Consider the following 55,237-nt stretch of genomic DNA (forward strand, 5'->3'; position numbering starts at 1 on the left):
AGACGATGAACGCCTCGTCATGGACCCCCTCGAGCTCGCCGCGCACCTGGCGGATGAGCCCGTCGATCCGATCCCGGGCGGCCGCGGCATTGGCCTGGTAGCGCTCGGCATTGGCGGGATCATGGCGGGCCAGGGTGTCGGCGATCACGCCCAGCCAGTGCTGTGCATTCACCGGGTCCAGCCAGGCATGCGGATCAACCCCCTCGTGGGCATGGCCCTCGTGCTCATCGTGGCCTTCGTGGCCTTCATGGCTCTCATGCCCGTCATGGCCGTCATGGCCGGCCTCGGCCAGCACGCGGTCGCGAAAGCCATGGCGCAGCGTCCCGTCGGTGTGCAGCAGCGCCACTGAGTCGGCGTTACCGGCTAGGTTGTCCAGCGCACCGGTCAGCCATGGAGTCAGTTCATCGCCCACCCAGAACACGATGTCGGCGTTTTCAAGCGTGGCGGCCTCGCTGGGGCGCAGCGAATAGCTGTGGGGCGAGGCACCGCGCTGGATGACCATGGACGGCTCGGCCACCCCGGCCATCACCTGGGTGACCAGCGACTGCACCGGCGCGACGTCGGTGGCGACGCGCGGTGCCGCCAGCGCCGGCGCGGCGATGACGCCGAAAATCAGGCCCAGCAGGGCGGCACGGGGTCGCGGTAGGGCGGAAGTGGATCGGCGTTTCATGAGAAACTCTCCTTCGCAGGCTGTTTATGTAACGATATACTATAACATTACTTCACCGGGTTGAAAGATGCCGAATCCACAGACTCCCTTAATACAGGCGGACAGCCTCAATCTGCGGATCAACGACAACCCGATCCTGCAGGACATCACGCTGAGCCTGTCCGCCGGCGAAATCGTCACCGTGGTCGGGCCCAACGGGTCGGGCAAGTCGACGCTGCTGCGCGCGTTGATCGGGGCCATGAGGCCCACCAGCGGGCGCATCACCCGAGCGTCCGGCCTGCGTCTGGGCTATGTGCCGCAGCGCCTGCACATCGACCCGACGCTGCCGCTCAGCGTCCGGCGGTTCCTGAACCTGCCCCGCCGCCACTCGCGGCAGGCCATTGATCAGGCGCTGGAGCAGGCCGGTCTGCCCGGCCGCGCCGACAGTGCCCTGACGTCGCTGTCCGGCGGGCAGTTCCAGCGGGCGCTGATGGCCCGGGCACTCATCGACGCGCCCAATCTGCTGATGCTCGACGAGGCCTCGCAGGGGCTGGATCAGGCCGGCACCGCCGACTTCTACCGCCAGCTCGAGCACATCCGCGACCGCCTGGGCTGCGGGATCCTGCTGGTCAGCCATGACCTGCATGTGGTGATGCGTGCCGCCGATCGGGTGATCTGTCTCAACCACCACATCTGCTGCCAGGGCCGGCCCGAGGCGGTGACCGCCGCGCCGGAATACCGCGCCCTGTTCGGCACCGATGACGACACGGCGCTGGCGCTGTTCCGGCATAACCCCCATCACCATCCCCACGATGCCCACACGGAGCCCGACCATGCTGGATGACTTTCTGGTCCGCGCCACCCTCGCGGGGCTGGGGGTGGTACTGGCCGCGGCACCGCTCGGCTGCTTTGTGGTGTGGCGGCGAATGGCCTTTTTCGGCGCCGCCACCGCCCACGCCGCGGTGCTGGGCGTAGCGCTGTCACTGGCGCTGTCGATGTCGATCTTCGTGGGTGTGCTGGCGGTCTCGCTGCTGATGGCGGTGACGGTCAGTCTGCTGAGCGACCGCGGCTATGCCATGGACACCCTGCTGGGGGTGATGGCGCACTCGTCACTGGCCTTCGGTCTGGTGGCCGTGTCGTTTCTCAGCGACGTGCGCATCGACCTGATGGCCTACCTGTTCGGCGATATCCTGGCGGTGGGGCGCAGCGACCTGGCGATCATCTGGGGCGGCTCGCTGCTGGTGCTGGGCCTGACCCTGTGGCGCTGGCAGGCGCTGCTGCTGACCACGGTCAATGCTGATCTGGCCTATGCCGAGGGCCTCGAGCCGTCGCGCGAGCGGCTGATCCTGACCCTGGCGCTGGCGATTGTGGTGGCGGTGGCCATCAAGGTGGTGGGGGTGCTGCTGATCGCGGCGCTGCTGATCATTCCCGCCGCCACCGCGCGGCCGTTCAGCCGCACGCCCGAGCGCATGGCAATGGCCGCGGCCGGTCTGGGGGCGCTGGCGGTGCTGGGTGGCATGTGGGGGTCGTGGCAGTGGGACACGCCCACCGGCCCGACCATCGTCTGTGTATCGGCCACGCTCTTCGCGCTGCTGGCCGGTCTGGCGCGCAGCCTGCCGGGCCGCCATCGGGCGGTTTGACACGGCACGGTGGGGCTGGGAGCGTGAAGGCCATCGTCACACCCGCAACGGAGCACGCTGGAATGGATATTCCCCATATTGATGAATCCCTCGGCCATGCGCTTTTCAAGGCCACGGCCGATCATTCCCTGAACGCCATCACCATCACCGAGGCGGCGGATGATGGCAGTGCCGGGCCGATCATCTACGTCAATCCGGCATTCACCGAGATGACCGGCTACACCGCCGAGGAGGTCGTCGGCCAGACGCCGGGCATGCTCCAGGGCCCCAAGACCGAGGCCGCCGTGCTGCAGCGTCTAGGTGAGCAGATCCGCCGCGGCGAGGTGTTTCATGGCGAGACGGTCAACTACCGCAAGGACGGCCGCGAGTTCATCCTTGAGTGGAAGGTGATCCCGGTCCGGCAGGACGGGCGGGTCACCCACCACGTCGCCGTGCAGTACGACGTCACCGGCGAGATCTAGCCCCCCGGGGCCGGCGGCGTATCGGCCCGGGTGGCGTCCAGCGCCCGGGACAGGTCGTCGATCAGGTCGTCCGGGTCTTCCAGCCCCACGCTCAGACGCACCAGCGGCCCGCGATCCGCGCCGGTCTCGAGGCTGCGGGTATCGTGCAGGCTGCAGGGCAGCGCCAGGCTCTCGAATCCGCCCCACGAGGCACCGCGGCCGAACAGTTCCAGTTGATCGACGAAAGCGGCGGCGCGGTGGGCGACGCCGGGCGCCAGTTCGATACTGAAAAGCCCCGCGGCGCCATCGAACTCGGCCCGCCACCGGGCATGGTCCGGGCTGTCGGGCAGGGGCGGATAGTGCACCGCCGCCACCTGGTCGCAGGCGTTCAGCCAGTCCGCCAGACGCAGCGCCCGCTCGGCATGGGCGGGATAGCGGATATGCAGGGTCCGCGCGCCGCGCAGCACCAGCGCACAGTCATCGGCGGACACCGCCAGCCCCAGCAGCACACTGGCCTCGTGGAGGGCCTCGAAGGTCGCGGCGGTGGCGGTGACCGAGCCCATGAGCACATCCGAGTGCCCGCCCAGATACTTGGTGCCAGCAACGATGGACAGGTCGGCGCCGTGCTCCAGCGGCCGATAGCAGTATCCCGACGCCCAGGTGTTGTCGCAGACCACCAGGACGTCACCGTGCGCGTGGGCGATGGCGGCGATGCCGGCGATGTCCTGCAGCTCCATGGTCACCGAGCCGGGGGTTTCGGTGTAGATCATCCGCGTGGTGGGCTGCAGCAGCCGCGCCAGATCGGGCTCGCGGGGGCTGTAGAAGTCGTAGCGGATGCCGCGCTCGTGCAGGAAGCGGTCCAGCAGCTGGCGGACCGGTGCATAGACCGTGTCCACCACCAGCAGATGGTCGCCGGGGTGCAGAAACCCCAGCAGCACCGCGGCGATGGCCTCGAGCCCCGAGCTGTAGAGTTTGGTGCCGTGGCCGTTCTCAAGGTCGGTGATCAAATCCTCGAGGGCGAAACCGGTAGGCGTGCCCCGCACACCGTAGGTGAATGACTGCGCGCCGGCGCTGCCGGGCTGCTGGGCGGCGGCCATGTCGGCCATTGATGCGAAATCCACGGTGGCCGCCCGCACCACCGGCGGGTTTACCGGTCGCCGGCCGTCCACATAGGGCGGTCGTGCGCCATGCACCAGTCGCGTCCCGCGTCCCACGGCTGTCTCCTTCTCGTCCCGGCTCATGGCCGTCAGCATGGCAGGATTCGCCGGACTGACAAGTCAAGGCTGATCCGAAGGCCGCCGGGCGTGTATGGTCAGGGGTGATCCCAATGGATTCATCAGACAACAGGAGCCAAACCATGGACGTTCTCTACACCACGACGGGCACCGCCACCGGCGGTCGCGATGGCCACGCAGCGACCCGCGACGGCTCGCTCGACGTCAAGCTGACCGCGCCGAAAGAGCTCGGCGGCCCGGGCGGCGAGGGCACCAACCCCGAGCAGCTGTTTGCCTGCGGCTATTCGGCCTGCTTTCTGGGCGCCATGCAGTTCGCCGGCGGTCAGGCGGGCATTCAGGTACCGGCCGACACCAAGGTGACCGCCGATGTGGCACTGGGCAAGCGCGATGATGGCCAGGGCTTTGCGATCGGCGTGGACCTGTCGGTGGAGCTGCCGGGCGTGGACCGCGCCGACGCCGAGAAGCTGGTCGAGGCCGCCCACGTGGTCTGCCCCTACTCCTACGCGACGCAGGGCAATATCGACGTCACCACGACCATCGCCTGAGGGCCTTCAGCCGCGGGTGACGGTCACATCCACCGAGCCCATGGCTTCGATGTGACCGACCAGCCGATCCCCCGGGATGACCGGTGCCACGCCGGCCGGCGTCCCGGTGAGGATGATGTCCCCGGCCGCCAGCGTGAACCGCGCCGACAGGGCGGCGATCACCTCGGGCAGTGACCAGATCTGCTGATTGAGGTTGCCCCGCTGACGTACCTCGCCGTTGACCGCCAGCTCGATGGCCCCTTCGGCATGGTCCCCGCATTGATCCACAGGCGTCAGCGCCGAGCAGGGTGCGGCGTCATCAAAGGCCTTGGCATCAATCCACGGCCGACCCCGGGCCTTGGCCTGGGCCTGCAGGTCGCGGGCGGTCATGTCCAGCGCCACGCCATAGCCCCAGACACAGCCCAGTGCCCGGGCGGTGGGGATGTCGCGACCGCCCTCTCCCAGCCCCACCATCAACTCGATCTCGTGCTGCACGTCCCGACTGCCCGCCGGATAGGGGAAAAGCCCGTCGGTGCGCAGGTTCTCGGGGTTTTTCTGAAAAAAGAACGGCGGCTCGCGGTTCGGGTCATGGCCCATCTCGGCGGCATGATCGGCGTAGTTGCGCCCCACGCAGTACACCCGCCGCACGGGAAAGCCACCCCCTCCGGTCACCGGCAGCATCCAGCGCGGCGGCAGTGGGATCACCGGGTCGCTCACAGCATCTTCTCCCCGGTATCGCGGCCCGGGGTCACACCAGTGGTCATCCACGCCGGGCCCGCCTCCAGCGAGGCCTTCTTCAGCTGCCAGCGAAAGCGGTAGAACCCGCCGTCCCGGGCCACCACCCGCACCCGATAGACGGCACGCTCATCGCCCTCGCCCACGGGGGTGATCTCGGCACGGCTGTGGTTGATGAGCACCCCGTAACCCGGGCCCTTGAGCATGCGCTTGAAACGCGGCAGCGGACCCGTGACGGCGCGGTTGTCAGGATGCGCAAACGCCCAGACCTGCTCGATGCCGGCGTTGGGGGTGGGGCTGTCGTTGTCACTGAGGGCGTCGAGCTGGATGCGGACCACCTCGCGGGCGGCCAGATCCGGACCGGGGACCGCCGGCTCGCTGGCGCCGGCCAGCCCGGCCAGCCCGGCCATTAGCAGACCCGCGCTCAGGCCCTGACGGAATCGCGAAACCAACATGGCGAATCATCCTCTAAAACGAGTACACACCCTGTGACAACACGCTTCCGATATTCTTCGACATCGGGTTAGAGTGCAATCAACGCAGCGGCTGACGCCCACCGGGAGAGACATGGTCAAAACCAGCGCCACCGCGATGATCCGCCGACCCAGCCCCGTGGTGTTCGCGTTCGTGGTCGATGGCTTCATCGACAACTATCCCCGCTGGTCGCCGGAGGTGAAAAGCCTTAAGGCGCTGACGGAGGGCCCCCTCGAGCTGGGCTGGAAAGGCCGGCAGATGCGCGTCGACCAGGGCCGGAAGACCACCACCGATTTCGAGGTGACCGCCCTCGAGCGGCCGCAGCGGATCAGCTTCAGGGGTGTGAAGGATCCGTATTTCATCGACTTCCACTTCAGCGACGAGGGCGGGCAGGCCACGCGGCTGACCTTCCGTTTTGAGCTCGGTCAGCTGGGCATGGCGTTCCGGCCGTTCGAAAAGCTCATCACCCACGCCGTGCAGACCGGCGTCGACCGGGTCGCCCGCAATCTCAAGCACCTCGTGGAATCGGAAACGCCCGACCCCGCCCGTGCCCCCTCAGGAGAGCAGTGATGGCATTCATCCCCGAAAAAGACACCGGCCTCATCCCCAACATGCTCACCCAGATCCTGGATACCTGTGTGAACGGCATCACCTTGTCGGACCCGGATCAGCCGGACAACCCGATCGTGTTCGCCAACAAGGTCTTCGAGGACATGAGCGGTTACCCACAGGAGGAAATCATCGGCCGCAACTGCCGCTTTCTGCATGGCGACGACCGCGACCAGCCCGGACTCGAATCGATCCGCGAAGCGATGCGCACCGAGTCCCGGGTCGAGGTGGTGCTGCGCAACTACCGGCGCAGCGGCGAGATGTTCCACAACCAGCTCACCGTACAGCCGCTGCATGACGAAAACGGCCAGCTGATCTACTACCTGGGCGTTCAGTACGACATCACGCCCATCGTCACCGCCCGCGAAGAGGCCGATCGCATGGCGGCGCTGTTCAACCGCCCGGATGAAGCATGAAAAGCCCCGCCGCCACCGCGATCATGATCGCGGCATAGGGCAGGTTCCAGCGCAGGATCTGTAGCGGCTGCAGGGCATACGCCCCCTGCAGGGCCAGATTGAGGGCCGACAGGGGGCTGACCGCCACGCCGATGCCCCAGGCGGCGAGGAAACAGCTGGCCAGCAGACTGGGGTCGGGGTCCAGCGGCGCCACGACCGCCGCCGCGGCGGCCACGCCGATCACCGGATGCACCCCGACAATGGCCAACCCCACCAGCAGCGCCAACAACAGCCCCGCCTGGTGGCCGCCGAACCGCTCGAAGGGCAGCGTCAGCCCGGTCACCGCCACCAGGCTCATCAACCCGGCCGCCATCACCCCCGCGGACAGGAACAGCACCAGCTCGCCGCGCATCGCCGGCAGACCACTGCGGACATGATCAGCCAGTGTCCGCGCCGGATGCCGCTGATTGATCAGTAGCGCCGCGGCGGTGACGGTGGGTGCCAGCAGGGCGATCAGACCCAGCACCGACAGTGAGGGCCGCCAGCTGTGGGCCAACAGGATGGCCAGGGCCAGCAACCCCGGCAGCCAGAGACTGCTGAAGTTGATCGGGTAGCCGACAAAGCCCTCGGCATCCAGCGCGCTGACATCGCGGAAGGTGATCAGCAGGGCAACCAGCGCGAGGGGCACACCGAACGCCAGCAATGTCGGCAGCCGGGCGCCCGGGGCGTAGGTAAGCGCCGCGGCCATGGCGGCAAAAAACGGTGACCAGAACGCCGCGCTGCCAAAGCCGCGCACCAGGGTGATGGTCTGCTGGCGGCTGAGGGTGCGGCCGTCGCTCATGCGCCTTGCCATGATGAACACGGTGGGCAGATTGACCACGGATCCGAACAGGTGCACGCCAGCCAGGGTGGTGGCAAGGCTGCGCCGGCCGAGCGGCACCTGCGCCGAGGCGGCGGCGGGTGGCACGGCGATCAGGCGCAGAAAACTCACCGCGCCCAGCATGGCGATCAACAGCGCGTTACCGGCCACCGCCGTGCGCCAGTCCACTGTCCCCTCGGCGAAAAAACCAACGCCGAGGCCCAGCGCCCCGACGGCCAGTAGAGCACTGCTTTGAATGCGGACCCGGCGCGGCACATCGCGCCAGAGGATGACACCGGCCAGCCAGGCCGGCAGCCCGGCGGCCAGCAGCGGCACCGCACCGGTAAGACTGGCGACGGCGCTGAGCGCGATGCAGGCCGTCAGCGCCAGCCCCGCGACCGTGGCCGGGACCGGCTTAAAGGGCCGGATCATCGACTTAATGACGCGAAAGTCACTCCACCGTGACCGATTTCGCCAGATTGCGCGGCTTGTCGACGTCGGTGCCCTTGAGCACCGCCACGTGATAGGCCAGCAGCTGCAGCGGCACGCTGTAAAGCAGCGGGGCCACCGCCTCGTCCACCGATGGCAGGGCGATCACCTGACAGTCGTCGGAGGCCGCCGGGGCCGCGGCCGGGTCGGCGAACACATAGAGCCGGCCACCGCGCGCGCGGACCTCCTGGAGGTTGGATTTGAGCTTTTCCACCAGGTCGTTGTTGGGCGCGGCGGTGACCACCGGCATATCCGCGTCCACCAGCGCCAGCGGCCCGTGCTTGAGCTCACCGGCTGGATACGCCTCGGCATGGATGTAGGAGATCTCCTTGAGTTTGAGCGCCCCCTCCATGGCCACTGGATACTGAGTGCCGCGCCCCAGGAACAGGGTGTGGTGCTTGTCGATGAATGCCTCGGCCAGAGTCTCGATGCGGGGCTCCAGCCCCAGCACGGTCTCGATCTGGCGCGGGATCTGACGCAGGGCCCGCACCAGGCGGGCTTCCTCGTCGCGACCCAGCTGATGGGCCCGGCCGGCGGCGATGACGGTCAGCAACAGCGCGGTGAGCTGCGTGGTGAAGGCCTTGGTCGAGGCAACCCCGATCTCGGGCCCCGCTCGGGTCATCATCACCCGGTCCGACTCCCGCACCAGCGAGCTCTCGGGCACATTGCAGATCGCCAGCGTCGCCCGATAGCCCAGGGTCTTCGCCTCGCGCAGCGCCGCCAGGGTGTCGGCGGTCTCGCCTGACTGCGACAGCGTCACGAACAGCGTGTCCGGGGCGACGACATGCGCCCGGTAGCGAAATTCGCTGGCCACCTCGACATCGCAGGGCAGACCCGCGATCGACTCGAACCAGTAACGCGCCACCAGCCCGGCGTGGTAGCTCGTCCCGCAGGCGACGATCTGCACGCGCCGGACATCGGCCAGCAGGCGGCTGGCGTCGGGGCCCAGCGCCTCGGGCAGGATCCGGTCGTCGCTGACGCGGCCCTCGAGGGTCTCGGCGATAGCGGCGGGCTGCTCATGGATCTCCTTGGCCATGAAATGCCGGAAGGCGCCGCGCTCGACCGCGTCGGCGGTGAGCGTCGAGGTCCGTACCCCGCGCTCCACGGCCCGGCCATCGGCATCATAGACCTGCACCGCCGAGCGGGTGAGCTCGGCCACATCGCCCTCCTCGAGGTCGATGAACTGCCGGGTCACCGGCAGCAGTGCCGCCACGTCCGAGGCAATGAAATGCTCACCAATGCCCACCCCGATCACCAGCGGGCTGCCGCTCCGCGCCACGATCAGGCGCTGGGGATCGCGTCGCGAGATCACGCCCAGCGCAAAGGCGCCGGTCAGCTCGGCGATGACGGTGCGGGTGGCCGCAAGCAGGTCATCGCCCAGATCAAGGCGTTCGTGGATGGCGTTGACGATGGCCTCGGTATCGGTCTGTGACTCAAAGTGGTAACCCACCGCGGTCAGTCGCTCGCGCAGGGCTTCGTGATTCTCGATGATGCCGTTGTGCACGATCGCCACATCGTCACGCGCGACATGGGGATGGGCGTTGGCTTCGGTGGGCGCGCCGTGGGTGGCCCAGCGTGTGTGCGCCACACCCACCGGGCCATGATGGGGCGCGGCCGCCTGGGCGGCGGCCAGGGCCTCGACCTTGCCCACCGCGCGGTGGCGCTGTAGCGATCCGTCGGCGGTCAGCAGCGCCAGGCCGGCGGAGTCATAACCGCGGTACTCCAGTCGCCGCAGCCCCTCCAGCAGGATCGGGGCGACGTCCCGTTCCGCGATTGCACCAACGATTCCACACATCCAGCGTCTCCCTTGTCAGTGATCGTTATGCCCGGAGCGCCAGCCGCTGATCTCGCGGCGCTGGCCGCGATCCACCGCCAGGCTGTCTTCGGCCACGTCCTCGCGCACGGTGGTGCCGGCCCCCACGGTGGCACCGGCGCCGACATGCACGGGGGCCACCAGCGCGGTGTTGGAGCCGATGAACACGCGGTCACCGATCTGCGTGAGGTGTTTTTGCCGGCCGTCATAGTTACAGGTGATGGTCCCGGCGCCAACATTCACATGCCGGCCGAGGCGGGCATCACCGATGTAGGAGAGGTGATTGATCTTGCTGCCGGCGCCGACCCGGGCCTGCTTGACCTCGACAAAATTGCCGACCCGGGCCGCCGTTTCCAGTTCGGTCCCCGGTCTGAGCCGCGCGTAGGGGCCGACCCGACAGTCTTCGGCGAGGGTCGCCGAGACCAGCTCACAGTGGCTCAGCACCTCGCTGCCGGCACCGATGCTGCAGTCCCTGAGACGGCTGAAGGGGCCCACCCGGACGCCGTCGCCCAGCGTGACATGCCCCTCGATGATGACGTCGACGTCGATGAAGCAGTCCATGCCCACACTCAGACTGCCGCGCAGGTCGAAGCGCGCCGGATCGGCAAGCCCCAGGCCCTGGTCGCGCATCAGGGCGTCGGCCTGGCGGCGCTGGCAGGCGCGCTCGACGGCGGCCAGCTGCCCCCGGTCATTGACGCCCTGGACCTCGTCGGGGTCGTCACAGACCACCGGCTCGACGGCGAGCCCGGCGTCGTGGGCGAGGGCGATGCAGTCGGTCAGGTAGTACTCCCCCTGGGCATTGCCCGTGTCGAGGGCCTCGAGCCAGCCGCGCAGGGCGCGCGCCGGCAGGCAGAGCAGGCCGGTGTTGATCTCGCGGATGGCGCGCTGGGCCGGCGTGGCGTCCTTTTCCTCGACAATGCCCTGGATGCGCCCGTCGGCGGCGCGCAGGATCCGGCCATAACCGGTGGCGTCGCCAAGACTGACGGTCAGCACCGAGACCCCGTCCGCGGCAGCGTCCACCAGCCTGCGCAGGGTGCGGGCGCGGATCAGGGGCACATCGGCACACAGCACCAGCACCTGATGGTCATCAGGGATATGTGGCAGGGCCTGACGCACAGCGTGGCCAGTGCCAAGGCGCTCGGCCTGATGGACCCAGTGCAGGTCGGCATCCGGGAATCCGGCACGGACGGCCTCGCCGCCATGACCATAAATGACATGGATCGCAGCCGGCTCGAGGGTGCGCGCAGCCTCCAGGACGTGGGCCAGCATCGGCTGCCCTGCCACCGGGTGCAGCACCTTGGGGGTGTGGGAGCGCATACGTTTGCCCTCGCCGGCGGCGAGAACAACGACACTCAAGGGGGGACTGGACATGGGACTCCTTCCCGCCCGCCAGGGGCCGTCCAGCCGGGATCAGGTCCGGTTGGCGACCTTGCGGATCTTCTGGACCGTTCGCAGCTGGGCCGCAGCTTCGACCAGTTCGGCCTGGGCGCGGGCGTAATCCACCTCGCTGGTGCGGTTGGCGAGGGCCTCTTCGGCCCGCTTGCGCGCCTGTTCCGCAGCGGCTTCATCAATGTCATGGGCGCGGGTCGCGGCATCCGCGAGCACCGTGACCACATCGGGCTGCACCTCCATGGTACCGCCGGAGACATAGTAGAACTGCTCTTCGCCAAACTCGTCGCGCACCGTCACCTCGCCCGGCTTCAGCTGCACCAGCATGGGGACGTGGCGCGGGTAGATGCCCACTTCGCCCCCCACCGAACGCGCCACGATGAAGGTCGCGGCGCCGGAGTGGATCGACTCCTCGGCGCTGACGATGTCGATATGCATGGTAATGCCCATAGCGGCCCTCCCTTAGAGGTTGCGGGCCTTCTCGACGGCCTCGTCAATGGTGCCGACCATGTAGAAGGCCTGCTCCGGCAGGTCATCATGCTCGCCGTCGACGATGGCCCGGAAGCCGCGGATGGTCTCCTTCAGCGACACGTACTTGCCGGGGGAGCCGGTGAACACCTCGGCGACAAAGAACGGCTGCGAGAGGAAGCGCTGGATCTTACGCGCCCGGGTCACACTCTGCTTGTCTTCTTCCGAGAGCTCGTCCATGCCCAGGATGGCGATGATGTCCTGCAGCTCCTTGTAGCGCTGCAGCACCTGCTGGACGTCCTGCGCGGTGTCGTAGTGCTCCTTGCCGACCACCTGCGGGTCGAGCTGACGCGAGGTGGAGTCGAGCGGATCGACCGCCGGGTAGATGCCCAGCTCCGCGATGGAGCGCGCCAGCACGATGGTGGCGTCCAGATGCGCGAAGGTGGTCGCGGGGGACGGGTCGGTCAGGTCGTCCGCCGGCACATAGACCGCCTGGATCGAGGTGATCGACCCCTTGCGGGTGGAGGTGATGCGCTCCTGGAGCACGCCCATCTCCTCGGCCAGCGTCGGCTGGTAGCCCACCGCCGACGGCATCCGGCCGAGCAGCGCCGAGACCTCGACACCCGCCAGCGTATAGCGGTAGATGTTGTCGATGAACATCAGCACGTCACGGCCTTCGTCACGGAAGTACTCGGCCATGGTCAGGCCGGTCAGCGCGACGCGCAGGCGGTTACCCGGCGGCTCGTTCATCTGCCCGTAGACCAGGGCGACCTTGTCGAGGACGTCGGAGTCCTTCATCTCATGGTAGAAGTCGTTGCCCTCGCGGGTCCGCTCACCGACGCCGGCGAACACGGAATAGCCCGAGTGCTCGATGGCGATGTTGCGGATCAGCTCCATCATGTTGACGGTCTTACCGACACCGGCACCGCCGAACAGGCCGACCTTGCCGCCCTTGGCGAACGGGCAGAGCAGGTCGATGACCTTGATGCCGGTCTCGAGCAGCTCGGTGGAACCCGCCTGCTCCTCATAGGAGGGCGCCTCGCGGTGGATCGGCCAGTGCGTCTCGGCACCGATCCCGCCGACGTCGTCCACCGGCTCGCCGAGGACGTTCATGATGCGGCCGAGGGTCTTTTCCCCCACCGGCACCGAGATCGCTGCCCCCGAGTTGGTCACTTCAACACCGCGCTGCAGGCCGTCGGTGCTGCCCATGGCGATGGCCCGAACGACCCCGTCGCCGATCTGCTGCTGCACCTCGAGGACCAGCCCGTTGGATTTGATATCGAGTGCGTCATAGATCTTCGGGACAGCGTCGCGGGGGAACTCAATGTCCACCACGGCACCGATGATCTGGACGACCTTTCCTGAACTCATAGCGCGGTTCCTCTTCGCGAAAGCGTTTTATTCGGTTGGGGTTTGCCGTTCACGCTAGACGGCCTCGGCGCCGGCCACGATCTCGGAGAGCTCGGTGGTGATCGCGGCCTGACGCGCCTTGTTGTAGGCAAGGTTCAGGTCGTCGATCAGTTTTCCAGCGTTATCGGAGGCGGCCTTCATGGCCACCATGCGTGCGGCCTGCTCGCAGGCGATGTTCTCGACCACGGACTGGAACACCAGTGACTCGATATAGCGCTCGAGCAGCTGATCCAGCGCCTCGCCCGCGGACGGCTCGTAGAGATAATCCCAGCTGTGCGCCGAGCGGGTGCCGTCATCCTGTTCCGGCGCCGGCAGCGGCAGCAGCTGCTCCACCGTCGGCTTCTGGGTCATGGTATTGACGAAGCGGTTGTAGCACAGCACCACGCGGTCGATCTCGCCGCTGGCGTACTGGTCCATCATCACCTTCACGGTCCCGATGATGTCCTGCAGCGCCGGCCGGTCACCCAGCTGCGAGACCTCGGCGACGATCGCCGGGGGCAGGCGGCTGAAGAACTGAATGGCCTTGGAGCCCACCGTGCACAGCCGCACCTCGCGGCCGGCAGCCTCCTGATCACGCAGATCGGTGAGCACCGAACGGAACAGGTTGTTGTTCAGCCCGCCGCAGAGCCCGCGGTCACTGGAGACCACGATGTAGCCGACGCGCTCGTCGGTCTCGGGCGTAGTCAGGAACGGGTGCCGATATTCCGGATTGGCCAGCGCCAGGTGACTGATCACCTGACGCATCTTCTCGGCATAGGGCAGGGCCGCCTGCATGCGCTGCTGAGCGCCGCGCATCTTCGACGCCGCGACCATCTCCATGGCCGTGGTGATCTTCTGCGTGTTGCCGACACTCTTGATCTGAGTGCGTATTTCCTTTGCGCCGGACATACCGTACTACCCTTGTGACCCGTTACCAGGTACCCGTTGCCTTGAAGTCATCAAGCGCCGCCTTGAGCTGGCTCTTGATCTCGTCGGTGTAGTCGCCGGACTCGTTGATCGCGTTCATCAGCTCGGGCGCATTGTTGGCGACATGCTGATGCAGGGCCGCCTCGAAGTCGCTGACCTTCTTGTTGTCGAGGTCGTCGAGGTACCCCTCGTTGAGGGCGAACAGCGAGACCGCCATGAACGCGACCGACAGCGGCGCGTACTGGCCCTGCTTGAGCACTTCCATGGCGCGCTGGCCACGCTCGAGCTGCTTGCGGGTGGACTCGTCCAGGTCCGAGGCGAACTGTGCGAACGCCGCCAGCTCCCGGTACTGCGCCAGCGCCAGGCGGATACCGCCACCGAGCTTCTTGATGATCTTGGTCTGGGCCGAGCCACCGACACGCGAGACCGACAGACCGGCGTTGATCGCCGGGCGGATGCCCGCGTTGAACAGGTCGGTCTCGAGATAGATCTGACCGTCGGTGATCGAGATGACGTTGGTCGGCACGAACGCCGAAACGTCGCCGGCCTGGGTCTCGATGATCGGCAGCGCAGTCAACGAACCGGTCCTGCCCTTGACCTCGCCGTTGGTGCGGCGCTCGACATCGGCCTCGTTGATCCGGGCGGCCCGCTCGAGCAGCCGCGAATGCAGGTAGAACACGTCGCCCGGGAACGCCTCGCGGCCCGGCGGGCGGCGCAGCAGCAGCGAGACCTGGCGATAGGCCACCGCCTGCTTGGACAGATCATCGAATACGATCAGCGCATCCTCGCCGCGATCGCGGAAGAACTCGCCCATGGTGCAGCCGGCGTACGGGGCGATGAACTGCAGCGCCGCCGACTCGGCCGCCGAGGCCGCCACCACGATGGTGTGATCGAGGGCGCCATGCTCCTCGAGCTTGCGGACCACGTTGGCGATCGAGGAGGCCTTCTGGCCCACCGCCACGTAGATGCACTTAATGCCGGTGTTCTTCTGGTTGATGATGGCGTCGACCGCCACCGCGGTCTTGCCGGTCTGGCGGTCACCGATGATCAGCTCACGCTGACCCCGGCCCACCGGCACCATGGAGTCGATGGCCTTGAGACCGGTCTGCACCGGCTGATCCACCGACTGGCGGTCGATGACGCCCGGCGCCACCTTCTCGACCGGCGCGGTCTGCTCGGTGGCCACCGCGCCCTTGCCGTCGATGGGCTCGCCCAGCGAGTTGACCACGCGGCCCAGCAGGGCCTCGCCCACCGGCACCTCGAGGATCCGCCCGGTGGTGCGCACCGTGTCGCCCTCGTTGAGGTGCGAGTAGTTGCCCAGCACCACCGCACCCACCGAGTCGCGCTCGAGGTTGAGCGCCATGCCGTAGGTGTCGCCGGGGAATTCCAGCATCTCGCCCTGCATGACATCGCTGATGCCGTGGATGCGCACGATGCCGTCGCTGACGCTGACCACCGTGCCTTCGTTGCGCGCTTCCGCGACGGCTTCGAAGCCCTCGATGCGCTGTTTGATCAGGTCACTGATTTCCGTGGGATTGAGTTGCATCTAATCTGTCCTCTTAGCGACTGAGGGCGCTGGTCAGTCGGTTGAGCCGACCGCGCACCGAGCCATCGATAACCAGGTCGCCGGCGCGGATCACCGCACCGCCGATGAGCGATTCGTCGAGCTGGGTGTCCAGGCTCACCACGCGCTCGAGCCGCTTCGAGAGCGATGCCTCGAGCCGGCTGCGCACCGCGTCGTCGACGGGCTGGGCGGTGATGAGCTGGGCACTGAGCGTCTTCTCGTGCTCGGCCCGAAGCCGATCGTACTGATGACTGATCTCCGGCAGCACGCCGATCCGGTCGCGCTGCACCAGCAGACGCACGAAGTTGCGCTGCTGATCGTCCAGGGCCTCCCCGCAGACGTCGATGATCAGACCCGCCTTGCGCTCGTCATCGACCCGCGGGTGACCCAGCAGCGCGGCGACCCGGTCATCGGCGACGACCGCCGCCGCCATGGCCAGACCGTCACTCCAGCCGGCAAGGGCCCCGGACGCCTGGGCAAGCTGGAAGGCCGCTTCGGCATAGGGACGGGCAACGGTGGTTTCCTGCGCCATATCCTTCTGCCTCAGACCTGCTCGGCCAGCTCATCGAGCATCTGCTGATGAGCCTTCGGGTCGACCTCGCGTTCGAGGATGCGACTGGCGCCGGTGATGGCCAGCTGCGAGACCTCGCGCCGGAGCTCGGCCCGCGCCTGACTGACTTCCTGCTCGATGCGCGCCTCGGCCGCCGCCTTCTCGCGCTCGGCGACCGTGCGGGCCTCCTCGCGGGCCTCATCGACAATCGATGCACCCTGGCGGTTGGCCCGCTCGATGATCTCACCCGCCTGCGCCTTGGCCTCGCGGATGTGCTCGGCGGCCCGCTCCTTGGCGAGCTCCAGCTCGTGCTGGCTGCGCTCGGCCGAAGCCAGACCGTCCGCGATCCGCTTCTGCCGCTCGCTCATGGCCTGTTTGATCGGCGGCCAGACGAACTTCATGGTGAACAGAATGAACACCAGGAAGGTGATCATCTGTCCGAACAGCGTTGCGTTAATGCCCACGGTCTACTCTCCGATGGCTGCCGGTGAATGGCAGGTTGTCGTGACGTCCGAGGGAATCAGCTCAGCGCGCCGAGCAGCGGGTTCGCAAACATCAGCAGCGCCGCGAAGGCCACACCGATGATCGACAGGGCGTCGAGCAGACCGGCGACGATGAACATGCGCACCTGCAGGACACCGGCAACCTCGGGCTGACGGGCGATGCCCTCGAGAAACTTCCCGCCGAGCAGGCCAAAGCCGATGCTCGTGCCGACGGCGGCGAAGGCGAAGATGAGTCCAATGGTGATGGCGGTAAATGCCTGGACCTGGGCGATTGCTTCCATGGTTCCTCCAATACAGGGGTCGTTTAAGGGTTAAAAGCGGTTCGTTGGGTGGCGCCGGGCCGACCCCTCAGTGACTCTCATAAGCAAGACTCAGATACACGATGGTGAGTACCATGAAGATGAAAGCCTGCAACGGGATCACCAGAATATGGAAGATCGCCCAGGCAACACCCGGCACCCACTGCGCCCAGACCGGCAGCAGCGCGATCAGGATGAAGATGATCTCAGCGGCGTAGAGATTGCCGAACAGTCGCATGCCGAGCGACACCGGCTTGGCGATCATCTCGACGATGTTGAGCAGCAGGTTGGCCGGCCACAGCGCCGGGTGCGAGCCGAACGGATGACAGAACATCTCCTTGCCGAAGCCCTTCGCGCCCTTGCCCTTGATGCTGTAGATGATGATCAGCAGCAGCACCGTCAGCGACAGGCCGAAGGTGGCGTTCATGTCGGCGGACGGCAGGATGCGCACGTACTCAACGCCGAACAGCTTCATGATCTCGGGGAACAGGTCCACCGGGATCAGATCCATCAGGTTCCAGAACAGCACCCAGACGAAGATCGTCAGCGCCAGCGGCGCAACGAAGTCCTTGGGCCCGTTGAAGCTGTCGCTGACCTGTTGGTCGATGAACTCGACACAGCTCTCGATGATGTTCTGCAGCCCACCGGGCGACTCGACGCTGGCCTTGCGGGCGACCGCGTAGAAGAGCCCGAGAAAGATCAGGCCCAGCACCCACGACACGATGAGCGTGTCGATGTGCAGCGTCCAGAACCCGTCGCCCACCGTGAGGTGCTCAAGGTGATGGGTGACATATTCCGTGGCCGAACTTGCCATAGTCGTTTCTGTCCCGTTCTGTCAGCGTTCAGTCAATGTCGCCCAGCAACACCAGGCCGTAGGCGGCCAGTGTCAGGGCCAGGGTTGTCACCAGTGCCGCCGCTTCGTCCTGAAAGGCGTAGACGGCCATCACGATCAGCACCGTCCCGAGCAGCAGCTTCATCATCTCGGCGCGGTAGAAGGCGCCGAGGATCGCCCTCGGGTCGTCTTCGGTCGCGCTTCTCAGGCCCCAGCGCATCGCGACGTAGAACGTCATGAAAGCGCTGATCCCGGTGCCGGCGATCGCGGCCAGCCCGGCATCACTGCCACTGGCCAGCGTCCAGATGCCGGCGGCGATCAGCCCGATGGCGATCTGCCAGCGGATGATCTGCACCGCCACGCGCTTCAGCGGCATACGGCCACGGCACGGGACTGCAAAAGTGCTCGGAGTATAATGAACTCACCCATGGCCTTCAACGGATGTGCTCGAGAATGCCGTCGAGCTCATCCAGGCTGTTGTAGCGGATGACCAGCCGGCCCCTGCCACGCTGGCCCTGCTCGATGCGCACATTGGCACCCAGCCGGTCGGCGAGGTCATCCTGCAGGCGCCGGATGTTGGGGTCGGTTTTCTCGGGCTCGGCGGCCCCGGCGCTGTCACCGGCCAGCAGCTGGCGCACCAGCGCCTCGGTCTGGCGAACCGTCAGGCCGCGCTGGACCACGCGCGCCGCGGCCTGGGCCTGGGTGGCCGCATCCAGCGCCAGCAGCGCCCGGCCATGCCCCATCTCCAGCGCCCCCTCGCCGATGTGGGCCTTCACTTCGGGGGCCAGCTCGAGCAGGCGCAGCAGGTTCGAGACCCCCACCCGCGAGCGCCCCACCGCCTCGGCGATGGTCTGATGCGTCATGCCGAACTCTTCGGTCAGCCGGTGCAGGGCATTGGCCTCTTCCAGCGGATTGAGGTCCTCGCGCTGGATATTCTCGATGAGCGCTACCGCCACCGCGCGGTCGTCAGAGATCTCGCGGATGATGGCGGGAATGGTCTCGAGCTCGGCGAGCTGTGCCGCCCGCCAGCGCCGCTCGCCGGCGACGATCTCGTAGCGCTCGCCATCGGGCAGGGTGCGCACGACGATGGGCTGGACAACGCCCTGGGTGCGGATCGACTGGGCAAGGGTCTGGAGCGCGGCGGGGTCGAACTCGCGGCGGGGCTGATAGCGACCGCCCTCGAGCTGATCCAGCGGCAGATCGCGGAGATCATCGGTGCCGGCCCCATCGGCACCCCCGGATTCGCCCAGCAGGGCGTCCAGGCCCCGGCCCAGGCCCTTGCGTCGGTTACTCATGACAATCCTCCCGCCTCGGCGGTTGTGCGTGGCTGGCGCCGCAGGAGCTCCGAGGCGAGCGCGAGGTAGGCCACCGCGCCGCGCGAGCTGCGGTCGTACTGCAGCACCGGCAGACCGTGGCTGGGCGCCTCGGCCAGACGGACGTTGCGCGGTATCTGGGTGCGATAGACCTGACCGGGGAAGTGCGCGAGCAACTGCGCCCCGACCTGGTTGGAGAGATTGTTGCGGCCGTCGAACATGGTGCGCACCAGTCCCTCGATCTCAAGATCGGGATTGACGGTCTGCCGGACCCGCTCAATAGTGTTGAGCAGCGCCGTCAGCCCCTCGAGCGCGTAGTACTCGCACTGGATGGGGATGAGGACATGATCGGCGGCGACGAAGGCGTTGATGGTCAGCAGGTTGAGCGACGGTGGACAGTCGATGAGGATGTGATCGTATTCCTCGCGACACGGGGCCAGCGCACTCTGCAGGCGCTTTTCGCGGCCCTCGCCGACGCTCATCAGGCCCACTTCGGCGGCGGTCAGATCGCCATTGGCCGGCAGCAGGTCGAAGCCGCCGTGCACCTCCCGGCAGCGCACCCCGCGGGCGGTGGCCTCGCCCATGAGCAGCTCGTAGTTGCTGGCCCGCACGGCATCCTTGTCGATGCCGGCCCCCACGGTGGCGTTGGCCTGCGGATCCATGTCCACCAGCAGAACGCGACGCCCGCTGCTGACCAGCGAGGCGGCCAGGTTGACGCAGGTCGTGGTCTTGCCGACGCCGCCTTTCTGGTTGGCGATGGCGAGTGTCTGATTCATCGGATCATCCCTGTGGCAGCGATCGATCGCTCCATGATGAGCAAATGGCGTGACGCATCAAGCCCGGGTATCTCCAGCGGCTGTCGCCGGCATGATACGCCGGCGGCTTCCAGGCCCGCCAATGATTCCGCCTCGGGGCGCCCTTTCATGGCGATCACCGGCGCGTTGTCGGCGACCCGCGGCGCTGCCACCGCCCAGAAACCGGCGGCGTCGGTAAACGCCCGGCAGATCGCCGCGGCAAATGGCTGCGGCGGGTCGAAGTCCTCGATGCGCTCGGCCACCAGGGTGACGTTGTCCAGCTTGAGTGCCAGGCAGGCCTGACGCAGAAACCGGACCTTCTTGTTATTGGGTTCAAGCAGGGTGACCGGGCGCTGCGGCTGGGCGATGGCGATCGGCAGGCCGGGCAGCCCGGCACCGGTACCAATATCCAGCAGCGCCCCCTCGGGCAACCAGGGCACCACGGCAAGGCTGTCGAGCAGATGACGCGGAATCATCGCCTGCGGATCCCGCACCGCGGACAGGTTATACACCCGGTTCCAGCGCGCCAGCAGATCACGATAGGCGATCAGTGCCGGCACCACCGCGGGGTCGAGCCCCCACCGCGCAAGGCCATCGCGCAGCCGCGCCGCGTCGCGATCGCTGTCGGCCGTCATTCAGGCGCTCTGGCGGGTCCGCCCGCGACGCAGATGGACCAGCAGCAGCGACACCGCCGCCGGCGTCACCCCGGGGATGCGGCCCGCCTGACCCAGGGTGGCGGGGCGGTGGTGATGGAGCTTTTCGCAGACCTCGGCGGACAGCCCCGCGACGCTGTGGTAGTCGAGATCCACGGGCAGCGGCTCGTCCTCATGACGGGCCTGCCGGGCGACCTGGTCGGACTGGCGCTTGAGATAGCCCTCGTAGCGCGCGCCGATCAGCACCTGCCGGCACACGGCCGGATCGTCCGGGCCGGGGCCCGCCCCCGGCAGCGACAGCAGCGTCGCGTAGTCCATCTCGGGGCGCTTTAAAAGGTTCATCAGCGACTGCTCGCGGCGCAGGGGCTGGCCGAGCTGGCGCGTGCCATGGTCGTCACCCAGATCCACCGGGCGGATCCAGGTCTTCTCCAGCCGCCGGCGCTCGGCCTCGATGGCGTCACGGTAGGTGGCGAAGTCGCGCCAGGCGGCATCGCTGATCAGGCCGTAGGCGCGGGCCACCGGCATCAGACGCAGGTCGGCGTTGTCCTCGCGCAGATGCAGGCGATATTCCGCCCGCGACGTGAACATCCGATAGGGCTCGCGGGTGCCGCGGGTGGTCAGGTCGTCCACCAGCACACCGATGTAGGCCTCGTGGCGCTGGGGCACCCATGGGGTCAGGCCGCCGGCGCGCGCCGCGGCGTTGATCCCGGCCAGCAGTCCCTGCGCCCCGGCCTCTTCATAGCCGGTGGTGCCGTTGATCTGCCCGGCCAGCAGCAGCCCCGGCAGCTGCAGGCTTTCGAGACTGGGGTGCAGGTCGCGCGGGTCGAGATAATCGTACTCGATGGCATAGCCCGGGCGGGTGACATGGGCCTGCTCCAGACCCTGAATGCTCCGCACCATGGCGATCTGCACATCAAACGGCAGGCTCGTGGAGATGCCGTTGGGATAGACCTCGCGGGTGTCGAGACCCTCGGGCTCAAGAAAGATCTGGTGGCCATCGCGATCGGCAAAGCGCACCACCTTGTCCTCAATGGACGGGCAGTAGCGGGGCCCGACCCCGTCGATTTCGCCGCTGTACATCGGCGAGCGGTGCAGCGCCGCGCGGATGATCGCGTGGCTGTCGGCATTGGTGTGGGTGATGTGGCAGGGCACCTGGCGCGGGTGCTCGTCCCCCCGGCTCCAGCGCGAGAAGTATACCGGCTGATCATCGCCGGGCTGGGCGTCGAGGGATCGGTAGTCAATGCTCGCCGCATCAATGCGCGGCGGGGTCCCGGTCTTGAGCCGCCCGACCCGCAGCGGCATGGCGCGCAGCCGCTCCGCCAGGGCGATCGACGGGCCATCGCCGGCGCGGCCACCGCGGCGGTTGTGATCGCCGATATGGATCGTGCCCCCCAGGAACGTCCCCACCGTGAGGACCACGGCGGCGGCCCGCAGCTCGAGCCCCATGCCGGTCACTACACCGCGGACCTCGTCATGCTCGACGATCAGGTCATGGACCGTGTCCTGGAACAGCGATAGGCCGGGCACCGCGTCGAGGAGACTGCGCACGGCCTGGCGATAGAGACTGCGGTCGGCCTGGGCGCGGGTTGCCTGCACGGCGGGACCCTTGCGCTGGTTGAGGGTGCGGAACTGGATGCCGGCGCGATCCGCGGCGCGGCCCATGACCCCGCCCATGGCGTCGATCTCACGCACCAGATGGCCCTTGCCGATCCCGCCAATGGCCGGGTTGCAGCTCATCTGACCGATGCTCTCGAGGCTCTGGGTGAGCAGCAGGGTGCGCGCGCCCATGCGCGCCGCCGCATGGGCCGCCTCGGTGCCGGCATGGCCACCGCCCACGACGATGACGTCATACCCTTGATCGAATTGCATAGCCGCATCCACCCCGTTATTTGCCGATACAGAAGGTCGAGAAGATCCGGCCCAGCAGGTCCTCGGTGGTCACTGCCCCGGTGATCTCGCCCAGCGACGCCTGCGCCGCGGCCAGCGACTCGGCGATCAGTTCTTCCCCCGCACCGGCCCGGGCCGCCGTGAGGGCTTCGTCGATGTGCCCGGCGGCGGCGTCCAGCGACTGCAGATGCCGCCGCCGGGCGATGAAAACCGCCTCAGTGTCATCCGCGCCCAGACAGGCACGCAGGTGATCGCGCAGCGCTTCCATGCCCTCGCCGGTCAGCGCCGAGACGGCGAGGCCCGCCGCCGACCCGCCGGCGGCCCGACCGCTGCGATCGATCTTGTTGTAGACGGTGGTCACCGCGACATGATCGGGCCATTCCGCGGGCAGCGCGGGGTCATCGCCCGCATCGCTGTCGTCCACCACCATCAGGATGCGGTCGGCCGCCGCCATCGCCCGGCGGGCGCGCCGCACGCCCTCCTGCTCCACCACATCGCCGCCTTCGCGCAGGCCGGCGGTATCCAGCACCCGCAGCGGCAGGCCATCGATATGCAGGTACGATTCGAGCACATCCCGGGTGGTCCCGGCGAGGTCGGTCACGATGGCCGCGTCGCGGCCGGCGAGGGCATTGAGCAGACTCGACTTGCCGGCGTTCGGCCGGCCCGCGATCACCACGCTCAGGCCTTCCTGGAGCTGCTGCCCGCGGCTGGCCGCGCGACGGGTCGAGGCCACTTCGGCGGCGACCGCTTCCACCTGGCGGGTGACGTCCTGCAGCGCCAGCCCCTCGAGGGGCTCGTCGGCAAAGTCGATGCCGGCCTCCAAGTGCACCCGCAGGTCGGTCAGACGCTGCACCAGGGCGTCGATGGTCGCGGCGAATTCGCCCTGCAGCGAGCGCATGGCGGCCCGGGCCGCGGACTCGCTGCCCGCCTCGATCAGATCGGCGATGGCCTCGGCCCGGGTCAGGTCGATGCGGCCGTTCAGGTAGGCGCGGTGACTGAACTCCCCCGGCGTCGCCAGCCGGGCGCCCAGGCCCAGCAGGCGCTGCAGGAGCCGGTCCATGACCACCGGGCCACCGTGGCCATGGAGCTCGGCCACGTCCTCGCCGGTGAACGACTGCGGGCCGGGAAACCAGAGCACCAGCCCCTCGTCGATGGCGGTCCCGTCGTCTCCGGCAAACCGCCGCATGCTCGCCCGCCGGGGCGCCGGCAGCGGGCCGGCCACCGCCTCGGTCAGCGCCGCGCTATCGGGCCCCGAGAGCCGCACCACACCAATGCCACCGCGACCCGGCGGCGTCGCCACCGCACAGATGGTCCCGTCAGGCATTCGCCTTCTTGTCGCCCGCCTCGATCTGGCGGGTGATGAACCACTGCTGCAGGATCGACAGGCTGTTGTTGGTCACCCAGTAGAGCACCAGCCCGGCCGGGAAGAACATGAAGAAGATCGTGAACACGAAGGGCAGTCCCATCATGATTTTCTGCTGGATCGGATCCATGGGCGCCGGGTTGAGCTTCTGCTGCAGGAACATCGACGCGCCCATCAGCAGCGGCAGCACGTAGAACGGATCACGAACCGACAGATCCTGGATCCAGAGGATCCAGGGCGCCTGGCGCAGCTCGACACTCTCGAGCAGCACCCAGTACAGGGCGATGAACACGGGGATCTGGATGAGGATGGGCAGACAGCCGCCCAGCGGGTTCACCTTTTCCTTTTTATAGAGCTGCATGAGCTCCTGGTTCATCTGCTGACGGTCTTCGGAGTAGCGCTCACGCAGCTTCTGCATCTCGGGCTGGAGCTTGCGCATGCGCGCCATCGAGCGATAGCTGGTCTCGGAGAGCTTGTAGAACACCAGCTTGATGCCCAGGGTCAGCAGGATGATCGACCAGCCCCAGTTGCCCACCACGCCGTGGATCCAGCTGAGCGCGATGAACAGCGGCTTGGAGATGATCGTCAGCCAGCCATAGTCGACGGTCAGCTCCAGACCCGCCGCGACGGCGTCCAGGCGGCTCTGCTCCTTGGGACCGGCGAACAGGCGATTCTCGAAAGACACGGTTTCGCCGGGTTCGGCGGTCTGCCAGGACGAGCTCTGGCCGAGCACGTACTCGCCATTGTCGAAACGGCTGTAATAACGCAGTTCACGATCGCGCGGCGGCACCCAGGACGCCAGAAAGTAGTGCTGGATCATGGCCAGCCAGCCGTTGTCGATGTCGCGCGACAGGTTGCCGTCTTCCATGTCGCCGAAGCTGATCTTCTCGTACTTCTCCGACGGGCTGTAGATCACCCCGCCGGTGTAGCTCGCCGCGCCCAGAAACCCCGGGCCCTCGGTCTCCGAGGAGCGGCGCAGCTGGTTGTACTGATAGGCCCGCCACGGCGTATCGCTGGTGTTCTCCACGCTCTGGACCATGCGCACGACATAGCTGTCCCGCTCGAAGATGTACGTCCGCATCACCTCAACGCCGTCGCCGTTACTCCAGGTCAGCGGCACTTCGAGGCGGTCCTGACCTTCCTCGAGGACATAGCGCTCGGCGCCCGCGCTCCACCGGGCCTGGTGGTCGGGCGCGCTGCCCTCGTCACTGACCAGACCGCTCTGGGCCATGAACAGCGGATCGTCGGGGCTCAGCAGGGTATACGGCGCGGGGTTGTCCTCGGACACGGAATGCCGGGGCAGGCGGGCCTGAACGATGTTGCCCCCCTGCAGCGGGATCTGCACCAGCAGGGTATCGGTCTCGACCCGGATCACGTCGCCGTCAGTGCGTGTCGGGTCATCCCCCTCCGCGCCGGGCTCGCGGGCGGGGGCATCCGCCGGTTGCGGATCCGCAGCGGCCTCGGGTGCCTCGGCGGCCGGGGCGGGTGCGCTGGATTCGGAAGCCGCCTCGGTGGACTCGGCCTGCGGCGGCGGGGTGCTGTAATCGCGCTGCCAGGTGGTCCAGATCAGCAACAGGACGAGGGCGAGCGCCCCGACCAGAAAAAGGCGTTGGTTGTCCATCATGAGTGACGACTCGTGGTTTCACTGCCCGGAACCGGATCGACGCCGCCGGGGTGGAAGGGATTGCAGCGCAGGACCCGCCGGATCGCGTAGTAGCTGCCGCGCAGTGCGCCGTGGCGCTCGACCGCTTCGATGGCATAGCACGAGCAGGTCGGATGGAACCGGCAACAGGGGCCGAACAGCGGACTGATGACGGTGCGATAGGCGCGAAGCAGGCCGATCAGGATGATTCGCATGGACCGGATATCCGTTGCCAGAGTTTGTCGAGTGACCGGATCAGGACCGGATTGTCGCATTGCCGCGCCACCGGTCGAACCATCACCACCACATCCACCGCGGGCAGCCGGGCGAGGTGGTGGCGGAACCGCTCTCGAATCAGTCGCTTCAGTCGGCTCCGGTCCACCGACCGTGGCGCCGCCCGCTTTGAAACCGCCAGCCCGAGGCGTGCGGTGTCAGCGCCGCCCTGTCCCACGAGCACGGTGAAATGGCGGTCGCCGTGGCGACGGGCATCGGCGAACACGGCCCGGAAGTCACGGGACCGCGTCAGCCGCGCAGCGCGGGGAAACCGCTCGCTGCCCGCCGTCGCCGGATCCAACGTCAGGGCGTCAGCCGTGCGCGTCCCTTGGCCCGACGCCGTGCAAGCACCTTGCGCCCGTTCCGGGTCGCCATCCGGGCGCGAAAACCATGATTGCGCTTGCGCTTGATCACACTGGGTTGAAACGTCCGCTTCATGACGGGACCGCCTTATCAAAGTGGTTAGCAGATAAACAGCCGTGAAATGTACTGTCGCGGCCAGCGGCCTGTCAATTGCCGCCGTGGGCCGTCGACGCAGCGCTGCTGGTACAGGATCAGGCCAGACGATAGACTCGATCGCGACCCGCGACGATCTTGAAGGAAGCGCATTCTTGTCCGAATCACTCTGGAAGGGCTGCCTGCAGCGGCTGGAGAAAGAACTCCCCGACCAACAGCTGAACACCTGGATCCGGCCCCTGCAGGCCGAGGAGCAGGGCAATCAGCTGCGTCTGTACGCGCCCAACCGATTTGTCCTCGACTGGGTGCGCGAGCATTTCTCGACCCGCATCGAGGAACTGCTCGCCGGTCAGTACCCCGACTCACCGCCCCAGCTGATCATGAGCATCGGCGCCCAGCCCACGGCCCCCCGGGTGGCGCCAAGCGATGAGCGCGAGTCCCGGGCCCGCACCAGCGCGCCTGCCTCGACGCCGCACAATGCCAACCTGAACCGCGACTTCACCTTTGACACCTTCGTCGAGGGCAAATCCAACCAGCTGGCCCGGGCGGCGAGCCTGCAGGTGGTGGACAACCCGGGTCAGGCCTACAACCCGCTGTTCATCTACGGCGGTGTCGGCCTGGGCAAGACCCATCTGATGCACGCCATCGGCAATGCACTGATGAACGGCCGGCCCGATGCACGGGTGCTGTATCTGCACTCCGAGCGCTTCGTCGCCGACATGATCAAGGCCCTGCAGCACAACGCCATCAACGAGTTCAAGCGCCACTACCGCGGGGTCGACGCGCTGCTCATCGACGATATCCAGTTCTTTGCCGGCAAGGAGCGCTCGCAGGAGGAGTTCTTCCATACCTTCAATGCGCTGCTCGAAGGCCATCAGCAGGTGGTGATGAGCTGCGATCGCTATCCCAAGGAGATCAACGGTCTCGAGGAACGCCTGAAGTCGCGCTTTGGCTGGGGGCTGACCATTGCCATCGACCCGCCCGAGCTTGAGACCCGGGTGGCGATTCTGCTCAGTAAGGCCGACCAGGCCGGCATCGACATGCCCCCCGAGGTGGCGTTTTTCATCGCCAAGCGGATCCGCTCCAACATCCGTGAGCTCGAGGGCGCCCTGCGCCGGGTCATGGCCAATGCGCATTTCACCGGCGAGCCGATCACCGTGGACTTTGCCAAGTCGGCCCTGCGCGACCTGCTGGCACTACAGGACAAGCTCGTGACCACCGAGAACATCCAGAAGACCGTGGCGGAGTACTACAAGGTGCGCGTCTCGGATCTGCTCTCCAAACGGCGCAGCCGCTCCATCGCCCGGCCCCGGCAGATGGCCATGGCGCTCGCCAAGGAGCTGACCAGCCACAGCCTGCCGGAAATCGGTGATGCCTTTGGCGGCCGTGATCACACCACGGTGCTGCATGCCTGCCGCAAGGTGCAGTCACTGCGCGAATCGGACGCCCGGTTTGATGAGGACTATCACAACCTGTCGAGAACCCTGTCATCATGATGTGGATAACCGGTTGATAAAAAGAGGGGCCGATTCTGTCCACAGGTTATGCAGCTTCCATCCCCGTATCAGCGGCTTTAATGAACAGGATATGATTCGATAAAAATTGTTATTAATCAGCAACCTGAGGCGGTTATCCAAGGCGATGGGCCGGCCTTGTCACTACAACAGTCTTTAATACACACTCTTATAATAAGAGAACAACGAGACCAGCCATGGAATTCCAGATTGAACGGGCAACCCTTCTTCGGCCGCTGCAGGCGATCATCGGCGTTGTCGAAAGGCGCCAGACGCTGCCGATCCTTGCCAATGTGCTCATTGAGAAGACCGACGATCGGCTCTGCCTGACGGCGACTGATCTCGAAGTCGAGCTGAAGACCGACACACCGCTTGAGGGCGGTCAGCCCGGGCAGGTCACGGTGCCGGCGCGTAAGCTGATGGACATTGTCCGCAATCTCCCGGATGACGCCGTGGTCAATCTGCGTCAGGAGCAGGAGCGGATCGTGGTCAAGGCGGGGCCGAGCCGGTTTTCGCTGGCGACACTGCCGGCAGAAGACTTCCCGACCGCCGATGATGTGGAACCGGCGCAGCGCTTCTCGCTGCCGCAGTCGCAGCTCAAGTGGCTGATTGAGAAAAGCCACTTCGCCATGGCCCTGCAGGATGTGCGTTACTACCTGAACGGACTGCTGCTCGAGCTTGAGCCCCGGCAGCTGCGGGCGGTGGCCACCGATGGCCATCGCCTGGCGCTTGCGGCCGTGCCGTCCACTGACGAGGCCGTCGAGACCACCCAGGTGATCGTGCCGCGCAAGGGCATCCAGGAGATGCTGCGGCTGCTGGACGATGATGAGGAGCCGGTGGAACTGGATCTGGGCCCCGGCCATATCCAGGTGACGCTCTCCGGTATCCGGTTTACCTCGAAGCTGATCGATGGGCGCTTCCCGGACTATCAGCGGGTCATCCCTGCCGAGGAAGGCAGCTTTGCAGTGGTCGATCGCGAGACGCTGCGCAAGGCACTGGTCCGCGCATCGATCCTGTCCAACGAGAAGTATCGCGGCGTGCGGTTTGGATTTGAGGCCGATCAGCTGCGCATTCAGTCCAATAACCCCGAGCAGGAAGAAGCCGAGGAGCAGGTCCCCGCCTCGTTCAATGGTGAGGCCATGGAAATCGGCTTCAACGCCAGTTACATGCTCGATGCGCTGGCGGCGATCGATGAAAACACGGTTCAGCTGTACGTGCGTGACGCCAACAGCAGCGCCCTCATTCTCGGCGAGACCCTGCGCGATGCCCGCTACGTCGTCATGCCGATGCGCCTGTAGGGATGGACGGGTCAGCGGGTGTGGACGGTCTCACCCACTGTCGCTGGCAGGCCGTCCGCCATCTGGTCGCGGGATCCATTGACCCGGATCCGCGACTGAATATCTTTCAGGGGGCGAATGCCGCCGGTAAGACCAGTCTGCTGGAAGCAATTCATTTTCTGGCGCGCTCACGCAGCTTCATTACCCACCGAACCGCCCGGCTGATCTGCAGCGGCGAGTCCGAGGCGCTGGTCAGTGGACGGGTGCAGGCTGGCGGGCAGCTTCACCGGCTGGGTGTTCAGCACCGTTCGGGCGAAACCCGGGTTCGGCTGAATGGGCGGGACGTGACGGCACTCTCTGAATCGGCCTGGCTGCTGCCCCTTCAAGTGCTCAATACCGAGGCGCAGCGGCTCCTGACCGATGGCCCGGCGACGCGTCGTGCCTTTCTGAACTGGGGAGTGTTCCACGTGGAACCTACCTATCGGGAAGAGTGGCGGCGTTATCAGCGCGCCCTGCGTCAGCGCAATGTGGCGCTCAGGGCGGGGGATCGTCGTCTGGCACAGGCCTGGGAGCCGGAGATGGCGGCCGCCGCCACCGCCGTTGATGCGCGGCGACAGCGGTTTCTGCAAGCCGTGCTTCCCAATGCGCTCGAAATCGCGCGGCAGTGGTTGCCTGACGCCACTCTCGACTGGCGTTACCGGACGGGCTGGCGGGCAGGCGAAGCCCTCGATGCCATCCTGGCGGCGTCCCGGGACCAGGAGCTGGCCCAGGGGTTCAGTCTGCACGGCCCGCACCGGGCGGATTTTCGGGTAACCGCGGATGGCGTCGAGGCGACCAGTTATCTCAGTCGAGGACAGCAGAAGCTGTTGGTGGCGGCGATCAAGGTCGCGCTGGCCGATCACTGGACGACGCAGGCCACTCAGCGGCCGCTGTTGCTGGTGGACGACCTGCCGGCGGAGCTCGATCGGTCGCATCGGGCCGATCTGGTCCGCCGCCTTGAGGCGGGTGGGGCTCAGGTTTTCCTCACGGCCATCGAGGGGGATCTGTTGCCGGTGGAGGGGGATGCCCGATGGTTCCACGTGGAACAGGGTCGTGTGGAGGCGACGGGCGGTTAGTTCCCATTCGCCTGTTGCCGGCCGATATCGGTTATACTTGGACCCTTGTTCGAAAAGGTCATCCGATGAGCGCAAACAGCGAATACGATTCTTCCCAGATCAAGGTGCTTCGTGGGCTGGATGCCGTGCGCAAGCGGCCCGGGATGTATATCGGCGATACCGATGACGGCACCGGCCTCCATCACATGGTCTTTGAGGTGGTGGACAACGCCGTCGATGAGGCGCTGGCCGGGCATTGCTCCGAGATCGAGGTCATTCTCCACGGCGATGATTCGGTGTCCGTCAAGGACAACGGACGCGGTGTGCCGGTGGATATCCACCCCGAGGAGGGCCGTTCGGCCGCCGAGGTCATCATGACCGTGCTGCATGCCGGTGGTAAGTTCGACAACAACTCGTACAAGGTCTCCGGCGGGCTCCATGGTGTCGGCGTTTCAGTGGTCAATGCGCTGTCGGATCACCTGCGACTGGTGGTGAACAAGAACGGCAAGCTGTACATGCAGGAATACAGCGCCGGCGAGCCCGTGGCCCCGCTCAAGGTGGCTGGCGAAACCGAAGAGACCGGTACCCGGATCACCTTTCATCCCAGCCCGGAAGTCTTCACCAATATCGACTTCAACTACGACATTCTGGCGAAGCGTTTCCGCGAGCTCTCGTTCCTCAACCCCGGCGTGCGCATCGTCCTCAAGGACGAGCAGAGCGAGCGCGAAGACGCGTTTGAATACGCCGGTGGGATCCGCGCCTTTGTTGAGCACCTGAACAAAAACAAGACGCCACTGCACCCGTCGGTGTTCTTTCTGAGCACCTACCGCGACGACATCCTGGTGGAAGTGGCCATGCAGTGGAGCGACTCCTATCAGGAGGCGATCTTCTGCTTCACCAACAACATCCCACAGAAGGATGGCGGCAGCCACATGGCCGGGTTCAGGGCGGCCCTGACCCGCACGCTCAACCAGTACATGGAAACCGAGGGCTTCAGTAAAAAGCTCAAGGTCACGCCCAGTGGTGATGATATCCGCGAGGGGCTGACTGCGGTGATCTCGGTGAAGGTGCCGGATCCCAAGTTCTCGTCCCAGACCAAGGAAAAACTGGTGTCCTCCGAGGTCAAGGGCGTTGTCGAGTCCAGCCTGTCCGAGGCGCTCCACGCCTTCCTCTACGAGAACCCCAATGACGCCCGTGCCATTGTCGAGAAGGTGATTGATGCCTCCCGGGCGCGCGACGCGGCTCGGAAGGCCCGCGAGATGACCCGCCGCAAGGGGGCGCTGGATGTGGCCGGCCTGCCGGGCAAGCTCGCCGACTGTCAGGAAAAGGATCCCGCGCAGTCCGAGCTCTATCTGGTGGAGGGTGACTCCGCCGGCGGCTCCGCCAAGCAGGGGCGCGACCGGCGGACCCAGGCGATCCTGCCTCTGAAGGGCAAGATCCTGAACGTCGAGAAGGCGCGGTTCGACAAGATGCTGTCCTCCGCCGAGGTGGGCACCCTCATCACGGCCCTGGGTTGCGGTATCGGTCGCGAGGAATTCGATCCTGAAAAGCTCCGCTACCACCGCATCATCATCATGACCGACGCCGACGTCGACGGCTCTCACATCCGCACGCTGCTGCTGACGTTTTTCTACCGGCAGATGTCGGCGCTGGTGGAGCGGGGCCACGTTTATATCGCTCAGCCGCCGCTCTACAAGGTCCGCCGCGGCAAGCAGGAGCACTACGTCAAGGACGAGCGTGAGCTCACCAACTACCTGCTGCAGCTGTCACTCTCCGGTGCCAGCCTGCTGCCGTCATCGGATGCACCGGTCATCGGTCCCGAAGCGCTGGAGCGGCTGATCCGCCAGTATCTGGATACCATGGAGATGATCGATCACCTGGGTCGGCGCTCTGATCCGGTGATTCTGCGCGCCATGGTCGACCGGCCGCCGCTCAACGAAGACAGCCTGCGCGATGGCGAGGCATTGCAGGGCTGGTTCGACGCACTGGGCGAGCAGATCAACCAGGGTCTGCCCACCGGCACTGAGTATCGGGTCAAGGTACAGACCGGACCGGACGGCGGTTTTCAGGATGCGGTCATCACCAAGCGCATGCACGGCATCCTCTATCCCTACTCATTCCCGGCGGCGTTCTTTCTGTCGCGGGAATATGAAAGCATCCGCCGTCTGGCCGAAGCACTGGAAACCCTGATCGGCGAGGGGGCGGAAATCCGTCGTGGCGAGCGCAGTGAGCCCGTCAGCGACTTCCGCGAGGCCGTGGAGTGGCTGATGGAGGAGGGCCGGCGCGGCCTATCCGTGCAGCGCTACAAGGGGCTGGGTGAGATGAATCCCGACCAGCTCTGGGAAACCACCATGGACCCGGAGACCCGTCGCCTGCTGCAGGTGAGGATCGAGGATGTGGTGGGCGCCGATGACATCTTCACCACCCTGATGGGCGACCATGTTGAGCCCCGGCGGGCGTTCATCGAGAAAAACGCCCTCCAGGTCAGCAATCTGGACGTCTAGACGCGCTCAGCCGCTGCATTTCCGACTCGATCCAGGCCTCCGCATCACGATTGACGGCCGCCGGCGTCCGCCCGGCGGTCGGGATGCGGGGGCCGATCTCCACCCGGATGATGCCGGGGTTCATCCGCCATCCCTTTCTCGGCCAGTGCTCGCCGGCATTGTGGGCGATGGGCGTCACATCGACGCCGGCCTGACACGCCAGCAGCGCGCCGCCCTGCTGATAACGGCCACGCTCACCCGGCGCCACCCGTGTCCCTTCCGGAAAAATCACCACCCAGCGCCCCTGGCGGAGCTTTTCAGTGCCCTGACGCACGACCTGACGCAGTGACTCGCGGGTGGCACGCCGATCGATGGCGATGGGATCAAGCCGTGCCAGTCCCCAGCCGAATACCGGGATCCTGAGCAGTTCGCGCTTGAGCACCCAGCTCTGCGGGTAGAACCAGGGCAGCAGATTGAGGGTTTCCCAGGCGCTCTGATGCTTGGCCATGATGACCCCCGGGGCGGCCGGTCGATTCTCCAGGCCATTGATTTCTATACGGATTCCGCCGATATAGCGGACCATTACCGCGACGATGGCGCACCAGCGGGTAATCCACCAGTAGCGCCAGCGCAGCGGCAGGGGAAAGCTTGGCAGGCTGATCAGCGCCCAGAGGATGACGGTGATCGTGAGGCCGATCCGGAAGAGAACGCCCCGGATGAGACTGCCTCGACCCACCGTGCCGCCGGCCGGCGCCGTCATTGGAGCAGCGCCTCCACCGCCGCGGCCAGATCGTCGTATACCGGCACCGCTGTCCCGCTATCGGCCTCGGTCCTGCGGCCATTGCCCGTGCGCACCAGCCAGGCCGTCACCCCGGCCCGGCGCGCGGCGTCCAGATCGCGGCGGCTGTCCCCGATGAACAGCGCTTTATCGGGCGCGCAGTCGAGGGCCTCAAGGGCCTGATGGAGCAGCCCCGGCGCGGGTTTACGGCAGTCGCAGTCGTCCGTCGGGCCGTGGGGGCAGACAAAGACCCCGGCGAACTGGCCCCCGGCGGCCTCGATGGCCGCGGTCATGCGCCGGTGGATGGCGGCCAGGCCAGCGGCCGAGATCAGGCCCCGGGCGCGGGCCGATTGATTGGTGCAGACCGCCACCGGAATGCTCGCCCGGGTCAGCCGGGCGATGGCCGCCAGGCTGCCGGGAAGGGGTTCCCAGTCATCGACGCCGAGGATGTAGGCGTCGGAATCGTGGTTGATGACGCCGTCGCGGTCCAGCAGGACGCAGTGCGGGCGCACGGCTCAAGCCGACTCCGGCAGGGCCGAGACATCGGCGATCGCCAGGAACTGGTCCTGGAGCCGCTGCAGCAGGGCCAGACGGTTGGCCTGAATGGCCGGGTCGTCGCTCATCACCATGACCTGGTCAAAAAACCGGTCAACGGGCTCGCGCAGCTCCGCCAGCTGGGCCAGTGCCTCGCTGTAGGCGCCGCGCTGGATGAGGGCCTCCACCGCCGGGGCCCGCGACTCCAGGGCGCTCTCCAATGCCTGCTCCGCGGGTTCATCCAGTCGTGTCTTGTCCACCGTCGCAGGGATTTCAGAGCCGGCCTTGCGCAGGATATTGCGGATCCGCTTGTTGGCCGCTGCCAGGCTGCCGGCCGCGGGCAGTCGGGCAAAGTCGTGACAGGCCCGCAGGCGGCGGTCGAAATCCAGCGGCGTCAGTGTTCCGGGGGCGCGTACCGATCGCACCGCTTCGAACAGCTCGGCGCCGTAACCCGCCTCCTGGTAGACGCCGCGCAGCCGCTCGAGGCAGAACTCCACCAGCGGCTCGACCTGCTCGGCCGCGGCCAGCGCCGCTGGCTGCTGCGCCGCCGCGGCCTGAAAAAGCGCCGCCAGGTCGATGGCATGTTCGCCCTCAATGAGGCTGCGCAGCAGACCCACGGCAGCGCGCCGCAGCGCGAAGGGGTCCTTGGCGCCGGTGGGCGCCTTGCCGATGGCGAAGATGCCCACCAGCGTGTCGGCGCGTTCCGCCACCGCCAGCAGCCGCCCCAGCGGTGAGGCGGCCACGGCATCGGCGGCAAAGCGCGGTTGATAGATCTCATCCAGCGCCGCCGCCACGGCTGCCGCCTCGCCGTCCTCGCGGGCGTAATAGCGCCCCATCACGCCCTGCAGCTCGGGGAATTCGTCGACCATTTCAGTCAGCAGATCGGCCTTGGCCAGCCGGGCGGCACGCTGGGCCTGATGGGCGTCGGTCTCGAAGCGCTCGGCGTACCGGGCCGCCAACGCCGCCACCCGGGCGGACTTCTCCGCGATGCTGCCGAGCTGCTTCTGGAACACCACCTGTTCCAGGGCGGGCAGGCGCGATTCCAGCGTCCGGGCCCGATCCTGGTCCCAGAAAAACGCCGCATCCGCGAGCCGCGGCCGGATCACGCGCTCATTGCCGGCGATGACCCGTGCCGGGTCGCGGCTGTCGATGTTGGCGACGGTGATGAACCGCGGCAGCAGATGACCGTCCGCGTCACGCACCGGGAAGTAGCGCTGGTGGCCCTGCATGCTCGAGATCAGCGCCTCGGGCGGGACCCGCAGGAAGGCCTCGTCGAAACTGCCCGACAGCACCACCGGCCATTCCACCAGGGCATTCACCTCATCGAGCAGTTCGGTGTCGATGACCGCATGGCCGCCGATTGCCTCGCCCTCGGCGCGGACACCCTCAAGGATGTGATCGCGCCGGTCGGTGCGATCGACCAGTACATGAGCCGCGCGCATGGCGGCGGTGTAGTCGCTGGCATTAGCCAGGCTGACCGGGCCGGGATGATGGAAGCGGTGGCCACGGCTGTCGCGGCCGCTGGCGACACCGAAGACTTCCGTCGGCACCACCGCCTGATCGAGCATCAACACCACCCAGTGCACCGGGCGCACGAACTCGCTGCTCTGATCCCCCCAGCGCATGCGCTTGGGAATGGGCAGCTGGGTGAGGGCATGGTCGATCAGCGCCGGCAGCAGCGCGTCGGTATCCCGCCCCGTTTCGGTGCCACGGTGGACCAGCCAGGCGCCTTCGTCGGTCTCAAGGGTCTCGAGCTGATCGACGTCCACCCTGCAGGATCGGGCGAACCCCTCCGCGGCGCGGGTGGGGGCCCCCGCTTCATCAAAGGCCACCGCCCGCGCCGGACCGCGCCGCTCGAAGTCGCGATCGGGCTGGCGCCGGGCCACCGCCTCGATCTGCACCGCCAGCCGTCGCGGTGCGCCCAGGGCGCGGACCTCACCGTGGCTGACCCCGGCCCGGTCCAGACCATCGGCCACTGCGGCGGCCAGGCGGTCACTCAGGGTATCGAGGGCGCCCGGCGGGAGCTCTTCCATGCCCAGCTCAAAAAGCAGCGTCGCCGTTGCCCCGCTCATGCCACGCTCCGATCCGACCCGTTGTCGCGGCACAGCGGAAAGCCGAGTGCCTCCCGCGAATCGTAATAGGCTTGGGCCGAGGCCCGGGCGAGGGTGCGCACGCGCAGGATGTAGCCCTGACGCTCGGTCACCGAAATGGCGTGGCGGGCGTCGAGCAGGTTGAAGGCATGCGAGGCCTTCATGGTCATTTCATAGGCCGGCAGCGCGAGACCTTGCTCCACCAGGCGCAGCGCCTCGCGCTCGTGGGTGTCGAAGGCCTGGAAAAGGCTTTCGACATCGGCCTCCTCGAAGTTGTAGCGCGACTGCTCGCGCTCGTTCTGCAGGTAGACGTCGCCATAGGTCACCGGTCCGTCCACGCCCTCGCTCCAGACCAGATCGAAGACGCTCTCCACCTCCTGGAGGTACATGGCGATGCGCTCCAGCCCGTAGGTGATCTCGCCCATCACCGGCCGGCAGTCGAGGCCGCCGGCCTGCTGGAAGTAGGTGAACTGGGTGATCTCCATGCCGTTGAGCCACACCTCCCAGCCCAGGCCCCAGGCGCCCAGCGTGGGGGACTCCCAGTTGTCCTCGACAAAGCGGATGTCGTGCACCAGGGGGTCGAGGCCCAGCGCCTCGAGCGAGCCCAGATACTGCTCCTGGATATCCTTGGGTGAGGGCTTGAGCACCACCTGGAACTGGTAGTAGTGCTGCAGGCGGTTGGGGTTTTCGCCATAGCGGCCGTCGGTGGGCCGGCGGGAGGGCTGGACGTAGGCGGCGCGCCACGGCTCGGGGCCGATGGCCCGCAGGAAGGTCGCGGGGTGGAAGGTGCCCGCGCCCACCTCCATGTCGAGCGGCTGCATGAGGACGCAGCCCCGGTCGGCCCAGTACTTCTGCAGCGCGAGAATCAGCGCCTGAAACGTCATCGATGCTCTCCAGCAAAGCGGCGAAAGCGGAAAGTATAGCCCGCCCGCGCCATCCCTGTCAGGCAGCCCGCCGGCGCCCAATGCACGGTATTGGTGCGTTTGCACCACCAAACGCGTTAAGGTGGTGCATGCACCCGGATGATGCCCGGAATCGGTCACGGCAGGGCCCGTTTTGGTGCACTTCGGCGGGTTGGCACGGAAAATGCTTATCCCCGTAGGACTTTTCAATGAACATGACTGGAGGCCGAACGATGGCTCACACCGCCGACGACGTTCTTGCGATGATCAAGGACAACGAGGTCCGCTTTGTGGATCTGCGTTTCACCGACCCCAAGGGCAAGCAGCAGCACGTGACGCTGCCGGCCCACGCCGTGGATGCCGATCTCTTCACCGAGGGGAAGATGTTCGACGGCTCGTCAATCGATGGCTGGAAGGGCATCAACGAGTCGGACATGATCCTCATGCCCGATGCCGATACCGCCATGCTCGACCCCTTCTTCGACGACATGACGCTGACGCTGGTCTGCCAGATCATCGAGCCCAACACCATGCAGGGCTATGGTCGGGATCCGCGGTCCATCGCCCAGCGCGCCGAGGCGTATCTGCAGTCCACCGGCATCGGTGATGTGGCCTACTTCGGGCCCGAGAACGAGTTTTTCGTGTTTGACGATGTGCGCTACGGCACCAACATGAGCGGCTCGTTCTACAAGATCGACTCCCAGGAAGCCGACTGGAACACCGAGAAGGTCTACCCTGATGGCAACATGGGTCATCGCCCGGGCGTAAAGGGCGGCTATTTTCCGGTCCCGCCGGTGGACAGCCTTCATGACATGCGCTCGGCCATGCTCGAGTGCCTGACCGAAGTGGGCATGACCACCGAGGTGCACCATCATGAGGTGGCCACCGCCGGACAGTGCGAGCTCGGCGTGGGCTTCAACACCCTGGTCAAAAAGGCCGACGAGGTGCAGACCCTCAAGTACGTGGTGCACAACGTGGCCGCGGCTTACGGCAAGACCGCCACGTTCATGCCCAAGCCGGTCGTGGGTGACAACGGCAGCGGCATGCACGTCCATCAGTCCATCGGCAAGACCGGCGAGATGCTGTTTGCCGGCGATCAGTACGGCGGCCTGTCCGAGACGGCGCTTTACTACATCGGTGGTCTGATCAAGCACGCCAAGGCCATCAACGCCTTCGCCAACGCCTCGACCAACAGCTACAAGCGTCTGGTCCCCGGCTTTGAGGCGCCGGTGCTGCTGGCCTACTCGGCCCGCAACCGCTCGGCGTCGGTGCGCATCCCGTGGGTGGCCAATCCCAAGGCCCGGCGGATCGAGCTGCGCTTCCCGGACAGCACCGCCAACCCGTATCTGTGCTTTGCCGCGATGCTGATGGCCGGCCTTGACGGCATTCAGAACAAGATCCATCCCGGCGATGCCATGGACAAGGACCTCTACGATCTGCCGCCCGAGGAAGAGGCCGAGATCGACAAGGTCGCGTTCTCGCTGGAAGAGGCCCTGGACGCGCTCGACAAGGACCGTGAGTTCCTCAAGGTCGGCGGCGTGTTCACCGACGATTCCATCGACGGCTACATCGACCTCAAGCGCGAGGACGTGCAGCAGCTGCGGATGACGACGCACCCGATCGAGTTCGATCTCTACTACAGCGTCTGATCGGCGTCGATCGCGGAGACGGTCGCATGAAGACCCCCGCCTCCGCGGGGGTTTTTTCTTTAATGAGGTCGATGATGACGGATGCGATGCCAATCGATGCCCGTGAGATTCTCGATAATCTGACCCGGGCGGTGGTGGCGATCGATGATGAGCGCCGGATCGTGCGCATGAACGCCGCGGCCGAATCGCTTCTGCACGTCAGCAGCCGTCAGGCGCTGGGCGAACCGCTGATGCAGTTCCTGCCGGCGCTGCAGGTCCTGGACGAGGCCATCGAACAGGCCTTCTCCCAGGCGGCCAGCTACACCGAGCGCGAGATGCGGCTGACCCTGGGCCCGGACCGCACCATTACCGTCGACTGTGCGATCACTCCGCTGGAAACGGTCAATGTCCTGTTGCTGGAATTCGAACAGCTCGACCGGCACCTGCGGATTTCCCGCGAGAACCGGCTGATCGCCCAGAACCAGGCCATCCGCGAGCTGATCCGCGGCCTGGCCCATGAGATCAAGAACCCGCTGGGGGGCCTGCGCGGCGCCGCCCAGTTGCTTGAGTCCGAGCTCTCGGACGAGGATCAGCGGGAGTACACGCGCATCATCATCAGCGAGGCGGATCGCCTGCGCACCCTTGTGAATGGCCTGCTGGGTCCGGATTCGCGCATCGAGCATGCTCCCACCAACCTCCACGAGGTGCTCGAGCATGTGCGCAGCCTGGCCGTGGTGGAGGCGCCGGCCGGCGTCGAGATCCGGCGCGATTACGACCCCAGCATTCCCGTGACGCGGGCGGCCAGCGATCAGCTGATCCAGGCGCTGCTCAACCTTGTCCGCAACGCCCTGCAGGCGCTGGGCGAGACCGGCACGATCACGCTGCAGACCCGCACGCAGCGGCGCTTCACCATCGGCGACCGGCAGCATCGGCTGGTGGCGCGCATTGATGTCGTGGATGACGGACCGGGTATCACCCCGGCCATGCAGGATCAGATTTTCTACCCGATGGTGACCGGACGCGCCGAGGGCAGCGGCATCGGGCTGCCGATCGCCCAGAACCTGGTGAATCAGCACGGCGGGCTGATCGAGTGCACCAGCGAGCCGGGGCACACCGTTTTCACTGTCTGGTTACCCCTGGAGGACGCCTGATGGCTGACGCGATCAATGTATGGATCATCGATGACGACCGCTCCATCCGCTGGGTCCTGAAAAAGGCCCTCGAGCGGGACGGTATGCAGGCCGTGGATTTTGAGACCGGCGAGGCGGCGCTCGCCGCCCTCGAGTCGGATCCGCCGGATGTGCTGATCACCGACATCCGCATGCCCCGCCTGGATGGGCTGGCGCTGATGAAACGGGTGCATGGCGTGGATCCCGAGCTGCCGGTGATCGTGATGACCGCGCACTCCGATCTGGATGCCGCGGTGTCGGCTTACGAGGGCGGGGCGTTCGAATACCTGCCGAAGCCCTTCGATGTCGAGGAGGCCATCGACCTGGTGCGGCGTGCCGCCGCCGCGGTGCGCAGCAGTGCACCGGCGGACGAACCGGGCGGGCGGATGCCCGAGATCATCGGCGAGGCCCCGGCCATGCAGGAGGTGTTCCGGGCCATCGGGCGGCTGTCACGCTCCAACATCACGGTGCTGATCAACGGCGAGTCGGGGACCGGCAAGGAGCTGGTGGCCGGCTCGCTGCACCGCCACAGCCCGCGGGCCGACAAGCCGTTCATTGCCCTGAACATGGCCGCCATCCCCCGCGATCTGATGGAGTCGGAACTGTTCGGCCACGAAAAGGGCGCGTTCACCGGCGCCCATCAGGTCCGCCGCGGGCGTTTCGAGCAGGCCAACGGCGGGACGCTGTTTCTCGACGAGATCGGCGACATGCCCGCCGAACTCCAGACCCGGCTGCTGCGCGTGCTCGCCGACGGCGAGTTCTACCGCGTCGGTGCGCATACGCCCATGCAGGTGGACGTGCGCATCATCGCCGCTACCCACCAGAACCTGGATGAGCTGGTCGCGGACGGCCGTTTTCGCGAGGACCTGTTCCATCGGCTCAACGTCATCCGCATCCACTGCCCGGCACTGCGCGAGCGTCAGGCGGATATCCCCGGCCTGGCGGATCACTTCCTGCGCCGCGCGGCGCGCGAGCTCAACGTTGAGCCCAAACAGCTGACCCCCGAGGTGGAGCGCCGGCTGCAGGCCCTGCCCTGGCCCGGCAACGTCCGCGAGCTGGAGAACACCTGCCGCTGGCTCACGGTCATGGCCAGCGGCCGCCGGGTGGAGATGGAGGACCTGCCCCCGGAGCTTGCCGGTGTGGATGACCCGGCGCCGGCCAATGGCCCCGCCGACTGGGAAAGCGCGCTGGCGCGCTGGGCGGATCAGCAGGCGGCCGGGCAGGATGATGGCGCGTTGGCCGCCGCCCATGGCCGCCTCGAGCGGGTGCTGATCGAGGCCGCCCTGCGTCGCACCGGCGGGCGTCGCCAGGATGCCGCCCGGCTGCTGGGCTGGGGGCGCAATACCCTGACGCGCAAGATCCGGGATCTGCAGATGCGGGTATAATCCCGCGCATGCTGCCCCATGTCGTATTGCACAGCCCCGAGATCCCGCCCAACGCCGGCAATGTCATCCGGCTCTGCGCCAACAGTGGCGCCCGTCTGCATCTGATCCGGCCGCTGGGGTTCGTGCTCGACGACCGGCGCATGCGCCGGGCGGGACTGGATTACCATGAATTCGCTCGTCTGCAGGTGCACGCCGACTATGCGGCGTTTCTCGCCGCCGTGGCGCCGGCGCGGGTCTGGGCGCTGACCACGGGTGGGCGGGTGCGTTTTGATCGACCGGATTACCGCCCCGATGATGCGCTGCTGTTTGGCAGTGAGACCGCGGGCCTGCCGGAGGCGGTGATGGCGCGCATTCCGCCTGAGCAGCGGCTGCGCCTGCCGATGCAGCCCGGCAACCGTAGCCTCAATCTGTCCAACAGCGTGGCGGTCACGGTTTATGAGGCGTGGCGACAGCAGGACTTTGCCGGCAGCGTCGCGATCGACTGATTCAGGTCCCGAGGTCGTCGAACTCCGGGCCGGGGCGCCGGGCCATCAGCGCCGTCGCCGCATCGATGGGGGTGCAGGTGCCCCCGACCACCGACTCGACGGCACTGCAGATGGGCAGCTCCACGCCCAGCCGTTGCGCCATCCCGCCCACTTCGACGGCGGTGCGCACGCCCTCGACCACTTCGCCGATGCGCGCGGTGGCGGTGTCAATGGACTCCCCCCGCCCCAGCGCCAGGCCCATCCGGCGGTTGCGCGACTGATCATCGGTACAGGTCAGCATCAGGTCGCCCAGGCCGGCGAGCCCGGTGAGGGTGCGGTCATCCGCGCCCAGCGCCGCCCCCAGCCGGCGCACTTCAGCGAGTCCCCGGGTCACCAGCCCGCTGCGGGCATTGGCGCCAAAACCCAGGCCGTCGGCAATGCCGGTGGCAATGGCGAGGATATTCTTGACCGCGCCGCCCAGCCCCACACCAATGCGGTCATCGCTGCGGTAGACGCGGAAACGCGGGTCATGGAAGTCGTCGCAGAGGCGCTCGGTGACGGCCCGGTCGCGGCCGGCCAGGACCACGGCGGTGGGCAGGCCGGCGGCCACCTCGCCGGCAAAGCTCGGCCCGGACAGTGCGGCCAGCGGCCGGTCCGGCAGGGCGGCGGCCGCCACGTCGTGGAGCAGTCCGCCATTGGCGTTGTCGAGACCCTTGGTGGCCCACATGACCGGGATCCCGGTGGCGATGACCGGCGCGAGGGTCTGGACCGTGGCGGCAAAGGCATGACTGGGCACGGCGATCAGCACCGTGTCGGCGCCGTCCACCGCAGCGCTCAGACTGACGGTCGGCCGGATGGCCGCCGGCAGCGGATAGTCGTACAGGTGGCGCGGGTTGCGCCGGGTGTCCGCCATGGCCCGCACGGTGGCCGGGTCATGCGCCCAGAGGCGGACCGCATGGCCGTTACGCGCCAGCACGAGGGCCAGCGCCGTGCCCCACGAGCCGGCGCCCAGCACCGCGTAATCCGCCACCGCGCTACTCCGGGGTGCCGGCTTCCTCGCCGCCGGTCTGCGCCTGGGCGTTGGCGTTCTGCTGGCGCTGGCGGGCGTAGAGCGCGTCGAAGTTGACCGGTGACAGGGTCATGGGCGGAAATCCGGCCTTACCGGTCAGATCGCTCACCGCTTCGCGGGCGTAGGCGAACAGCACCCCCGGGCAGTACGCCCCGAGCAGCTGGTCGGTGGCGTTGTCCTCGAAGCCGGTGACGGTAAACAGCCCCGCCTGGTGCACCTCGCAGAGATAGGCGGTCTTATCCTCGACCGTGGCGGTCACAGTGACCGTCAGGACCACCTCGTGCAGGCCCTCGCCGACGGAATTGCGACGCGTATTGAGCTCGACCCGCGCCTCGGGCTTCCACGACTGGGTAAAGACCTCGGGGGCGCCGGGGGTCTCCAGCGAGCCGTCCTTGAGATAGATCTTCTGGATGGTGAACTGCTGCGGGTTGGCATTTTCGCTGGCGGCCTGGCCGTTGCCCGCGCCGGCGTTGTCTGTCTCGGCCATGGTATCTCCTGGGTCCTGATCGATGGTGAGTGGGTAGCTCAGCCGCGCCCCTCGGTGGGCAGGCTCGCCTCGCGCCAGGCATTGATCCCGCCGCGCAGCTGCCGGACGTCCGACCAGCCCTGGCCCTCGAGGGCCTGGATGGCCTTGAGGGTGCGCTGCCCGTTGTCGCAGTACACCACCAGCGTACGCTGCTTGAAGCGCTTGAGCCGGTCCTGGCGCTGATCGATGTAGGCCATGGGTATATTCACGGCCCCGGGCAGATGGCTGGCCTGAAAGGCGTTCTCGTTGCGGACGTCGATGAACACCGCCGCGTCCTGGTTGTAGAGCCGCGTCGCGTCGGTGGCATCGATGGCCTGACGGCTGCGCCGGTAGTTCAGATACTCGTTGGCCACCAGGGCGGCCAGCACCGCGAGCAGCGATGCGATGAGCAGCGGATGATTGGTGCTGAATTCTATGACTCTATCCATGACCCGGCGCTGTTAGGATGCGTATTGAGCCGAATAGTATACCAGCCGAGACGCCACGCCGATGAACCGATGCCTTTTGATCGCCTGTCTGGTGCTGCCAATCGCCGCGGCGAGCGGGCAGACCGATGAACTGGCGTCGCGCGAGGCGCGGCTGGAGACGCTGCGCGAGCAGATCGGTGCCCTGCAGGACCGGCTGGCGGAGGACCGCCAGCGCGCCGGCGGTCTGGAGGCCGAATTGGGTCGCCTGGAGCGGCGCATCGGCGAAACCCGCACGACCCTGCGCGATCTCGAGGCGGGTATCCAGCGCCGCCGTGAGCGGATTCGCGAACTGGAAGCCGACATTGTGCGTCGCGCTGAGCGGACCACGGCGCATCGCCAGCAGCTCGCCGAGAGCCTGCGTGCCACCTATCGCCAGGGCCGCACGCCCGCCCTGCGGCTGTTGCTGAACGCCGGCGAACCGGCCCGCCTGCAGCGGCTGCTGGTGTATCAGTCGCGCCTTGCCGGTGCCCGGACCGAGGCGGTGCAGGCCGCGGAATCGGCGATCCGTGAACTGCGTGATCAGCGCGCCGAGCGCGCGGATGCCCTGGCGGCCCAACAGGCCGACCGCGCCCGCCGCCAGGAGCGGCTCGAGGCGCTGCAGGCCAAGCTCGACGAGCGCGATGCCCTGCTGGCATCGACCCGCGAACGGATCCGCGAGCAGGACGAGCAGCTGGCCCGCCGCCGCGACGAGGCCGAATCGCTCAACCAGCTGATCGAGGATCTGCGCGAGCGACTCGCCGCCGCCGGGCCGGACGCGGATGCCACGGTGGACATCGCCGAGGGGGGCCTGGTCTGGCCTCATCAGGGGCCGCTGCTGGCGCGCTACGGCAGCCAGCGGGCGGCGGATCTGGACTGGACCGGCCTGCTGATCGGCGGCGCGGCGGGTGATCCGGTGAATCCGGTTGCGGCCGGGCAGGTGGTGTTCGCCGATTGGTTGCGCGGGCTCGGATTGCTGCTCATCATTGACCATGGCAACGGGTATCTGAGTCTCTACGGACGCAACCAGGCGCTCTATGCCAACGTGGGTGACCGGGTGACAACACGCGACGTGATCGCCACCGTCGGCCGCAGTGGTGGACGGGCCGAGACGGCGCTTTATTTCGAATTGCGCGCGGCGGGCAAGCCGGTGGATCCGATGAGCTGGCTCCAGTCGCGCGACGACGACGATTGAGGATCAAATGATGCGCCTATCCGGACTGCTTCAGGGCCTGACGGCCGGGGTGCTGGTCGCCCTGCTGATCGCCAACGTCCAGACCGTCACCGCGCAGTCGTCGGCCGCGTCCGATGATGACCTGCCGCTTGCCGAAATCCAGCGCTTCACCGAGGTCTACGAGCGCATCCAGCGCGACTATGTCGAGTCGGTGGATGACGAGCGGCTGATCCGCAATGCCATCCGCGGCATGCTCTCGGGGCTGGATCCGCATTCAGCGTACCTGGACCGCGACGCCTATCAGCGCCTCCAGGAAGGCACCCGCGGCGAGTTCGGTGGCCTGGGCATCGAGGTGGGCAGCGAGGATGGCCTGATCAAGGTGATCGCCCCCATCGACGGGACGCCGGCGGACGCCGCGGACATCCGTCCGGGCGACCTGATCATGCGGGTCAATGGCGAATCGGTGAAAGGCCTGGGGCTGCAGGCGGCGGTGGAGCGCATGCGCGGCGAGCCCGGCAGCGAGGTGACGCTGGGGATTCTGCGCGACGATGCCGAGACCACCATCGAGGTCACCCTCGAGCGCGCCGTCATCCAGGTCGACAGTGTCCGCGCCCGGGTGCTCGAGTCGAGTTTCGGCTATCTGCGGGTCAGCCAGTTCCAGTCACGCACCGGCGAGGATGTGCTCGAGGCCATCGACGGGCTGCGTGACCAGACCGGCCCCCTTGATGGACTGGTGCTCGATCTGCGCAATAACCCCGGCGGTGTGCTCGATGCCGCGGTGGCGGTGAGCGACGCGTTCCTCAGCCGGGGCGAGATCGTCTCGACCAGTGGTCGGGTGGCGCGGTCCCGGGATGCCTTCACGGCGACCCCCAATGACGCCCTCAATGGCGCGCCGATGGTCGTGCTGGTGAATGCCGGCTCGGCCTCCGCGGCCGAGATCGTCGCCGGCGCGCTGCAGGACCATCAGCGCGCGGTCATCATGGGCGAGGCCACCTTTGGCAAGGGCTCGGTCCAGACCATCCTGCCGCTGCGCGATGGCGCGGCGGTCAAGCTGACCACGGCCCGCTACTACACACCGGGTGGCCGTTCGATCCAGGCCGAGGGTATCCAGCCCGACGTCGAGGTGGCCAACCTCCAGGTGCGCGACGCCGAAGCCCCCGGCGGTACGCTGCGTGAGTCGGACCTGCCACGTCACCTGCTCGGCGATGGCGGCGGAGACGCCGACGACGCGAAGGAGCCGCCGGAGTCGGCGCTGGCCACCCGCGACTATGCCCTGGCCGAGGCGCTCAATCTGCTCAAGGGACTGACCATCCTCGGCGACTAGTCCCGCGGCCAGGCCGCGACCCAGATCACCACGCCAAGGCTGCCGATCACCCAGCTGATCAGTGGCGCCTCACCCAGCATGGTGGGGCTGCGCCCATCCAGACCGGCAACGATGAATGCCGAAACCACCAGCGCGCCGCCCACCCCGGTGGCAAAGCCACGCCGGCCGCTGTGGCGGATTTCCTGGCGCAGGGCCGTCAGCTGATGCTGCTGCTCGACGATCTGCTCGCGGGTGCGGGTGACCTCGCCCAGGGCCTCGTCCACCCGCCGCGGCAGCGTCGGCAGGGTCTCGGCCAGGTGGGGGAGCTCCTGGCGGGCCTTTTTCAGGAACGCCGCCGGGCCGACCTGTTCGCGCATCCAGCGCTCGAGATAGGGCTTGCCGGTGTCCCACAGGTCCAGCTCGGGGTAGAGCTGGCGGCCCAGTCCTTCGATGGCCAGCAGCGTTTTCTGCAGCAGCACCAGCTGGGGCTGGATTTCCATATCGAACCGGCGCCCGGTCTGGAACAGCCGCATGAGCAGTGCGCCCAGCGAGATTTCGCCCAGCGGCCGCTCGAAGATCGGTTCGCAGACCGTGCGCATGGCACTCTCGAAGGCATCGATCCGGGTGTCCGCCGGGACCCAGCCGGATTCAACATGCAGCTCGGCCACGCGCCGGTAATCGCGATTGAAGAAGGCCATGAAGTTGTCGGCCAGATAGCGGTGATCCACCGGGTTGAGCGAGCCCATGATGCCGAAGTCCACGGCCACATAACGCGGATTGGCGGGGTCGCGCACGTCGACGAAGACATTGCCCGGGTGCATGTCGGCGTGGAAGAAGCTGTCCCGGAACACCTGGGTGAAGAAGATTTCGGTACCGCGCTCGGCCAGCGCCTTCATGTCGACGCCGGCGCGGTGCAGACCCTCGATATCGCTGATCTGCACGCCGTGGATGCGCTCCATGACCATCACCCGGCGATGGGTGCCCGACCAGTGCACCTCGGGCACGTAGAGCAGGTCCGAGTCGCGGAAGTTGCGCTTGAGCTGGGTGGCGTTGGCCGCCTCGCGCATCAGGTCGAGCTCGTCGTGCAGGGTGGTGTCGAACTCGCGGATCACCTCCACCGGGCGCAGGCGGAAGCCCTCGGCCCAATAGCGCTGGGCGAGTCGGGCAAACAGGTAGAGCACGCCCAGATCGCGGCCGATGGCCTGCTCGATGCCCGGGCGCACGACCTTGACCACCACATCCTCGCCGCCATGCAGACGGGCGGCATGGACCTGGGCGATGGAGGCCGAGGCCATGGGTTCGGTGTCGAAATGCGCGAACCAGGCATCCACCGGCTGCTGGTATTCGTCCTCGATGATCGCCCGCGCGGTCTCGCCGGGAAACGGCGGGACGCGGTCCTGCAGGCGGGCCAGCTCGGCGGCGATGTCCGGCGGCAGGAGGTCGCGCCGGGTGGAGATGATCTGGCCGAACTTGACGAAGATCGGGCCCAGTTCCTCCAGCGCCAGGCGGATGCGCTCACCCCGCGGCCGCTGGCGGCGGGTGAACCAGGTCCAGGGCATGAAGACCCGCAGGAAGCGGAACGGCCGGAACCAGCGGGTGGCGAACAGGACCTCATCGAGGCCGTGGCGCAGCAGGACGATGTTGATCTGCGCGAGGCGCAGCAGCAGGCGGATACGACGCGTCATTGCCGGCCTCCGCGGCGTTCGAGCCGCCGCAGCCGGGCCTCGAGCCGGTCCACGTCTTCGCGGATCCGGTCGACATCGTCGAGAAAGTGCCGGGTCTCGGCGGCGGTGGGCAGCCAGCGGCGCTCTTCGGTGGCAAGCTCGACGGCGTTGCGCAGCAGGGTGTCGGCAGTGTCGCGACTCCAGCGGCTGCCCTCGCGCAGGCCGGTGGCCATGCGCGCGGCGCCGGCCTCGCCCACCAGGCGTGCCAGCTGCGCTTCGAGGTCCACATCAAGCTCGCTGAACAGGGTGCGGACCTCCTGGATGGTGCCGATATCGCCACGGAAGGAGACCTCGCGACTGCGCTGTCCACGCGACAGCACCAGCCCGGTGAGTCCGGCCAGCGAGGCCTCCAGCACGACGTCGCAGTCGTTCATGTCGGTGGCATCGCTGATCAGCGTCACATCCGTGTCACTGAAGGTGACCCGCAGGGCCACCGCCGGGTCGGTGAGGCGCAGCCCCATTTCGCGGCCGTCCAGTGGCGCCAGCCGCGCCGGCGTGCCGGGGTCGAGGGCGAGGATGCGGTTGATGCCCGTCTCCAGCGGGCCCAGCGGCAGCCACTCAGTAGACATGGCCGTGGTGGAGCGCGACCACCCCTCCGCTCAGGTTGATGTAATCGACGTCCTCGAAGCCGGCGGCCTCCATCATCATCTTCAGCGTCTCCTGGTCGGGATGCTGGCGGATCGACTCGGCCAGGTAGCGATAGCTGTCGGCATCCTGCGCCACCAGACGGCCCATGAGCGGCAGCATGCGGAACGAGTAGAGGTCGTAGACCGGCTGCAGCGGGGTCAGATAGAGCGACGAGAACTCGAGGATGACCACCTGCCCGCCGGGTCGCAGGGCCTCGCGCATGGCCTGCAGGGCCTCGGGGATGCGGGTGACGTTGCGCAGGCCGAAACCGATGCTGATGCGATCGAACTGGCGCGGCCGGAACGGCAGCTGCTCGGCGTTGGCGAGCACGTACTCGAGGTTGCCGGTGACGCCCTCGTCGAGCAGCCGGTCGCGGCCGGTTTCGAGCATGGCGGCATTGATGTCCGAGACGATCACCTCACCCTCGGGCCCCACCTGATCGGCAAGCCCGCGGGCAAGATCGCCGGTGCCGGCGGCCAGGTCCAGCACCCGCTGGCCGGGACGGGCGTTGATCAGCCGCAGGGCCTGGCGCTTCCAGAGCCGATGCAGGCCCGCCGACATCAGATCGTTCATGACGTCGTAGCGGCTGGCCACCGAGCTGAACACCTCGCCCACGCGCCGGGCCTTTTCCGCCACCGGCACACGCTGGTAGCCGAAGTGGGTTTCATCGTGTCGATCCGGATCGGAGCCTGTCATGCGCTGTCTCCCGCGTCCCGCTGATAACCGGCGGCCGCCAGTGAATCGAGATAGTCCTGCCAGTAGTCGTCGGCGTTTTCGCCCAGATCATAGAGCAGGTCCCAGGAATAGAGCCCGGTGTTGTGGCCGTCATCGAAGTGGAGGCGCAGGGCATACTGGCCGACGGGCTCGATGCGCTCGATGCCCACCGTTTCTTTGCCCACCTGCAGGATCGCCTGCCCGGGGCCATGACCGCGCACCTCCGCGGATGGCGAGTGGACCCGCAGATACTCCGCGCTCAGATCGAAGTGGCGGCCATCATCAAAGCTCACCGCCAGGGTGCGGGACTGGCGGTGCAGATGGATCTGCGTGGGCACACGGCCGGTGTTGCGGCGCTCGGGGCGTTTCATGGCGACCTCAGAGGATGTAGCGGCTCAGGTCTTCGTTGCCGGCGAGATCCGCGAGCTGGGCATCCACATAGTCGGCATCGATGCTGACCGTCTGGCCGCTGTGATCGGCGGCGCTGTAGGAGATGGTCTCGAGCAGGCGCTCCATGATGGTGTGCAGCCGCCGGGCGCCGATGTTTTCGGTGTGGGCGTTCACCTGCCAGGCCATTCGGGCGATGCGATCAACCCCGTCCGCCGTGAACGCCAGCTCGACCCCTTCGGTGCGCAGCAGCGCCTGGTACTGGCGGACCAGCGAGGCATCGGGATCGGTGAGGATGGCCACGAAGTCTTCCACCGCCAGCGATGACAGCTCGACACGGATCGGCAGCCGGCCCTGCAGCTCGGGGATCAGGTCCGAGGGCTTGGAGACGTGGAAGGCCCCCGAGGCGATGAACAGGATATGGTCGGTGTTCACCATGCCCGAGCGGGTCGACACGGTACTGCCCTCGATGAGGGGCAGCAGGTCGCGCTGGACCCCCTCGCGGGAGATGTCGCCGCCACCACTGCCGCCGCTCTGCTCGGTCTGCCGCGCCACCTTGTCGATCTCGTCGATGAATACGATGCCGCTCTGCTCGACGGACTCGATGGCCTTCTGCTTGATTTCTTCCTCGTTGACCAGCCGGGCGGCTTCTTCCTCGCGCAGCACCCGCCAGGCCTCGGCGATGGTCAGCCGCTGACGCTCGCTGCGCTGATTGCCCAGATTCTGGAACATGCCCTGGAGCTGGCTGGTGAGCTGCTCCATGCCCGGCGGCGCCATGATGTCCATGCCCGACTGCTGGCCGCGGACATCGATCTCGATCTCGCGCTCGTCGAGTTCGCCCTCGCGCAGCTTCTTGCGCATCTTCTGGCGGGTGCTGTCCTGGCTGCGGTCCTCATTGTCGTTGCCCCGGGCCTGCGGCAGCAGGGCGTCGAGGATGCGTTCCTCGGCGGCGTCATCGGCACGGCTCGACTGGCGCTGCATCTCCTGCTCGCGGATCATCCGCAGCGCGTTGTCGGTCAGGTCGCGGATCACCGATTCGACGTCGCGGCCGACATACCCCACCTCGGTGAACTTCGACGCCTCGATCTTGATGAACGGGGCGTTCGCCAGCCGTGCCAGCCGCCGGGCGATTTCGGTCTTACCGACCCCGGTGGGGCCGATCATGAGGATGTTCTTGGGCGTGATCTCGGGGCGCAGCGCCGGGTCCACCTGCAGCCGCCGCCAGCGGTTGCGCAGCGCATTGGCGACCGCGCGCTTGGCGTCGCCCTGTCCGACGATGTGCTTGTCCAGCTCCTGGACGATTTCGCGGGGGGTCATCTCGCTCATCAGGCCTTCCCGTCACCGAGGGTCTCGATGGTCAGCGTATGATTGGTGTAAATGCAGATATCCGCGGCGATGCCGAGTGCGCGTTGGACAACCGTGGCGGCGTCCAGATCCGTTTCGGCCACCAGCGCCTGGGCGGCGGCCTGGGCATAGCCCGAGCCCGAGCCTATGGCCATCAGCTCGCGCTCGGGCTCGACCACGTCGCCATTGCCGGAGATCATCAGCAGGCTCTCGGCGTCGGCCACCATGAGCAGCGCCTCGAGACGCCGCAGCGCCCGGTCCGAGCGCCAGTCCTTGGCCATTTCCACCGCCGCACGGGTGAGTCGCCCGCCGTGGCGCTCGAGCTGACCCTCGAAGCGCTCGAACAGCGTGAAGGCGTCGGCCGTGCCGCCGGCGAATCCCGCCAGCACCTGATCGTGGTAGAGGCGTCGGACCTTGCGGGCATTGCCCTTCATGACCGTGTTGCCAAGGGTGACCTGGCCGTCACCGCCGACGGCGATCTGCCCGCCGCGACGGACCGCCAGGATGGTGGTGCCATCAAACTGCTGCAAGACTGCTCTCCGGAGGTTGCTGGATACCGATCGTTCGCCCCGCAATGTTAACGCAGCCGGGCGCCCGGGGGTTATTTTCGTCGCGCCCGTGGATGGGCCCGGTCATAGACCTCGGCCAGGTGCTGGAAGTCGAGGTGGGTGTAGATCTGCGTGGTGCCGATGTCGGCGTGCCCGAGCAGCTCCTGGACGGCGCGCAGGTCGCCGCTGGACTCGAGCAGATGGGTGGCGAAGGCATGCCGCAGCATGTGCGGATGCACCGGCCGGTCCAGGCCCTGCCGGCGCGCCCGGTCGTTGAGTCGGGTCTGAATGGCGCGGTGCGACAGCCGCCGGCCGCGGCGACTGACGAACAGCCCGGTCTCTTCGGCATCGGCCAGGGTATGACGCACCGCCACCCAGTCGGCGATCGCCTCGCGGGCCTTGCGGCCCACCGGCACGATCCGGGTCCGCGCGCCCTTGCCCACCACCCGCAGTTCGCGGGGCCGGGGGCCGGTATCATCGAGGTTGAGGGCCGCCACCTCGGCCAGCCGCAGGCCGGCCCCGTAGATCAGTTCGAACAGCGCCCGGTCGCGGCGTTGCAGCGGATCCGCGGCCTGCCCGGCGGCCTGATCGGCGGCGGCCGGTGGGTCGAGCAGCTGGGCGGTGGTGTCGACATCGAGGGTTGCCGGCAGGCTGCGTGCCGCCCGCGGTGCCTGGATGTCGGCCGCGGGATCGGTGTCCACGCGCCCTTCGCGCTGGAGATAACGGAACAGCCCGCGCACAGCGGAGAGCTGGCGCTGCAGGGATCGTGGCGACAGGCCGCCGCGGTGGTCGCGGCTGATCCATGCCCGGACGTGATGGCTGCGCACGGCTTCCCAGGTCTCGACGTCGGCCTGCTCGAGGTAGGTCGCCAGCCCGCTCAGGTCACGGCCATAGTGCTGACGGGTCAGGGCGGCCAGGCGGCGTTCGTCGCGCAGATGGGCCTGGAAACCTTCAATGTCCGCCCACAGCCGTGCGCCGTCGGCCACCGTCAGTCCCCGGCGCTGGCCCGGCGCAGGACCCGGGCGGCCAGCGCGCCGAGCTGACCGAGAAATACCGTGCCCTGCTCGGCGTGATAGCGATGCGGGTCGCGACTGCCAATGGCGATGAAGCCGCGGATGGGCGGCTCGTCCATGGGGATGACCGCCACCGAGCCGAGCCCGTCGGTCTGGGGGTCAAAGATCAGTGCCAGGTGTTCCGCATCGAGGCCGCCCAGCACCGGCTGATTGCCGGGGAAGGCCGCCTCCAGCTGCAGCGCCCGGGCATCATCCGTGCCGATGATGGGGGCGCTGGCGGTGGCCAGGCTGTCATCGATCAGCAGGACCTGGACCACATCCGCCCTGAAGTCGTGGCGCAGTCCGTCGCGGATCGCCAGCAGCACGCCATCGAGGTCATCCGCGGCGAGCAGCTCAAGGGTGAAGCGGTGGATCTGCTCGACCAGCCGGTCGTTGTCGCGGGCCACCTGCAGCAGCTGGTCGAGGCGCTCGGCGAGGGCGTGGTTTTCTTCGCGCAGGATCGAGACCTGATATTCGATCAACGAGCGGGCGGCACCGCTTTCGTGGGGGACGTCGAGGGCTTTGAGCACCTCGGGGTGGCGTCGCAGCAGACCCGGGTCGGCGCGCAGGTAATCGAGCACCTGTGCCTCGTCGATGGGCTGCGCCGGCATCGCTGATTCACCCGTCTGACCGCTCATATCGCTCCTGTCGTCAGTCTGCCCTCGAACACATGCTGCGCCGGCCCGGTCATCCAGACCGGGTGACCCTCGCCGCGCCAGTGTATCACCAGCTCGCCGCCGGTCAGTGCAAGTCGGACCGTGGGGTCGAACCAGTCGTTGAGAATACCGGCCACCACCGCGGCACAGGCGCCGGTGCCGCAGGCCGGCGTCTCGCCCACGCCCCGTTCGACCACCCGCAGCTGTCCGCTGCCGCGGTCGTCGACCGCCAGAAAACCCGCGTTGACGTGGTTGGGGAAGCGCGGATGCGACACCAGCTGCGGGCCCAGGGTGGCCACCGGGGCCGTCTGGACGTCGTCAACCCGCAGCACCACGTGGGGGTTGCCCATGGACACCGCCGCCACCGAAAGGGTCTCACCCGCGACGGCCAGCGGGTAGCGGGCCTGGCGGCCGGGGGCGTCGAACGGGATGGCGGCCGGCTCGAGGATCGGCGCCCCCATATCGACCCGAACCCGATCGGCGTCGACCGCTTCCACCCGGGTCAGGCCGGCGTTGGTCTCCAGGCACAGGGCGTCGGCGTCGTGCAGCCCCTGGTCGCGCAGAAAGCGCGCCATGCAGCGCACGCCGTTGCCGCAGTGCTCCACCTCGGTGCCGTCGGCGTTCCAGATCCGGTAGCGGAAGTCGGCATCCGGACGGCGGGCGGCTGCGGCCATCAGTACCTGGTCGCAGCCAACGCCGTAGCGCCGGTCGGCAATGCGGCGGATCCATTCCGGTGTGGGCTGGATGGACTGACGGATGGCATCGAACACGACAAAGTCATTGCCGAGCCCCTGCAGCTTGGAAAAGGCCAGGCTCACGGCGACTCCAGCAGGTGCTCGCCCTGCCACAGCGCTTCGAGGGGCTCGCGTTCGCGGATCAGGTGCGCCTGGTCGCCGTCCACCAGCACTTCGGCCGGACGCGGCCGGGCGTTGTACTGCGAGGCCATGACGAAGCCGTAGGCGCCGGTGGCATGAATGGCCAGCAGCGTGCCCGGGCGCAGCGCCAGGGAGCGCTCGCTGCCGAGGGTGTCGGCGCTTTCGCAGACCGGCCCGACGATGTCGTAGAGGCGCGGATCGGTATCCACCGGCTCGGCGGTCTCGATGCGCTGCCAGGCGTTGTAGAGCGACGGGCGCAGCAGGTCGGTCATCGCCGCATCGACAATCGCGAAGTCGCGGTGGCCGGGCTTGAGGTATTCCACCCGGGTCAGGAGCAGACCCGCTTCGCCCACCAGCGCCCGGCCCGGTTCCATGAGCAGTTTCTGGCGCCGCCCGGCGAGCAGCGGGCCGAGGCGCTCGGCCAGCGCGGCGGGGGTCGGCGGCGTTTCGTCCTCGTAGCGGATGCCCAGACCGCCGCCGATATCCAGATGCGCCAGCGGGATGCCGTCGGCTTCCAGCCGGTCCACCAGGGCCAGGCTGCGCGACAGGGCATCCACCAGCGGTTCGAGCTCGGTGAGCTGCGAGCCGATGTGGAAATCCATCCCGGTCACCGCAATGCCCGGCAACGATGCGGCATGGTGATAGAGCCCTTCGGCGGCCTGGATGTCGATGCCGAACTTGTTTTCCTTGAGCCCCGTGGAGATGTAGGGATGGGTGCGGGCGTCGACATCGGGGTTGACCCGCAGCGACACCGGCGCGCGCTGCCCGCTGCGCACGGCGACCGCGTTGATCCGCTCGAGCTCGGCGGCGGATTCGATGTTGAACGCCAGAATGCCCGCCGCCAGCGCCTGCTCGATCTCGGCCTCGGTCTTGCCCACGCCCGAGAACACCACCCGCGCGGGATCGCCGCCGGCGCGCAGGACCCGCGCCAGCTCGCCGCCCGAGACGATGTCAAAACCGCTGCCAAGCCGCGCCAGCAGCTGCAGGATCGCCAGGCTGCCGTTGGCCTTCACGGCGTAGCAGATCTGATGATCAAAACCGGCAAAGGCCTGGTCATAGGCCCGCCAGGCCGACTCGATGGCGGCGCGTGAATAGACGTAGAGCGGCGTCCCGAAGCGCTCGGCGAGCGCCGGGGTGGGGCAGTCCTCGACGGCCAGGGTGGCGTCCGGGCGATGGATCACGATGCGGTCTCCGCGTCGGAGGCGGTGTCGGCCTCGGGCAGGTAGAGATCGCCCTTGACCCCGCAGCCGGTGAGCAGGATTAGCGTGATCAGGGCCAGACAAGGCAGGATACGTAGCGACATGCAGACTCGG

General features: G+C 67.3%; 59 protein-coding genes (1 of these 59 cut by a window edge). 16 read left to right on the plus strand and 43 right to left on the minus strand.

Features of this window, described 5'->3' with window-relative positions; genetic code table 11:
- Positions 1 to 670: the 5' portion of a zinc ABC transporter substrate-binding protein gene (locus BA899_RS05045; protein WP_159299960.1), read on the minus strand. Its footprint begins 317 nt before the window's first position; only the first 670 of its 987 coding nucleotides appear in the window; the start codon lies at positions 668 to 670; its stop codon lies off the left edge, out of view.
- Between the two features lie 67 nt (positions 671 to 737).
- Here BA899_RS05045 and BA899_RS05050 point away from each other — a divergent pair, with 67 nt between their 5' ends.
- The 3 genes from BA899_RS05050 (at position 738) to BA899_RS05060 (ending at position 2,750) form a co-directional block, all read left to right on the plus strand.
- Positions 738 to 1,493, plus strand: a complete 756-nt coding sequence (locus BA899_RS05050) for a metal ABC transporter ATP-binding protein (RefSeq protein WP_159299961.1) — start codon at positions 738 to 740, stop codon at positions 1,491 to 1,493.
- Entirely contained in the window at positions 1,462 to 2,289 is an 828-nt protein-coding gene (locus tag BA899_RS05055) for a metal ABC transporter permease (RefSeq protein WP_235013304.1), read from the plus strand. Before BA899_RS05050 ends, BA899_RS05055 begins: the two co-directional genes overlap by 32 nt.
- 62 nt (positions 2,290 to 2,351) lie before the next feature.
- Positions 2,352 to 2,750 carry a PAS domain S-box protein gene (locus BA899_RS05060; protein ID WP_069133791.1) on the plus strand — a complete coding sequence of 133 codons (399 nt, stop codon included), beginning with the start codon at positions 2,352 to 2,354 and terminating at the stop codon, positions 2,748 to 2,750.
- Here the strand turns inward: BA899_RS05060 and metC are convergent.
- Positions 2,747 to 3,970 (minus strand): cystathionine beta-lyase, encoded by a 1,224-nt coding sequence (gene metC / locus BA899_RS05065; protein ID WP_159299962.1) that lies wholly within the window; start codon positions 3,968 to 3,970, stop codon positions 2,747 to 2,749. The genes BA899_RS05060 and metC overlap by 4 nt on opposite strands.
- Positions 3,971 to 4,086: 116 nt before the next feature.
- On the opposite strand from metC, the gene BA899_RS05070 reads away from it, so the two are divergent.
- Positions 4,087 to 4,509: an organic hydroperoxide resistance protein gene (locus BA899_RS05070; RefSeq protein WP_148122569.1), complete on the plus strand. Its 423-nt coding sequence runs from the start codon at positions 4,087 to 4,089 to the stop codon at positions 4,507 to 4,509.
- A 6-nt stretch (positions 4,510 to 4,515) separates the two neighbouring features.
- Here the strand turns inward: BA899_RS05070 and BA899_RS05075 are convergent, their stop codons facing one another.
- Together BA899_RS05075 and BA899_RS05080 are read right to left on the minus strand one after the other, a co-directional pair.
- Entirely contained in the window at positions 4,516 to 5,205 is a 690-nt protein-coding gene (locus BA899_RS05075; RefSeq protein WP_198515214.1) for a fumarylacetoacetate hydrolase family protein, read from the minus strand.
- On the minus strand, positions 5,202 to 5,678 hold the full coding sequence (locus BA899_RS05080; RefSeq protein ID WP_069133796.1) for a DUF4864 domain-containing protein: 477 nt from the start codon (positions 5,676 to 5,678) through the stop codon (positions 5,202 to 5,204). Before BA899_RS05080 ends, BA899_RS05075 begins: the two co-directional genes overlap by 4 nt.
- Positions 5,679 to 5,790: 112 nt before the next feature.
- On the opposite strand from BA899_RS05080, the gene BA899_RS05085 reads away from it, so the two are divergent.
- Positions 5,791 to 6,267 carry an SRPBCC family protein gene (locus tag BA899_RS05085; RefSeq protein ID WP_069133798.1) on the plus strand — a complete coding sequence of 159 codons (477 nt, stop codon included), beginning with the start codon at positions 5,791 to 5,793 and terminating at the stop codon, positions 6,265 to 6,267.
- A complete protein-coding gene (locus BA899_RS05090) occupies positions 6,267 to 6,722 on the plus strand; it encodes a PAS domain-containing protein (RefSeq protein ID WP_148122571.1) in 456 nt (151 codons plus the stop codon). The genes BA899_RS05085 and BA899_RS05090 overlap by 1 nt, the downstream gene beginning before the upstream one ends.
- Here BA899_RS05090 and BA899_RS05095 read toward each other — a convergent pair.
- The 21 genes from BA899_RS05095 to rpmH all read right to left on the minus strand — a co-directional run bounded on the left by BA899_RS05095 (position 6,700) and on the right by rpmH (position 26,146).
- Complete coding sequence (locus BA899_RS05095; protein WP_159299963.1) at positions 6,700 to 7,992, minus strand: hypothetical protein; 1,293 nt, start codon at positions 7,990 to 7,992, stop codon at positions 6,700 to 6,702. The two genes, BA899_RS05090 and BA899_RS05095, sit on opposite strands and share 23 nt — an antisense overlap.
- Positions 7,993 to 8,011: 19 nt before the next feature.
- Positions 8,012 to 9,844 (minus strand): glutamine--fructose-6-phosphate transaminase (isomerizing), encoded by a 1,833-nt coding sequence (gene glmS, locus BA899_RS05100; protein ID WP_159299964.1) that lies wholly within the window; start codon positions 9,842 to 9,844, stop codon positions 8,012 to 8,014.
- A gap of 15 nt (positions 9,845 to 9,859) precedes the next feature.
- Positions 9,860 to 11,233 (minus strand): bifunctional UDP-N-acetylglucosamine diphosphorylase/glucosamine-1-phosphate N-acetyltransferase GlmU, encoded by a 1,374-nt coding sequence (gene glmU / locus BA899_RS05105; RefSeq protein ID WP_159299965.1) that lies wholly within the window; start codon positions 11,231 to 11,233, stop codon positions 9,860 to 9,862.
- A 39-nt stretch (positions 11,234 to 11,272) separates the two neighbouring features.
- Complete coding sequence (locus BA899_RS05110) at positions 11,273 to 11,701, minus strand: F0F1 ATP synthase subunit epsilon (protein ID WP_159299966.1); 429 nt, start codon at positions 11,699 to 11,701, stop codon at positions 11,273 to 11,275.
- A 12-nt stretch (positions 11,702 to 11,713) separates the two neighbouring features.
- The gene (gene atpD, locus BA899_RS05115; RefSeq protein WP_148122575.1) at positions 11,714 to 13,090 is read right to left on the minus strand and encodes a F0F1 ATP synthase subunit beta; all 1,377 of its coding nucleotides are present in this window, start codon (positions 13,088 to 13,090) and stop codon (positions 11,714 to 11,716) included.
- Positions 13,091 to 13,144: 54 nt separating this feature from the next.
- A complete protein-coding gene (gene atpG / locus BA899_RS05120; RefSeq protein ID WP_069133811.1) occupies positions 13,145 to 14,017 on the minus strand; it encodes a F0F1 ATP synthase subunit gamma in 873 nt (290 codons plus the stop codon).
- 22 nt (positions 14,018 to 14,039) lie between these two features.
- Entirely contained in the window at positions 14,040 to 15,581 is a 1,542-nt protein-coding gene (atpA, locus tag BA899_RS05125) for a F0F1 ATP synthase subunit alpha (protein ID WP_144346858.1), read from the minus strand.
- A gap of 13 nt (positions 15,582 to 15,594) precedes the next feature.
- Positions 15,595 to 16,131, minus strand: coding sequence for a F0F1 ATP synthase subunit delta (locus BA899_RS05130; RefSeq protein ID WP_144346859.1), 537 nt, complete (start codon positions 16,129 to 16,131; stop codon positions 15,595 to 15,597).
- Positions 16,132 to 16,142: 11 nt separating this feature from the next.
- Positions 16,143 to 16,613 (minus strand): F0F1 ATP synthase subunit B, encoded by a 471-nt coding sequence (locus BA899_RS05135; RefSeq protein ID WP_069133816.1) that lies wholly within the window; start codon positions 16,611 to 16,613, stop codon positions 16,143 to 16,145.
- A 56-nt stretch (positions 16,614 to 16,669) separates the two neighbouring features.
- Positions 16,670 to 16,924: a F0F1 ATP synthase subunit C gene (atpE, locus tag BA899_RS05140; RefSeq protein WP_186295084.1), complete on the minus strand. Its 255-nt coding sequence runs from the start codon at positions 16,922 to 16,924 to the stop codon at positions 16,670 to 16,672.
- Between the two features lie 76 nt (positions 16,925 to 17,000).
- Positions 17,001 to 17,765, minus strand: coding sequence for a F0F1 ATP synthase subunit A (gene atpB, locus BA899_RS05145; protein WP_144346861.1), 765 nt, complete (start codon positions 17,763 to 17,765; stop codon positions 17,001 to 17,003).
- A gap of 28 nt (positions 17,766 to 17,793) precedes the next feature.
- Positions 17,794 to 18,159: an ATP synthase subunit I gene (locus BA899_RS05150; protein ID WP_159299967.1), complete on the minus strand. Its 366-nt coding sequence runs from the start codon at positions 18,157 to 18,159 to the stop codon at positions 17,794 to 17,796.
- Between the two features lie 58 nt (positions 18,160 to 18,217).
- Positions 18,218 to 19,078: a ParB/RepB/Spo0J family partition protein gene (locus tag BA899_RS05155; RefSeq protein ID WP_069133820.1), complete on the minus strand. Its 861-nt coding sequence runs from the start codon at positions 19,076 to 19,078 to the stop codon at positions 18,218 to 18,220.
- The gene (locus BA899_RS05160; protein ID WP_069133821.1) at positions 19,075 to 19,872 is read right to left on the minus strand and encodes a ParA family protein; all 798 of its coding nucleotides are present in this window, start codon (positions 19,870 to 19,872) and stop codon (positions 19,075 to 19,077) included. Before BA899_RS05160 ends, BA899_RS05155 begins: the two co-directional genes overlap by 4 nt.
- A complete protein-coding gene (gene rsmG, locus BA899_RS05165; RefSeq protein WP_148122577.1) occupies positions 19,869 to 20,525 on the minus strand; it encodes a 16S rRNA (guanine(527)-N(7))-methyltransferase RsmG in 657 nt (218 codons plus the stop codon). Before rsmG ends, BA899_RS05160 begins: the two co-directional genes overlap by 4 nt.
- Positions 20,526 to 22,412, minus strand: coding sequence for a tRNA uridine-5-carboxymethylaminomethyl(34) synthesis enzyme MnmG (mnmG, locus tag BA899_RS05170; RefSeq protein ID WP_159299968.1), 1,887 nt, complete (start codon positions 22,410 to 22,412; stop codon positions 20,526 to 20,528). It abuts the gene before it with no gap.
- A 16-nt stretch (positions 22,413 to 22,428) separates the two neighbouring features.
- A complete protein-coding gene (gene mnmE, locus BA899_RS05175; protein ID WP_159299969.1) occupies positions 22,429 to 23,754 on the minus strand; it encodes a tRNA uridine-5-carboxymethylaminomethyl(34) synthesis GTPase MnmE in 1,326 nt (441 codons plus the stop codon).
- Positions 23,747 to 25,417, minus strand: a complete 1,671-nt coding sequence (gene yidC / locus BA899_RS05180) for a membrane protein insertase YidC (protein WP_370456317.1) — start codon at positions 25,415 to 25,417, stop codon at positions 23,747 to 23,749. Before yidC ends, mnmE begins: the two co-directional genes overlap by 8 nt.
- Positions 25,414 to 25,650, minus strand: coding sequence for a membrane protein insertion efficiency factor YidD (yidD, locus tag BA899_RS05185; protein WP_069133826.1), 237 nt, complete (start codon positions 25,648 to 25,650; stop codon positions 25,414 to 25,416). The genes yidC and yidD overlap by 4 nt, the downstream gene beginning before the upstream one ends.
- A complete protein-coding gene (gene rnpA / locus BA899_RS05190) occupies positions 25,635 to 26,009 on the minus strand; it encodes a ribonuclease P protein component (RefSeq protein WP_083217659.1) in 375 nt (124 codons plus the stop codon). The genes yidD and rnpA overlap by 16 nt, the downstream gene beginning before the upstream one ends.
- A 2-nt stretch (positions 26,010 to 26,011) precedes the next feature.
- Entirely contained in the window at positions 26,012 to 26,146 is a 135-nt protein-coding gene (rpmH, locus tag BA899_RS05195) for a 50S ribosomal protein L34 (protein ID WP_023368428.1), read from the minus strand.
- Between the two features lie 173 nt (positions 26,147 to 26,319).
- Between rpmH and dnaA the strand changes: the two genes are divergently transcribed.
- The 4 genes from dnaA (at position 26,320) to gyrB (ending at position 32,553) form a co-directional block, all read left to right on the plus strand.
- On the plus strand, positions 26,320 to 27,660 hold the full coding sequence (dnaA, locus tag BA899_RS05200) for a chromosomal replication initiator protein DnaA (protein WP_159299970.1): 1,341 nt from the start codon (positions 26,320 to 26,322) through the stop codon (positions 27,658 to 27,660).
- A gap of 215 nt (positions 27,661 to 27,875) precedes the next feature.
- Positions 27,876 to 28,976, plus strand: coding sequence for a DNA polymerase III subunit beta (dnaN, locus tag BA899_RS05205; protein WP_069133827.1), 1,101 nt, complete (start codon positions 27,876 to 27,878; stop codon positions 28,974 to 28,976).
- Positions 28,977 to 28,978: 2 nt separating this feature from the next.
- Positions 28,979 to 30,070 carry a DNA replication/repair protein RecF gene (gene recF / locus BA899_RS05210; protein WP_159299971.1) on the plus strand — a complete coding sequence of 364 codons (1,092 nt, stop codon included), beginning with the start codon at positions 28,979 to 28,981 and terminating at the stop codon, positions 30,068 to 30,070.
- A gap of 65 nt (positions 30,071 to 30,135) precedes the next feature.
- A complete protein-coding gene (gyrB, locus tag BA899_RS05215; RefSeq protein WP_159299972.1) occupies positions 30,136 to 32,553 on the plus strand; it encodes a DNA topoisomerase (ATP-hydrolyzing) subunit B in 2,418 nt (805 codons plus the stop codon).
- Here gyrB and BA899_RS05220 read toward each other — a convergent pair.
- From BA899_RS05220 to glyQ, 4 genes are read right to left on the minus strand one after another with little or no spacing between them, the layout of a single operon-like run.
- On the minus strand, positions 32,534 to 33,292 hold the full coding sequence (locus BA899_RS05220; RefSeq protein ID WP_159299973.1) for a 1-acyl-sn-glycerol-3-phosphate acyltransferase: 759 nt from the start codon (positions 33,290 to 33,292) through the stop codon (positions 32,534 to 32,536). The two genes, gyrB and BA899_RS05220, sit on opposite strands and share 20 nt — an antisense overlap.
- Positions 33,289 to 33,822, minus strand: a complete 534-nt coding sequence (gmhB, locus tag BA899_RS05225; RefSeq protein WP_159299974.1) for a D-glycero-beta-D-manno-heptose 1,7-bisphosphate 7-phosphatase — start codon at positions 33,820 to 33,822, stop codon at positions 33,289 to 33,291. Before gmhB ends, BA899_RS05220 begins: the two co-directional genes overlap by 4 nt.
- 3 nt (positions 33,823 to 33,825) lie before the next feature.
- Positions 33,826 to 35,916: a glycine--tRNA ligase subunit beta gene (glyS, locus tag BA899_RS05230; protein WP_159299975.1), complete on the minus strand. Its 2,091-nt coding sequence runs from the start codon at positions 35,914 to 35,916 to the stop codon at positions 33,826 to 33,828.
- Entirely contained in the window at positions 35,913 to 36,818 is a 906-nt protein-coding gene (glyQ, locus tag BA899_RS05235; protein ID WP_148122586.1) for a glycine--tRNA ligase subunit alpha, read from the minus strand. The genes glyS and glyQ overlap by 4 nt, the downstream gene beginning before the upstream one ends.
- A 251-nt stretch (positions 36,819 to 37,069) precedes the next feature.
- Here glyQ and glnA point away from each other — a divergent pair, with 251 nt between their 5' ends.
- From glnA to BA899_RS05255, 4 genes are all read left to right on the plus strand, one after another.
- Positions 37,070 to 38,485 (plus strand): glutamate--ammonia ligase, encoded by a 1,416-nt coding sequence (glnA, locus tag BA899_RS05240; RefSeq protein WP_159299976.1) that lies wholly within the window; start codon positions 37,070 to 37,072, stop codon positions 38,483 to 38,485.
- 71 nt (positions 38,486 to 38,556) lie between these two features.
- Entirely contained in the window at positions 38,557 to 39,615 is a 1,059-nt protein-coding gene (glnL, locus tag BA899_RS05245; RefSeq protein ID WP_281283373.1) for a nitrogen regulation protein NR(II), read from the plus strand.
- Entirely contained in the window at positions 39,615 to 41,018 is a 1,404-nt protein-coding gene (ntrC, locus tag BA899_RS05250; protein WP_148122587.1) for a nitrogen regulation protein NR(I), read from the plus strand. The genes glnL and ntrC overlap by 1 nt, the downstream gene beginning before the upstream one ends.
- 11 nt (positions 41,019 to 41,029) lie before the next feature.
- The gene (locus tag BA899_RS05255) at positions 41,030 to 41,503 is read left to right on the plus strand and encodes a tRNA (cytidine(34)-2'-O)-methyltransferase (RefSeq protein ID WP_198515290.1); all 474 of its coding nucleotides are present in this window, start codon (positions 41,030 to 41,032) and stop codon (positions 41,501 to 41,503) included.
- Between the two features lies 1 nt (position 41,504).
- Here BA899_RS05255 and BA899_RS05260 read toward each other — a convergent pair whose 3' ends face one another.
- From BA899_RS05260 to BA899_RS05270, 3 genes are read right to left on the minus strand one after another with little or no spacing between them, the layout of a single operon-like run.
- Positions 41,505 to 42,512 carry an NAD(P)H-dependent glycerol-3-phosphate dehydrogenase gene (locus BA899_RS05260; RefSeq protein ID WP_159299977.1) on the minus strand — a complete coding sequence of 336 codons (1,008 nt, stop codon included), beginning with the start codon at positions 42,510 to 42,512 and terminating at the stop codon, positions 41,505 to 41,507.
- A gap of 4 nt (positions 42,513 to 42,516) precedes the next feature.
- Positions 42,517 to 43,038, minus strand: a complete 522-nt coding sequence (gene secB, locus BA899_RS05265; protein WP_083217660.1) for a protein-export chaperone SecB — start codon at positions 43,036 to 43,038, stop codon at positions 42,517 to 42,519.
- Positions 43,039 to 43,076: 38 nt separating this feature from the next.
- Complete coding sequence (locus tag BA899_RS05270; RefSeq protein WP_069133839.1) at positions 43,077 to 43,505, minus strand: rhodanese-like domain-containing protein; 429 nt, start codon at positions 43,503 to 43,505, stop codon at positions 43,077 to 43,079.
- Between the two features lie 61 nt (positions 43,506 to 43,566).
- On the opposite strand from BA899_RS05270, the gene BA899_RS05275 reads away from it, so the two are divergent.
- Both BA899_RS05275 and BA899_RS05280 read left to right on the plus strand, forming a co-directional pair.
- On the plus strand, positions 43,567 to 44,715 hold the full coding sequence (locus BA899_RS05275; RefSeq protein ID WP_159299978.1) for a murein hydrolase activator EnvC: 1,149 nt from the start codon (positions 43,567 to 43,569) through the stop codon (positions 44,713 to 44,715).
- Between the two features lie 10 nt (positions 44,716 to 44,725).
- Positions 44,726 to 46,018, plus strand: a complete 1,293-nt coding sequence (locus BA899_RS05280) for a S41 family peptidase (protein ID WP_159300034.1) — start codon at positions 44,726 to 44,728, stop codon at positions 46,016 to 46,018.
- On the opposite strand, the gene ubiB is transcribed toward BA899_RS05280, so the two are convergent.
- The 11 genes from ubiB to BA899_RS05335 all read right to left on the minus strand — a co-directional run bounded on the left by ubiB (position 46,015) and on the right by BA899_RS05335 (position 55,227).
- A complete protein-coding gene (gene ubiB, locus BA899_RS05285; RefSeq protein ID WP_144346880.1) occupies positions 46,015 to 47,682 on the minus strand; it encodes a ubiquinone biosynthesis regulatory protein kinase UbiB in 1,668 nt (555 codons plus the stop codon). The two genes, BA899_RS05280 and ubiB, sit on opposite strands and share 4 nt — an antisense overlap.
- Positions 47,679 to 48,290 (minus strand): SCP2 domain-containing protein, encoded by a 612-nt coding sequence (locus BA899_RS05290; RefSeq protein ID WP_159299979.1) that lies wholly within the window; start codon positions 48,288 to 48,290, stop codon positions 47,679 to 47,681. The genes ubiB and BA899_RS05290 overlap by 4 nt, the downstream gene beginning before the upstream one ends.
- Positions 48,280 to 49,044 (minus strand): class I SAM-dependent methyltransferase, encoded by a 765-nt coding sequence (locus tag BA899_RS05295; protein ID WP_069133844.1) that lies wholly within the window; start codon positions 49,042 to 49,044, stop codon positions 48,280 to 48,282. The genes BA899_RS05290 and BA899_RS05295 overlap by 11 nt, the downstream gene beginning before the upstream one ends.
- On the minus strand, positions 49,041 to 49,433 hold the full coding sequence (locus tag BA899_RS05300) for a gamma-butyrobetaine hydroxylase-like domain-containing protein (RefSeq protein WP_159299980.1): 393 nt from the start codon (positions 49,431 to 49,433) through the stop codon (positions 49,041 to 49,043). Before BA899_RS05300 ends, BA899_RS05295 begins: the two co-directional genes overlap by 4 nt.
- Positions 49,434 to 49,440: 7 nt before the next feature.
- Positions 49,441 to 50,775: an ATP-dependent protease ATPase subunit HslU gene (hslU, locus tag BA899_RS05305; protein ID WP_159299981.1), complete on the minus strand. Its 1,335-nt coding sequence runs from the start codon at positions 50,773 to 50,775 to the stop codon at positions 49,441 to 49,443.
- Positions 50,775 to 51,323 carry an ATP-dependent protease subunit HslV gene (hslV, locus tag BA899_RS05310; RefSeq protein ID WP_069133847.1) on the minus strand — a complete coding sequence of 183 codons (549 nt, stop codon included), beginning with the start codon at positions 51,321 to 51,323 and terminating at the stop codon, positions 50,775 to 50,777. The genes hslU and hslV overlap by 1 nt, the downstream gene beginning before the upstream one ends.
- A gap of 71 nt (positions 51,324 to 51,394) precedes the next feature.
- Positions 51,395 to 52,327 (minus strand): tyrosine recombinase XerC, encoded by a 933-nt coding sequence (gene xerC / locus BA899_RS05315; RefSeq protein WP_159299982.1) that lies wholly within the window; start codon positions 52,325 to 52,327, stop codon positions 51,395 to 51,397.
- 2 nt (positions 52,328 to 52,329) lie between these two features.
- The gene (locus BA899_RS05320; RefSeq protein WP_144346884.1) at positions 52,330 to 53,031 is read right to left on the minus strand and encodes a DUF484 family protein; all 702 of its coding nucleotides are present in this window, start codon (positions 53,029 to 53,031) and stop codon (positions 52,330 to 52,332) included.
- The gene (gene dapF / locus BA899_RS05325) at positions 53,028 to 53,867 is read right to left on the minus strand and encodes a diaminopimelate epimerase (protein ID WP_159299983.1); all 840 of its coding nucleotides are present in this window, start codon (positions 53,865 to 53,867) and stop codon (positions 53,028 to 53,030) included. Before dapF ends, BA899_RS05320 begins: the two co-directional genes overlap by 4 nt.
- Positions 53,864 to 55,105, minus strand: coding sequence for a diaminopimelate decarboxylase (gene lysA, locus BA899_RS05330; protein WP_235013305.1), 1,242 nt, complete (start codon positions 55,103 to 55,105; stop codon positions 53,864 to 53,866). The genes dapF and lysA overlap by 4 nt, the downstream gene beginning before the upstream one ends.
- Entirely contained in the window at positions 55,102 to 55,227 is a 126-nt protein-coding gene (locus BA899_RS05335) for a lipoprotein (protein WP_159300036.1), read from the minus strand. Before BA899_RS05335 ends, lysA begins: the two co-directional genes overlap by 4 nt.
- Positions 55,228 to 55,237 lie beyond the last annotated feature (10 nt).

The organism is Spiribacter sp. SSL99 (assembly GCF_009805925.1).
In the GTDB taxonomy this organism is placed as follows: domain Bacteria; phylum Pseudomonadota; class Gammaproteobacteria; order Nitrococcales; family Nitrococcaceae; genus Spiribacter; species Spiribacter roseus.

Excerpts from the sequence above, each read along its gene's own strand:
- BA899_RS05095 (WP_159299963.1), bottom strand. The coding sequence starts at position 7,992 with ATGATCCGGCCCTTTAAGCCGGTCCCGGCCACGGTCGCGGGGCTGGCG.
- glnA (WP_159299976.1), top strand. The coding sequence starts at position 37,070 with ATGGCTCACACCGCCGACGACGTTCTTGCGATGATCAAGGACAACGAG.
- glmS (WP_159299964.1), bottom strand. The coding sequence starts at position 9,844 with ATGTGTGGAATCGTTGGTGCAATCGCGGAACGGGACGTCGCCCCGATC.
- BA899_RS05290 (WP_159299979.1), bottom strand. The coding sequence starts at position 48,290 with ATGTCTACTGAGTGGCTGCCGCTGGGCCCGCTGGAGACGGGCATCAAC.
- atpD (WP_148122575.1), bottom strand. The coding sequence starts at position 13,090 with ATGAGTTCAGGAAAGGTCGTCCAGATCATCGGTGCCGTGGTGGACATT.
- BA899_RS05085 (WP_069133798.1), top strand. The coding sequence starts at position 5,791 with ATGGTCAAAACCAGCGCCACCGCGATGATCCGCCGACCCAGCCCCGTG.
- ntrC (WP_148122587.1), top strand. The coding sequence starts at position 39,615 with ATGGCTGACGCGATCAATGTATGGATCATCGATGACGACCGCTCCATC.
- hslU (WP_159299981.1), bottom strand. The coding sequence starts at position 50,775 with ATGAGCGAGATGACCCCCCGCGAAATCGTCCAGGAGCTGGACAAGCAC.
- gyrB (WP_159299972.1), top strand. The coding sequence starts at position 30,136 with ATGAGCGCAAACAGCGAATACGATTCTTCCCAGATCAAGGTGCTTCGT.
- BA899_RS05155 (WP_069133820.1), bottom strand. The coding sequence starts at position 19,078 with ATGAGTAACCGACGCAAGGGCCTGGGCCGGGGCCTGGACGCCCTGCTG.
- glnL (WP_281283373.1), top strand. The coding sequence starts at position 38,557 with ATGATGACGGATGCGATGCCAATCGATGCCCGTGAGATTCTCGATAAT.
- atpG (WP_069133811.1), bottom strand. The coding sequence starts at position 14,017 with ATGTCCGGCGCAAAGGAAATACGCACTCAGATCAAGAGTGTCGGCAAC.
- atpB (WP_144346861.1), bottom strand. The coding sequence starts at position 17,765 with ATGGCAAGTTCGGCCACGGAATATGTCACCCATCACCTTGAGCACCTC.
- glyQ (WP_148122586.1), bottom strand. The coding sequence starts at position 36,818 with ATGACGTTTCAGGCGCTGATTCTCGCGCTGCAGAAGTACTGGGCCGAC.
- BA899_RS05110 (WP_159299966.1), bottom strand. The coding sequence starts at position 11,701 with ATGGGCATTACCATGCATATCGACATCGTCAGCGCCGAGGAGTCGATC.
- BA899_RS05150 (WP_159299967.1), bottom strand. The coding sequence starts at position 18,159 with ATGCCGCTGAAGCGCGTGGCGGTGCAGATCATCCGCTGGCAGATCGCC.
- BA899_RS05090 (WP_148122571.1), top strand. The coding sequence starts at position 6,267 with ATGGCATTCATCCCCGAAAAAGACACCGGCCTCATCCCCAACATGCTC.
- BA899_RS05050 (WP_159299961.1), top strand. The coding sequence starts at position 738 with ATGCCGAATCCACAGACTCCCTTAATACAGGCGGACAGCCTCAATCTG.
- BA899_RS05160 (WP_069133821.1), bottom strand. The coding sequence starts at position 19,872 with ATGAATCAGACACTCGCCATCGCCAACCAGAAAGGCGGCGTCGGCAAG.
- BA899_RS05300 (WP_159299980.1), bottom strand. The coding sequence starts at position 49,433 with ATGAAACGCCCCGAGCGCCGCAACACCGGCCGTGTGCCCACGCAGATC.
- BA899_RS05295 (WP_069133844.1), bottom strand. The coding sequence starts at position 49,044 with ATGACAGGCTCCGATCCGGATCGACACGATGAAACCCACTTCGGCTAC.
- metC (WP_159299962.1), bottom strand. The coding sequence starts at position 3,970 with ATGAGCCGGGACGAGAAGGAGACAGCCGTGGGACGCGGGACGCGACTG.
- yidD (WP_069133826.1), bottom strand. The coding sequence starts at position 25,650 with ATGCGAATCATCCTGATCGGCCTGCTTCGCGCCTATCGCACCGTCATC.
- BA899_RS05270 (WP_069133839.1), bottom strand. The coding sequence starts at position 43,505 with ATGGATAGAGTCATAGAATTCAGCACCAATCATCCGCTGCTCATCGCA.
- dnaN (WP_069133827.1), top strand. The coding sequence starts at position 27,876 with ATGGAATTCCAGATTGAACGGGCAACCCTTCTTCGGCCGCTGCAGGCG.
- yidC (WP_370456317.1), bottom strand. The coding sequence starts at position 25,417 with ATGATGGACAACCAACGCCTTTTTCTGGTCGGGGCGCTCGCCCTCGTC.
- ubiB (WP_144346880.1), bottom strand. The coding sequence starts at position 47,682 with ATGACGCGTCGTATCCGCCTGCTGCTGCGCCTCGCGCAGATCAACATC.
- BA899_RS05220 (WP_159299973.1), bottom strand. The coding sequence starts at position 33,292 with ATGACGGCGCCGGCCGGCGGCACGGTGGGTCGAGGCAGTCTCATCCGG.
- secB (WP_083217660.1), bottom strand. The coding sequence starts at position 43,038 with ATGGCCGAGACAGACAACGCCGGCGCGGGCAACGGCCAGGCCGCCAGC.
- glyS (WP_159299975.1), bottom strand. The coding sequence starts at position 35,916 with ATGAGCGGGGCAACGGCGACGCTGCTTTTTGAGCTGGGCATGGAAGAG.
- rsmG (WP_148122577.1), bottom strand. The coding sequence starts at position 20,525 with ATGACGGCCGACAGCGATCGCGACGCGGCGCGGCTGCGCGATGGCCTT.
- mnmG (WP_159299968.1), bottom strand. The coding sequence starts at position 22,412 with ATGCAATTCGATCAAGGGTATGACGTCATCGTCGTGGGCGGTGGCCAT.
- BA899_RS05280 (WP_159300034.1), top strand. The coding sequence starts at position 44,726 with ATGCGCCTATCCGGACTGCTTCAGGGCCTGACGGCCGGGGTGCTGGTC.
- rpmH (WP_023368428.1), bottom strand. The coding sequence starts at position 26,146 with ATGAAGCGGACGTTTCAACCCAGTGTGATCAAGCGCAAGCGCAATCAT.
- BA899_RS05335 (WP_159300036.1), bottom strand. The coding sequence starts at position 55,227 with ATGTCGCTACGTATCCTGCCTTGTCTGGCCCTGATCACGCTAATCCTG.
- BA899_RS05055 (WP_235013304.1), top strand. The coding sequence starts at position 1,462 with ATGCCCACACGGAGCCCGACCATGCTGGATGACTTTCTGGTCCGCGCC.
- BA899_RS05060 (WP_069133791.1), top strand. The coding sequence starts at position 2,352 with ATGGATATTCCCCATATTGATGAATCCCTCGGCCATGCGCTTTTCAAG.
- BA899_RS05130 (WP_144346859.1), bottom strand. The coding sequence starts at position 16,131 with ATGGCGCAGGAAACCACCGTTGCCCGTCCCTATGCCGAAGCGGCCTTC.
- BA899_RS05320 (WP_144346884.1), bottom strand. The coding sequence starts at position 53,031 with ATGAGCGGTCAGACGGGTGAATCAGCGATGCCGGCGCAGCCCATCGAC.
- glmU (WP_159299965.1), bottom strand. The coding sequence starts at position 11,233 with ATGTCCAGTCCCCCCTTGAGTGTCGTTGTTCTCGCCGCCGGCGAGGGC.
- recF (WP_159299971.1), top strand. The coding sequence starts at position 28,979 with ATGGACGGGTCAGCGGGTGTGGACGGTCTCACCCACTGTCGCTGGCAG.
- mnmE (WP_159299969.1), bottom strand. The coding sequence starts at position 23,754 with ATGCCTGACGGGACCATCTGTGCGGTGGCGACGCCGCCGGGTCGCGGT.
- BA899_RS05275 (WP_159299978.1), top strand. The coding sequence starts at position 43,567 with ATGAACCGATGCCTTTTGATCGCCTGTCTGGTGCTGCCAATCGCCGCG.
- atpA (WP_144346858.1), bottom strand. The coding sequence starts at position 15,581 with ATGCAACTCAATCCCACGGAAATCAGTGACCTGATCAAACAGCGCATC.
- BA899_RS05070 (WP_148122569.1), top strand. The coding sequence starts at position 4,087 with ATGGACGTTCTCTACACCACGACGGGCACCGCCACCGGCGGTCGCGAT.
- BA899_RS05080 (WP_069133796.1), bottom strand. The coding sequence starts at position 5,678 with ATGTTGGTTTCGCGATTCCGTCAGGGCCTGAGCGCGGGTCTGCTAATG.